The 57,198-nt window shown below is 35.4% G+C and carries 69 protein-coding genes (1 of these 69 only partly in view); 16 read left to right on the forward strand and 53 right to left on the reverse strand.

Features of this window, described 5'->3' with window-relative positions; all coding sequences use genetic code 11:
* Window positions 1-2,143, reverse strand: a 2,143-nt coding sequence (locus B3P23_RS17060; protein WP_293928385.1) for a S9 family peptidase, incomplete at its 3' end; no start/stop codon positions are given.
* 167 nt (window positions 2,144-2,310) lie between these two features.
* On the opposite strand from B3P23_RS17060, the gene B3P23_RS17065 reads away from it, so the two are divergent.
* The 6 genes from B3P23_RS17065 (at window position 2,311) to B3P23_RS17090 (ending at window position 8,058) form a co-directional block, all read left to right on the forward strand.
* Window positions 2,311-3,942, forward strand: coding sequence for a S8 family serine peptidase (locus B3P23_RS17065; protein ID WP_293928387.1), 1,632 nt, complete (start codon window positions 2,311-2,313; stop codon window positions 3,940-3,942).
* 72 nt (window positions 3,943-4,014) lie between these two features.
* Window positions 4,015-4,197, forward strand: a complete 183-nt coding sequence (locus B3P23_RS17070) for a hypothetical protein (RefSeq protein ID WP_094771510.1) — start codon at window positions 4,015-4,017, stop codon at window positions 4,195-4,197.
* A gap of 53 nt (window positions 4,198-4,250) precedes the next feature.
* A complete protein-coding gene (gene nth / locus B3P23_RS17075; RefSeq protein ID WP_094771511.1) occupies window positions 4,251-4,928 on the forward strand; it encodes an endonuclease III in 678 nt (225 codons plus the stop codon).
* 73 nt (window positions 4,929-5,001) lie between these two features.
* Complete coding sequence (recA, locus tag B3P23_RS17080; protein ID WP_094771512.1) at window positions 5,002-6,021, forward strand: recombinase RecA; 1,020 nt, start codon at window positions 5,002-5,004, stop codon at window positions 6,019-6,021.
* Between the two features lie 75 nt (window positions 6,022-6,096).
* Complete coding sequence (locus B3P23_RS17085) at window positions 6,097-6,870, forward strand: endonuclease/exonuclease/phosphatase family protein (RefSeq protein WP_293928394.1); 774 nt, start codon at window positions 6,097-6,099, stop codon at window positions 6,868-6,870.
* A gap of 6 nt (window positions 6,871-6,876) precedes the next feature.
* Entirely contained in the window at window positions 6,877-8,058 is a 1,182-nt protein-coding gene (locus B3P23_RS17090; RefSeq protein ID WP_293928395.1) for a metallophosphoesterase family protein, read from the forward strand.
* 70 nt (window positions 8,059-8,128) lie between these two features.
* On the opposite strand, the gene pruA is transcribed toward B3P23_RS17090, so the two are convergent.
* From pruA to B3P23_RS17120, 6 genes are all read right to left on the reverse strand, one after another.
* Window positions 8,129-9,766: an L-glutamate gamma-semialdehyde dehydrogenase gene (pruA, locus tag B3P23_RS17095; RefSeq protein WP_045754618.1), complete on the reverse strand. Its 1,638-nt coding sequence runs from the start codon at window positions 9,764-9,766 to the stop codon at window positions 8,129-8,131.
* A gap of 97 nt (window positions 9,767-9,863) precedes the next feature.
* On the reverse strand, window positions 9,864-10,529 hold the full coding sequence (gene msrA / locus B3P23_RS17100; protein WP_293928396.1) for a peptide-methionine (S)-S-oxide reductase MsrA: 666 nt from the start codon (window positions 10,527-10,529) through the stop codon (window positions 9,864-9,866).
* Between the two features lie 74 nt (window positions 10,530-10,603).
* The gene (locus B3P23_RS17105) at window positions 10,604-11,212 is read right to left on the reverse strand and encodes a superoxide dismutase (protein WP_293928397.1); all 609 of its coding nucleotides are present in this window, start codon (window positions 11,210-11,212) and stop codon (window positions 10,604-10,606) included.
* 97 nt (window positions 11,213-11,309) lie between these two features.
* Window positions 11,310-11,780, reverse strand: a complete 471-nt coding sequence (locus B3P23_RS17110) for a nucleoside deaminase (RefSeq protein ID WP_045754621.1) — start codon at window positions 11,778-11,780, stop codon at window positions 11,310-11,312.
* Between the two features lies 1 nt (window position 11,781).
* Entirely contained in the window at window positions 11,782-12,120 is a 339-nt protein-coding gene (locus tag B3P23_RS17115; protein WP_045754622.1) for a tRNA-binding protein, read from the reverse strand.
* Window positions 12,120-12,335, reverse strand: coding sequence for a hypothetical protein (locus B3P23_RS17120; protein ID WP_045754623.1), 216 nt, complete (start codon window positions 12,333-12,335; stop codon window positions 12,120-12,122). Before B3P23_RS17120 ends, B3P23_RS17115 begins: the two co-directional genes overlap by 1 nt.
* An 83-nt stretch (window positions 12,336-12,418) precedes the next feature.
* Here B3P23_RS17120 and B3P23_RS17125 point away from each other — a divergent pair, with 83 nt between their 5' ends.
* The 5 genes from B3P23_RS17125 to B3P23_RS17145 all read left to right on the forward strand — a co-directional run bounded on the left by B3P23_RS17125 (window position 12,419) and on the right by B3P23_RS17145 (window position 20,596).
* Window positions 12,419-13,009, forward strand: coding sequence for a porin family protein (locus tag B3P23_RS17125; RefSeq protein WP_045754624.1), 591 nt, complete (start codon window positions 12,419-12,421; stop codon window positions 13,007-13,009).
* Between the two features lie 162 nt (window positions 13,010-13,171).
* Complete coding sequence (locus tag B3P23_RS17130; RefSeq protein ID WP_045754625.1) at window positions 13,172-13,942, forward strand: succinate dehydrogenase cytochrome b subunit; 771 nt, start codon at window positions 13,172-13,174, stop codon at window positions 13,940-13,942.
* A 53-nt stretch (window positions 13,943-13,995) separates the two neighbouring features.
* Complete coding sequence (locus tag B3P23_RS17135) at window positions 13,996-15,930, forward strand: fumarate reductase/succinate dehydrogenase flavoprotein subunit (RefSeq protein WP_045754626.1); 1,935 nt, start codon at window positions 13,996-13,998, stop codon at window positions 15,928-15,930.
* Window positions 15,931-15,992: 62 nt separating this feature from the next.
* A complete protein-coding gene (locus B3P23_RS17140; protein ID WP_045755610.1) occupies window positions 15,993-16,754 on the forward strand; it encodes a succinate dehydrogenase/fumarate reductase iron-sulfur subunit in 762 nt (253 codons plus the stop codon).
* A 98-nt stretch (window positions 16,755-16,852) separates the two neighbouring features.
* Window positions 16,853-20,596, forward strand: coding sequence for a sensor histidine kinase (locus B3P23_RS17145; RefSeq protein ID WP_260947285.1), 3,744 nt, complete (start codon window positions 16,853-16,855; stop codon window positions 20,594-20,596).
* A 150-nt stretch (window positions 20,597-20,746) separates the two neighbouring features.
* Here B3P23_RS17145 and B3P23_RS17150 read toward each other — a convergent pair whose 3' ends face one another.
* The 3 genes from B3P23_RS17150 to B3P23_RS17160 all read right to left on the reverse strand — a co-directional run bounded on the left by B3P23_RS17150 (window position 20,747) and on the right by B3P23_RS17160 (window position 22,987).
* Window positions 20,747-21,673 (reverse strand): hypothetical protein, encoded by a 927-nt coding sequence (locus B3P23_RS17150; RefSeq protein WP_045755612.1) that lies wholly within the window; start codon window positions 21,671-21,673, stop codon window positions 20,747-20,749.
* Between the two features lie 172 nt (window positions 21,674-21,845).
* Entirely contained in the window at window positions 21,846-22,229 is a 384-nt protein-coding gene (locus tag B3P23_RS17155; protein WP_293928398.1) for a hypothetical protein, read from the reverse strand.
* A gap of 206 nt (window positions 22,230-22,435) precedes the next feature.
* The gene (locus B3P23_RS17160) at window positions 22,436-22,987 is read right to left on the reverse strand and encodes a lipocalin family protein (protein ID WP_045755613.1); all 552 of its coding nucleotides are present in this window, start codon (window positions 22,985-22,987) and stop codon (window positions 22,436-22,438) included.
* 469 nt (window positions 22,988-23,456) lie between these two features.
* On the opposite strand from B3P23_RS17160, the gene B3P23_RS17165 reads away from it, so the two are divergent.
* Entirely contained in the window at window positions 23,457-24,368 is a 912-nt protein-coding gene (locus B3P23_RS17165) for a lysylphosphatidylglycerol synthase transmembrane domain-containing protein (protein ID WP_045754629.1), read from the forward strand.
* An 11-nt stretch (window positions 24,369-24,379) separates the two neighbouring features.
* A complete protein-coding gene (locus B3P23_RS17170; RefSeq protein WP_293928399.1) occupies window positions 24,380-25,087 on the forward strand; it encodes an SDR family NAD(P)-dependent oxidoreductase in 708 nt (235 codons plus the stop codon).
* Between the two features lie 30 nt (window positions 25,088-25,117).
* Here B3P23_RS17170 and B3P23_RS17175 read toward each other — a convergent pair whose 3' ends face one another.
* From B3P23_RS17175 to B3P23_RS17190, 4 genes are all read right to left on the reverse strand, one after another.
* A complete protein-coding gene (locus B3P23_RS17175) occupies window positions 25,118-26,398 on the reverse strand; it encodes a glycoside hydrolase family 2 TIM barrel-domain containing protein (RefSeq protein ID WP_293928400.1) in 1,281 nt (426 codons plus the stop codon).
* A gap of 16 nt (window positions 26,399-26,414) precedes the next feature.
* Entirely contained in the window at window positions 26,415-27,323 is a 909-nt protein-coding gene (locus B3P23_RS17180) for a sugar-binding domain-containing protein (protein WP_293928401.1), read from the reverse strand.
* Between the two features lie 237 nt (window positions 27,324-27,560).
* On the reverse strand, window positions 27,561-28,925 hold the full coding sequence (locus B3P23_RS17185) for an alpha/beta hydrolase family protein (RefSeq protein WP_293928402.1): 1,365 nt from the start codon (window positions 28,923-28,925) through the stop codon (window positions 27,561-27,563).
* Window positions 28,926-29,216: 291 nt separating this feature from the next.
* The gene (locus tag B3P23_RS17190; protein ID WP_260947296.1) at window positions 29,217-29,789 is read right to left on the reverse strand and encodes a hypothetical protein; all 573 of its coding nucleotides are present in this window, start codon (window positions 29,787-29,789) and stop codon (window positions 29,217-29,219) included.
* 320 nt (window positions 29,790-30,109) lie between these two features.
* Between B3P23_RS17190 and B3P23_RS17195 the strand changes: the two genes are divergently transcribed.
* Window positions 30,110-30,847: a lysophospholipid acyltransferase family protein gene (locus B3P23_RS17195; RefSeq protein ID WP_094771526.1), complete on the forward strand. Its 738-nt coding sequence runs from the start codon at window positions 30,110-30,112 to the stop codon at window positions 30,845-30,847.
* On the opposite strand, the gene B3P23_RS17200 is transcribed toward B3P23_RS17195, so the two are convergent.
* Entirely contained in the window at window positions 30,848-31,978 is a 1,131-nt protein-coding gene (locus B3P23_RS17200) for a glycosyltransferase family 2 protein (protein ID WP_293928403.1), read from the reverse strand.
* Complete coding sequence (locus tag B3P23_RS17205) at window positions 31,962-32,939, reverse strand: flippase-like domain-containing protein (RefSeq protein ID WP_248754919.1); 978 nt, start codon at window positions 32,937-32,939, stop codon at window positions 31,962-31,964. The genes B3P23_RS17200 and B3P23_RS17205 overlap by 17 nt, the downstream gene beginning before the upstream one ends.
* Before the next feature lie 122 nt (window positions 32,940-33,061).
* On the opposite strand from B3P23_RS17205, the gene ruvC reads away from it, so the two are divergent.
* Window positions 33,062-33,628: a crossover junction endodeoxyribonuclease RuvC gene (gene ruvC / locus B3P23_RS17210; protein ID WP_045754636.1), complete on the forward strand. Its 567-nt coding sequence runs from the start codon at window positions 33,062-33,064 to the stop codon at window positions 33,626-33,628.
* Between the two features lie 2 nt (window positions 33,629-33,630).
* Here ruvC and B3P23_RS17215 read toward each other — a convergent pair whose 3' ends face one another.
* A complete protein-coding gene (locus B3P23_RS17215; RefSeq protein WP_045755616.1) occupies window positions 33,631-34,674 on the reverse strand; it encodes a hypothetical protein in 1,044 nt (347 codons plus the stop codon).
* Between the two features lie 223 nt (window positions 34,675-34,897).
* Here B3P23_RS17215 and B3P23_RS17220 point away from each other — a divergent pair, with 223 nt between their 5' ends.
* Window positions 34,898-35,371, forward strand: coding sequence for an Lrp/AsnC ligand binding domain-containing protein (locus B3P23_RS17220; protein WP_045754637.1), 474 nt, complete (start codon window positions 34,898-34,900; stop codon window positions 35,369-35,371).
* A 55-nt stretch (window positions 35,372-35,426) separates the two neighbouring features.
* On the opposite strand, the gene B3P23_RS17225 is transcribed toward B3P23_RS17220, so the two are convergent.
* The 36 genes from B3P23_RS17225 to B3P23_RS17400 all read right to left on the reverse strand — a co-directional run.
* A complete protein-coding gene (locus B3P23_RS17225) occupies window positions 35,427-36,491 on the reverse strand; it encodes a M20 family metallo-hydrolase (RefSeq protein WP_293928404.1) in 1,065 nt (354 codons plus the stop codon).
* Window positions 36,484-37,287, reverse strand: a complete 804-nt coding sequence (gene proC / locus B3P23_RS17230; RefSeq protein ID WP_045754639.1) for a pyrroline-5-carboxylate reductase — start codon at window positions 37,285-37,287, stop codon at window positions 36,484-36,486. Before proC ends, B3P23_RS17225 begins: the two co-directional genes overlap by 8 nt.
* Window positions 37,288-37,298: 11 nt before the next feature.
* Window positions 37,299-38,096, reverse strand: coding sequence for an acetylglutamate kinase (gene argB, locus B3P23_RS17235; protein WP_293928627.1), 798 nt, complete (start codon window positions 38,094-38,096; stop codon window positions 37,299-37,301).
* A gap of 45 nt (window positions 38,097-38,141) precedes the next feature.
* Window positions 38,142-39,107 (reverse strand): acetylornithine carbamoyltransferase, encoded by a 966-nt coding sequence (locus B3P23_RS17240; RefSeq protein WP_260947310.1) that lies wholly within the window; start codon window positions 39,105-39,107, stop codon window positions 38,142-38,144.
* A 19-nt stretch (window positions 39,108-39,126) separates the two neighbouring features.
* A complete protein-coding gene (locus B3P23_RS17245; protein WP_293928405.1) occupies window positions 39,127-40,260 on the reverse strand; it encodes an aspartate aminotransferase family protein in 1,134 nt (377 codons plus the stop codon).
* Window positions 40,261-40,399: 139 nt separating this feature from the next.
* The gene (gene rplQ, locus B3P23_RS17250) at window positions 40,400-40,897 is read right to left on the reverse strand and encodes a 50S ribosomal protein L17 (protein ID WP_045753993.1); all 498 of its coding nucleotides are present in this window, start codon (window positions 40,895-40,897) and stop codon (window positions 40,400-40,402) included.
* Window positions 40,898-40,970: 73 nt separating this feature from the next.
* Complete coding sequence (locus tag B3P23_RS17255) at window positions 40,971-41,963, reverse strand: DNA-directed RNA polymerase subunit alpha (protein ID WP_045753992.1); 993 nt, start codon at window positions 41,961-41,963, stop codon at window positions 40,971-40,973.
* Between the two features lie 91 nt (window positions 41,964-42,054).
* Complete coding sequence (gene rpsD, locus B3P23_RS17260) at window positions 42,055-42,663, reverse strand: 30S ribosomal protein S4 (RefSeq protein WP_045753991.1); 609 nt, start codon at window positions 42,661-42,663, stop codon at window positions 42,055-42,057.
* 58 nt (window positions 42,664-42,721) lie between these two features.
* The gene (gene rpsK / locus B3P23_RS17265) at window positions 42,722-43,111 is read right to left on the reverse strand and encodes a 30S ribosomal protein S11 (RefSeq protein ID WP_045753990.1); all 390 of its coding nucleotides are present in this window, start codon (window positions 43,109-43,111) and stop codon (window positions 42,722-42,724) included.
* Between the two features lie 10 nt (window positions 43,112-43,121).
* Window positions 43,122-43,499: a 30S ribosomal protein S13 gene (gene rpsM / locus B3P23_RS17270; RefSeq protein ID WP_045753989.1), complete on the reverse strand. Its 378-nt coding sequence runs from the start codon at window positions 43,497-43,499 to the stop codon at window positions 43,122-43,124.
* Window positions 43,500-43,526: 27 nt separating this feature from the next.
* Window positions 43,527-43,643: a 50S ribosomal protein L36 gene (rpmJ, locus tag B3P23_RS17275; protein ID WP_038702005.1), complete on the reverse strand. Its 117-nt coding sequence runs from the start codon at window positions 43,641-43,643 to the stop codon at window positions 43,527-43,529.
* Between the two features lie 46 nt (window positions 43,644-43,689).
* Window positions 43,690-43,908, reverse strand: coding sequence for a translation initiation factor IF-1 (gene infA / locus B3P23_RS17280; RefSeq protein WP_002997456.1), 219 nt, complete (start codon window positions 43,906-43,908; stop codon window positions 43,690-43,692).
* Window positions 43,909-43,982: 74 nt separating this feature from the next.
* Complete coding sequence (gene map / locus B3P23_RS17285) at window positions 43,983-44,765, reverse strand: type I methionyl aminopeptidase (RefSeq protein ID WP_045753988.1); 783 nt, start codon at window positions 44,763-44,765, stop codon at window positions 43,983-43,985.
* A gap of 9 nt (window positions 44,766-44,774) precedes the next feature.
* Window positions 44,775-46,112, reverse strand: coding sequence for a preprotein translocase subunit SecY (gene secY, locus B3P23_RS17290; protein ID WP_045753987.1), 1,338 nt, complete (start codon window positions 46,110-46,112; stop codon window positions 44,775-44,777).
* Window positions 46,113-46,115: 3 nt separating this feature from the next.
* On the reverse strand, window positions 46,116-46,562 hold the full coding sequence (gene rplO / locus B3P23_RS17295) for a 50S ribosomal protein L15 (RefSeq protein WP_045753986.1): 447 nt from the start codon (window positions 46,560-46,562) through the stop codon (window positions 46,116-46,118).
* Window positions 46,563-46,676: 114 nt separating this feature from the next.
* Window positions 46,677-46,856, reverse strand: a complete 180-nt coding sequence (rpmD, locus tag B3P23_RS17300; protein WP_045753985.1) for a 50S ribosomal protein L30 — start codon at window positions 46,854-46,856, stop codon at window positions 46,677-46,679.
* A 5-nt stretch (window positions 46,857-46,861) separates the two neighbouring features.
* On the reverse strand, window positions 46,862-47,365 hold the full coding sequence (gene rpsE / locus B3P23_RS17305; protein ID WP_307724950.1) for a 30S ribosomal protein S5: 504 nt from the start codon (window positions 47,363-47,365) through the stop codon (window positions 46,862-46,864).
* A gap of 27 nt (window positions 47,366-47,392) precedes the next feature.
* Entirely contained in the window at window positions 47,393-47,755 is a 363-nt protein-coding gene (gene rplR / locus B3P23_RS17310; protein ID WP_186812817.1) for a 50S ribosomal protein L18, read from the reverse strand.
* Entirely contained in the window at window positions 47,752-48,306 is a 555-nt protein-coding gene (gene rplF / locus B3P23_RS17315) for a 50S ribosomal protein L6 (protein WP_045753983.1), read from the reverse strand. The genes rplR and rplF overlap by 4 nt, the downstream gene beginning before the upstream one ends.
* A gap of 20 nt (window positions 48,307-48,326) precedes the next feature.
* Window positions 48,327-48,728, reverse strand: coding sequence for a 30S ribosomal protein S8 (gene rpsH, locus B3P23_RS17320; RefSeq protein WP_244914430.1), 402 nt, complete (start codon window positions 48,726-48,728; stop codon window positions 48,327-48,329).
* Window positions 48,729-48,863: 135 nt separating this feature from the next.
* On the reverse strand, window positions 48,864-49,133 hold the full coding sequence (gene rpsN, locus B3P23_RS17325) for a 30S ribosomal protein S14 (protein WP_021190937.1): 270 nt from the start codon (window positions 49,131-49,133) through the stop codon (window positions 48,864-48,866).
* Entirely contained in the window at window positions 49,126-49,695 is a 570-nt protein-coding gene (gene rplE / locus B3P23_RS17330) for a 50S ribosomal protein L5 (protein ID WP_045753981.1), read from the reverse strand. Before rplE ends, rpsN begins: the two co-directional genes overlap by 8 nt.
* Window positions 49,695-50,042, reverse strand: a complete 348-nt coding sequence (gene rplX / locus B3P23_RS17335) for a 50S ribosomal protein L24 (protein ID WP_045753980.1) — start codon at window positions 50,040-50,042, stop codon at window positions 49,695-49,697. The genes rplE and rplX overlap by 1 nt, the downstream gene beginning before the upstream one ends.
* 2 nt (window positions 50,043-50,044) lie before the next feature.
* Complete coding sequence (gene rplN, locus B3P23_RS17340; protein WP_021189647.1) at window positions 50,045-50,413, reverse strand: 50S ribosomal protein L14; 369 nt, start codon at window positions 50,411-50,413, stop codon at window positions 50,045-50,047.
* Between the two features lies 1 nt (window position 50,414).
* Window positions 50,415-50,669 (reverse strand): 30S ribosomal protein S17, encoded by a 255-nt coding sequence (rpsQ, locus tag B3P23_RS17345; RefSeq protein WP_021189648.1) that lies wholly within the window; start codon window positions 50,667-50,669, stop codon window positions 50,415-50,417.
* Window positions 50,670-50,681: 12 nt separating this feature from the next.
* Window positions 50,682-50,900 carry a 50S ribosomal protein L29 gene (rpmC, locus tag B3P23_RS17350; RefSeq protein WP_045753979.1) on the reverse strand — a complete coding sequence of 73 codons (219 nt, stop codon included), beginning with the start codon at window positions 50,898-50,900 and terminating at the stop codon, window positions 50,682-50,684.
* A gap of 92 nt (window positions 50,901-50,992) precedes the next feature.
* Window positions 50,993-51,415, reverse strand: coding sequence for a 50S ribosomal protein L16 (gene rplP, locus B3P23_RS17355; protein ID WP_045753978.1), 423 nt, complete (start codon window positions 51,413-51,415; stop codon window positions 50,993-50,995).
* Between the two features lie 57 nt (window positions 51,416-51,472).
* Window positions 51,473-52,264, reverse strand: a complete 792-nt coding sequence (rpsC, locus tag B3P23_RS17360) for a 30S ribosomal protein S3 (RefSeq protein ID WP_045753977.1) — start codon at window positions 52,262-52,264, stop codon at window positions 51,473-51,475.
* Window positions 52,265-52,275: 11 nt separating this feature from the next.
* Complete coding sequence (gene rplV, locus B3P23_RS17365; protein WP_045753976.1) at window positions 52,276-52,710, reverse strand: 50S ribosomal protein L22; 435 nt, start codon at window positions 52,708-52,710, stop codon at window positions 52,276-52,278.
* Between the two features lie 6 nt (window positions 52,711-52,716).
* Window positions 52,717-52,983 (reverse strand): 30S ribosomal protein S19, encoded by a 267-nt coding sequence (gene rpsS, locus B3P23_RS17370; RefSeq protein ID WP_021189653.1) that lies wholly within the window; start codon window positions 52,981-52,983, stop codon window positions 52,717-52,719.
* On the reverse strand, window positions 52,983-53,810 hold the full coding sequence (rplB, locus tag B3P23_RS17375) for a 50S ribosomal protein L2 (RefSeq protein ID WP_021189654.1): 828 nt from the start codon (window positions 53,808-53,810) through the stop codon (window positions 52,983-52,985). Before rplB ends, rpsS begins: the two co-directional genes overlap by 1 nt.
* A gap of 6 nt (window positions 53,811-53,816) precedes the next feature.
* Window positions 53,817-54,107, reverse strand: a complete 291-nt coding sequence (gene rplW / locus B3P23_RS17380) for a 50S ribosomal protein L23 (RefSeq protein WP_045753975.1) — start codon at window positions 54,105-54,107, stop codon at window positions 53,817-53,819.
* Between the two features lies 1 nt (window position 54,108).
* The gene (rplD, locus tag B3P23_RS17385) at window positions 54,109-54,738 is read right to left on the reverse strand and encodes a 50S ribosomal protein L4 (protein WP_045753974.1); all 630 of its coding nucleotides are present in this window, start codon (window positions 54,736-54,738) and stop codon (window positions 54,109-54,111) included.
* Between the two features lie 3 nt (window positions 54,739-54,741).
* The gene (gene rplC, locus B3P23_RS17390; RefSeq protein WP_045753973.1) at window positions 54,742-55,359 is read right to left on the reverse strand and encodes a 50S ribosomal protein L3; all 618 of its coding nucleotides are present in this window, start codon (window positions 55,357-55,359) and stop codon (window positions 54,742-54,744) included.
* Window positions 55,360-55,758: 399 nt separating this feature from the next.
* Entirely contained in the window at window positions 55,759-57,033 is a 1,275-nt protein-coding gene (locus B3P23_RS17395; protein ID WP_293928406.1) for a glycoside hydrolase family 88 protein, read from the reverse strand.
* A gap of 23 nt (window positions 57,034-57,056) precedes the next feature.
* On the reverse strand, window positions 57,057-57,198 hold the end of the coding sequence (locus B3P23_RS17400; protein ID WP_293928407.1) for a DUF2264 domain-containing protein. The gene runs 1,127 nt beyond the window's last position; 142 of the gene's 1,269 nt are visible here — the last part of the coding sequence; its start codon lies off the right edge, out of view; its stop codon occupies window positions 57,057-57,059.

A 57,198-nucleotide genomic window follows, 5' to 3' on the forward strand; every position in this document is an offset into this window, starting at 1 on the left:
ATTTATGGTTTAAACTATCCATATGCTCCAAGGCAAACAAAAATGCATAGTTAAGCGCAATATCCTTGAGATAATCAAATCGTCCTGATGCTCCCCCATGACCATATTCCATATCTGTTTTCAGCAATAATACATGATTATCGGTTTTCATCTTTCTCAACTTTGCTACCCATTTTGCTGGTTCAAAGTATTGCACTTGACTATCGTGTAACCCAGTAGTGACTAGCATGTTTGGATATTCTTTTTCTTCTATATTTTCATAGGGAGAATAGCTCTTCATATATTGATAAGCTTCTTTATCATTTGGATTTCCCCATTCATCGTATTCATTAGTCGTCAGGGGGATACCTTCATCGAGCATGGTGTTGACTACATCCACAAAAGGAACTTGTGCAATGATGCCATTCCAAAGTTGGGGTTCCATATTGGCCACAGCTCCCATCAAAAGTCCTCCGGCACTTCCTCCTTGGGCATAAAGGTGCCCTATGCTGGTCAATTTTTGATCAATCAAATAATGACCACAGGCAATAAAATCGGTAAATGTATTGATCTTATTCATCATTTTTCCTTCCTCATACCATTTCCGTCCCATTTCCTCTCCTCCGCGGATGTGAGCGATGGCATAGATAAAACCACGATCTAATAGGCTTAATCTAGCGCTGCTGAATGTCGGGTCAATGGCATATCCATAAGAACCATACGCATATAATAGTAACGGTGCTGAGCCATCTTTCTTGGTGCTATTTTTATAGACAAGTGAAATAGGAATACGTACACCATCTTTTGATATTGCATATAGGCGTTCTGTTGTATACGCACTTACATCATAACCTCCAACTACTTCTTGTTGCTTCAATAAGATTTTTTCCTTAGTTTCTAGATGATATTCATAGGTCGAGGAGGGTGTTACCAATGAAGTATAGCCGTAACGCAATTTATCGGTATGATATTCAACATTGGTACTTGGGTAGACAGTGTAGGCAACTTCTCCAAAATCAAGATAATGCTGCTCTTTGCTTGTCAAATGATGTACAGCAATATGAGATAACCCATCTTTTCGTTCGGAAATGACCAAATAGTTTTTGAATTCATCGACATCAGTTACCAGTACGTCTTCGCGGTGAGGAATAAATGTTGTCCACTGTGCTTTACTTGTATTTTCGAGTGGGCATTGCATAACTTTAAAATTTATGGCATCATCATTTGTCACGATCAGAAAACGGTCTTCTAAAGCCGTAACTTGATAAAGTACATCTTTTATGCGGGGTTGAAATACTTGAAAATCTCCATCTGGATGATCAGACTTTAGGTATAAAACCTCTGATGAAAGTGTTCCTTCTGATTGAATAAATATATATTCACCATTCTTGGATTTGCTGACACCGATGTAATTGGTATTATCTATTTCAGTGTATACAGTGACGTCATCATCTGTCTGGCTTCCCAATGTATGCCTCTTAATTTTTTCACTTAAGAGTGTCACCGGATTTTTTGATGTATAAAATAGCGTTTTATTATCCTTTGCCCAGATGGAACTCCCCGATGTTCTATGTAGTTCATCTTGATAGATCTCCCCTGTAATTAGATTTTTAATGTATATGGTATACTCTCTTCGTGATACAGTATCGACACCAAAAGACATCAGACTGTTGTCAGGGCTTATCGAGAATCCAGTAGCAGAATAATACGCATACCCCTCTGCCATGGCATCTATATCCAGCAGAATCTCTTCTCTGGCACCAGGCTGATCTTTTTTTCTACAAAACTTAAAATATTGCTTACCTTCTTCTGTACGAGTATAATAATAATATCCATTTTTAAGATATGGAACTGATTCATCTTTTTCCTGAATGCGCGCTTTCATCTCCTGAAACAGCTGCTTTTGCAATCCTGTAGTCGGTTCTAGCACTGCATCTGTATAATCATTCTCTTTTTTTAAATAGTCAATGACCAATTCTGCATCTGGTCCTTTCTTAAAAAAATCATTCATCCAATAATATTCATCGACTGTCTGATCATGATGAATATCTCTTATGTGCGGTTTGACCGGCGCTATAGGGGAGGATAACGACTCTTTTTTTGATTCTTTTGCTTCGGACTGTTCTGCTGAAACTGCTCCTATAATGCTATTTAAAATAATCATACCTAATATACTTTTACAGATGAGATAATCCTGAATAATTAAAAAAAATCAGAATTATATAAAAAGTAAAAATAAGGATGTATTCGCATTATTTAATAAAAATTAACATTTTAAGCCCCTTCCTAGCATTATATTTGCAGATCGTAATAAGATCAAAATATCAACAGATGAATTTAAGAAGATTACTTTATGTATTTGCTATAGGACTAATACCAGTTTTGGGATATACTCAAGATAATAAAAGCGTGCCTGAAAATTGGTTTAATTTAGATTATGAGAAAGATGGTGTTCTAGGCATCAGTACAGAGAGGACTTATGAAAGCCTTTTAAAAGGCAAAAAATCAACACCGGTTATTGTTGCGGTGCTGGATGGAGGGGTCGATGTCAATCATGAAGATCTGAAAAATGTGGTGTGGATCAATGTTAAGGATAGCTTATCTAATGGAATTGATAACGACAACAATGGATTTATCAATGATCGATATGGGTGGAATTTTATTGGTAATGCAAAAGGTGAAAATGTACAGTTCGATAATTTAGAGCTAACCAGATTAATTCGTAAGAATGCGCCGAAATATAGTGGGGTAACTGCCGCTACCGTATTAACGGACCAGGAGAAACGAGCTTACAATGCCTACCTGAAAATGGTCGAAACCTATAATGAAAAATTAGATGATGCAAAGTATGGCGCGATGAACTATGTCGCGCTTAAAGAGAATATAGATAATCTGGTAAAAGGTATCAACAAAGATAAGTCACAAATCACCACAGCAGATCTGGACAGCCTTAATCCTGCTGGCAATCGTCAAAAAATAGCAATTCGAATTGCTAAAGAAGAGATCGAAAAAGCTGGGGGATTTGCTAAATTTTATCAGGATTTAAAGGAAGGGGCTGATTATTTTGGTAATCAAATTGCTTATCATTTGAACAAAGATTATGATTCTCGTTCTATTGTTGGCGACAACTATGATGATACTAGTGAATATCACTATGGCAATCCAGATGTAACTGGACCCGATGCACTACACGGTACTCATGTTGCTGGTATCATTGCTGCCGATCGTACAAATAGTATTGGTATTAAAGGCGTGGCCGATAATGTCAAGATTTTATCCGTACGTCTTGTTCCTGATGGTGATGAACGTGATAAGGATGTTGCTAATGGTATTCGTTATGCGGTGGATAATGGTGCAAAAGTAATTAATATGAGTTTTGGCAAGAGCTATATATATAATAAAAAAACAGTTGATCAGGCTGTACAATACGCAATGTCAAAAGATGTTTTGCTCGTGCATGCTGCTGGTAATGATAGTGAGAATAATGATTTATCACCTAACTATCCCAATAAGTTTTTCACGGATAGTCTTGGCGCAATAACTGGAGTTGCTGATGCTTGGATCACCGTCGGTGCAACTGGTCCTCGTAAAGATGAGGAACTTCTAGCTAGTTTTTCTAATTACGGCAAGACGTCGGTGGATGTGTTTGCTCCTGGGCTATACATCAATTCGACTGCACCGCACTCGGAGTATAAAGAGGAACAAGGTACAAGTATGGCCGCTCCCGTTGTAGCGGGACTAGCTGCCATGCTGCGATCTTACTATCCACAATTAACGGCTTTGGAAACTAAAGAAATTATCATGAATTCTGTTACAAAACTAGAAGATACCGTACGTATTAAATTGGAAGATGGATCTTTTAAGACCGTAAATTTATCTGATATATCCCTTTCTGGTGGTATTGTAAATGCATATACGGCAGTGGAAAAAGCAAATGATTATATCACAAAAAAGAAAAAATAAAATATTGACATAATATTTGCATCTTGTTTTACGTTTTACTTATAAATTTAACGATAACAACAAGGATTGCGTATGGTCGAAAACTTTACAACTGAACATGAAGTTAAGAACATCGAAACAGAAGCAAAATTTTCTGATGAAGATGTGGAGCAACAATTAAAACTTCAGCTACCGAATATGATGATGAATCCAAGTGATTCATGCATTGAACATATTTTGAATTATTCAAAATCGGTAGTTACTAAAAAGGCTTAGTCGGGAGATTAAGCCTTTTTTATTTTTTAAAAACTTGACTATCTTTGGTAGATATGTTGAAAAAAGATAGATATAAAGCTTTTGTAGAATACTTTTCTAAAAATAGTCCAGATGCGCAAACAGAATTGAACTATAGTAATCCGTATGAATTATTAGTCGCTGTTATCTTATCTGCACAATGCACAGATAAACGAATCAATCTGGTGACACCTAAACTTTTTCAACAATTTCCCAATGCAGAAGCTTTAGCGAATAGTAGCGTGGATGAAGTATTTTCATATATCCGCTCGGTGAGCTATCCCAATAATAAAGCAAAACATTTGGTTGGCATGGCAAATATGCTTGTCAATGTTTTTGACTCTGTCGTCCCCGAAAAAATAGAGGATCTGATCAAACTGCCTGGTGTGGGCAGGAAAACAGCAAATGTAATCTCATCTGTTGTTTATAATAAACCTGCTATGGCTGTTGATACGCATGTGTTTCGCGTGAGCAACCGGCTCGGATTAACGAGCCGTGCTACGACACCTCTTGCAGTAGAGAAGCAATTGGTAAAATATCTACCTGAACATACTATAGCAATTGCTCACCATTGGTTAATTCTACATGGACGATACATTTGCTTGGCTCGAAAGCCCCAATGTGATAAATGCCCGATTACTTTTATGTGTAAATACTTTGAAAAGACGCATCAAGTAAAGGAAATCAAAGAAAGCATAACTGAAAAAATATAGACTAACTTTTTTAGTAAAAATATTTTGTGAATTAAAAACTATTGTGTACTTTTGAATCAACAATACTAAAAATATGAGCAACCCAGATAAATTAAAAGCGTTACAGCTTACATTAGATAAATTAGAAAAATCATATGGCAAAGGTGCCATTATGAAGTTAGGAGATGCAGCTGTTGATGCTATCGAATCCATCTCTACAGGTTCTTTAGGTCTTGATATTGCATTAGGTATCGGAGGTGTTCCTAAAGGTCGTATTATTGAAATATACGGTCCAGAATCTTCAGGTAAAACAACTCTAGCGACACATATCGTTGCTGAAGCTCAAAAAGCAGGTGGCATTGCTGCATTTATCGATGCGGAACATGCTTTTGATAAATACTATGCACAAAAATTAGGTGTTGACGTAGAAAATCTATTAATTGCCCAGCCTGATAATGGTGAACAAGCTTTAGAGATTGCAGATAACTTAATCCGTTCGGGAGCTATTGACATTATTGTAATTGACTCTGTTGCGGCTTTAGTACCAAAAGCGGAGATTGAAGGTGAAATGGGTGATTCAAAAATGGGTCTTCAGGCACGTTTGATGTCTCAAGCTTTACGTAAATTAACGGGTACGATTTCGAAAACAAACTGCTGTTGTATTTTTATTAACCAACTTCGTGAAAAAATCGGTGTTATGTTTGGTAATCCTGAAACAACGACTGGTGGTAACGCGTTGAAATTTTATGCATCTGTTCGTTTAGATATTCGTCGTACTTCTCAAATCAAAGATTCGGATGAAGTATCGGGTAATCGTGTGAAAGTAAAAATTGTTAAAAACAAAGTAGCTCCTCCGTTTCGTATTGCAGAATTTGATATCATGTTTGGAGAAGGTATTTCTAAAGTTGGTGAAATCATCGATCTAGGTGTTGAATATAATATCATCAAAAAAGCGGGTTCATGGTTTAGCTATGGAGAAACGAAATTAGGTCAAGGTCGTGATGCTGTAAAAAACTTATTGCATGATAATCCAGATCTAGCAGATGAGTTGGAAGCTAAGATCAGAGCGGAAGTTTCAGGTGTAGATCCTAATCTTGTTTTAGAAGAAGATTAATTTTATATTACATAAATAATTTAGGTATAGCCATTCCCAAAAGAATGGCTATATTTATTTTTAAAACCTTTGCCAATGAAAAATCATATTCTTTGTTATTTTATTCTTTCAATTTTATGTTGCAGTGCACTCGGACTTTCGGCACAACAATTAAAAATATTGACTTATAACATTCATCATGCCAATCCTCCCAGTGAGCATGCTAGCGTTACTAACCTAGATACCATCGCTTCCATTATCAAAAAAACAGATGCTGATCTAGTGGGCTTACAAGAAATCGATGTTAACTTGAACCGTTCCCAAAATACGGATCAAGCGAAAAAATTAGCCGAACTTACGGGCATGCACTACTTTTTCTCCAAAGGTATCAATCTTGATCATGGTGAATATGGAACTGTCATCCTCTCAAAATATCCTATTGTGAAAAGTGAACGTTTCGAACTTCCATCACCAATTGAAAGTGAAAAGAGAAGTTTAGGCATCATCCATATTAAATTAAATGGAAGGACAATCAAATTTGCGAATACACACCTTGATCTGAAAAAAGAAAATCGACTAGCACAAACGGCTTTTATCATCGATAAATTTAAAAATGATCAGGAACTTGTTATTTTAGTTGGAGATCTCAATGCACGACCTGAAGAGCAACCTATCCGCAACTTAGAAAAAGTATTTACACGAAGTGAAATCAAAAACGGATTTACAATACCTGAAGTAAATCCTGATCGTGAAATTGATTTTATCATGATAAATAAAGGAAATCAATTTAAATTTAAAAATCATCATGTTTTATCCGAAACCTACGCCAGTGATCACAGACCTGTGTATGTTGAAATTAATGCCCAATAATAGCTCATGAGTATCAACCGAAGAAAATTTTTAGAAGCCTTAACTATTGCAGGTATAACATTACCAAACATAAGCTTTGCAAATAAAAAAATTGAGGCTAGTAATAGCGTAAAATTTGATTTTATCGTCCCCGCATATTTACAGAATCAGATCAATAATAATATAAGCGTATTTTCGATTCTCAATAAACCTGCATTTGCTTGGCTAGAAATCTTAGATGACAACAATCAGATCAAGAGCAAAATATATCAAAGTGAAGATGGTATGTTGGAAGCAAATACTGACTTGTTTAAGTTTACCATAATTGATGCTCCAAGAAGATTTAAATATAGAATTGTAGCTAAGGAAGTTCTTAAATTTGAGGCTTATAAAATTGTTTATGGCGAGGAAATTAAATCGGATATTCTTTCTGCAAAATTAGCGAAAAAAGACCAAGATCAAATCAGTTGCTTGATATACAACGATGTTCATGAAACAAAGAATACATACAAAGATCTGGTGCCTAATCAAAATCTAGATAGATATGATTTTGCGATTCTTAATGGAGATTCTTTTCATTATGTAAGCAACCAAAATGATATCACCGAAAAACTGCTACAACCCTTTTCATTTTTTGAAACGAGTAAACCTTTTATCATGAATCGGGGAAATCATGAAACTAGAGGCTCATTTTCGCGTATTTTCAAGAAGTATTTCGGTTATCCCGAAAATAAATTTTATCAATCTTTCAAATTGGGACCTATTTATTGGATTCTACTAGACAGTGGAGAGGATAAGCCCGATACCCATGAAGTATATGGTGGGACTGTAGATTATGATCATTATCGCAAAGAACAGGCGGTTTGGTTAGAACAAGTATTGCAATCAAAAGAAAGAAAATCAGCTCAACATACGGTAGTGGTCAGCCACATTCCTATTTTCCACGCTGATGATTGGCACGGCACATTACATAACCGATCCACCTTTCATCTATTGTTTCAAAAATATAAAATTGATGTGATGATTACAGGTCATACACACCAATATGGTTATCACCCCCCTGACCAAGACCATAACTATACACTGTTTATTGGCGGTGGACCCAAGACAGGTGAAAGAACGGTGATCGATGTACATGGTGATAAAAGATCTCTGGACATAAAAATGATCAAAGATAATGGCGATATCGTGGGACATCTCAAAAAATAAAAATTCTATTTTATCATAAACAAGACAAGGCGTTTNNAAACGCCTTGTCTTGTTTATGAGTCCTACTCGATTATTCGCCTTCTTCTAAAAATGGATATTTGTAATTTGTATCCGGATTAAAGGTTTCTTTGATCGTACGTGGAGATACCCAACGTAATAGGTTGATCATAGAACCGGCTTTATCATTTGTACCTGAACCACGAGCTCCACCGAATGGCTGTTGACCTACTACAGCTCCAGTACATTTGTCATTGACATAGAAGTTACCAGCTGCATTGCGCAATGCATGTGTTGCTTGTGCTATTGCATAACGATCTTTTGCGATAACTGAACCTGTTAATGCATAGATAGATGTTTTATCAACAATTTCTAACGTCTCTTCCCATTTGTCATCTTCATAAACAAAAATAGTCAAAACTGGCCCGAATAATTCTTCTGACATGGTTTCATAATCTGACTTTTTAGCTAAGATAACTGTTGGTGAAACAAAATATCCTTTAGATTTGTCATATGTACCACCGATTACCACTTCTGCATCATCGGAAGCTTTAGCACGGTCAATATATTTGGCTAATTTATCAAATGATTTTTCGTCAATAACTGCATTGATAAAGTTTGTAAAATCTTCTGTTCCACCAATTTTGAATGAATTTACATCTGCTGTCATTGCATCTTTCAATGCCGGCCACATCGATGCTGGAACATATGCACGGGAAGCTGCCGAGCATTTCTGTCCTTGGTATTCAAATGCACCACGCACTAATGCTGTATTGGTAACTTGTAGATCTGCTGATGGATGTACCACGATAAAATCTTTACCACCTGTTTCACCAACTATTCTAGGGTATGTTTTATAACGGTGAATGTTTTCTCCAATTGTCTTCCAAATATCTTGGAAAACACCTGTAGAACCAGTAAAGTGAATACCTGCAAAATCTGGGTGTTTAAAGATTACCTCACCTGCATCAGGTCCTGATACATATACTAAGTTGATCACACCAGCTGGCAAACCTGCTTCGATAAAGATCTCCATCAACACTTGGGCAGAATAAATCTGTGCATTCGATGGTTTCCATACGACCACATTGCCCATCATAGCAACACATGATGGCAAGTTTCCTGCAATGGCTGTAAAATTAAAAGGTGTCAAAGCAAATACAAAGCCCTCTAATGGACGTTGTTCTAAACGATTCCATACTCCTTTTCCAGATACAGGGGGTTGTTGTGCATAGATTTCGGTCATGTACTGTACGTTGAAACGTAAAAAGTCAGTGAACTCACATGCCGAATCGATTTCTGCTTGATAAGGATTTTTTGATTGCGCCAACATCGTTGCTGCATTCAATTTGTAACGGTATTTTGTAGATGCTAATTCTGCTGCTTTCAAAAAGATAGCTGCACGATCTTCCCATGGTAAGTTTTCCCAATCGCTTTTAGCTGCTAAAGCTGCATTGATAGCGTCTGTTACATGATTTTTTGTACCTTGGTTATAGTGTCCTAAAAGGTGTTGGTGATCGTGTGGTGGGTTGATCGATACTTTATTTTCTGTACGTACTTCTTCTCCGCCAATATACATCGGAACGTCAATTTGCTTAGCACGGGCTTCATCGATAGCTGCTTTTAATAATTTACGTTCTTTAGTACCAACAGCATATGAGTAAACTGGCTCATTTGTGGGTGTAGGTACATTAAAAAATCCTTTTATCATAGTAATAATTTTATATTTTCAAAAACCTGAATTTCAATGAGTTTATCAAAATTCAGAATAAATTTACAAGATTTTAATCCGAGTTCCAATTATTCAATTAGTCTTTGGCCGTACTGGTAAAAATATGTTTAAACTTTTCCAATTTTGGTTTAATCACATATTGACAATAACGGTCATCTTGGTTATTTGCATAATAATCCTGATGATAATCTTCTGCTTTGTAGAATGTACTGTAAGGAACGACTTCTGTTACAATTGGACGCTCATAAAGATGTTCTTCTTTCATCTTCTGTAAGTAATAATTGACTTTTGATAATTGTTGTTTATCATGAACAAATATGGCTGAACGATATTGAGTTCCTACATCATTTCCTTGTCTATTTAGCTGTGTTGGATCATGGGCTATAAAAAACGCTTCCAATAAGGTGTCAAACTTAATTTTCTGAGGATCATATAAGACATTGACAGCTTCGGCATGTCCAGTTGTTCCTGTACTTACCTGGACATAAGTCGGGTTATTTGTTTTTCCTCCGGTATATCCCGAAATCACTTGTTGTACTCCTTCCAGTGTTTTGAATTGTGCCTCTACACACCAAAAACAACCTGCTGCAAAAGTAGCGGTATCCAGTTTTCCGGACTGCATATCGGGTAAGTGGTCAAAAGATAGTGCTTGATTTTTTGTAGCGGAGGGCTGGCATGATGACCATAAGCTGCAAATCGCAAATAATGCAAAAAGATGGATGTAACGATTACTGATATTCATACGTTTACAAATTAAAAAAGCGGTAAAATGTGATCATTTTACCGCCTTATATGTTTTATACAAAAGCTAAAAAATTATTTAGCCGCAGCATAATTTTTTGCTACTGCATCCCAGTTAATCACATTGAAAATTTCTTCTAAGTAAGCTGGGCGTTTATTTTGAAATTTTAAATAATATGCATGTTCCCAAACATCAATTCCTAAAATAGGTGTACCTTTTACTTCAGCAACGTCCATCAATGGATTATCTTGATTTGGAGTAGAAGTAACTTGTAATTTACCTTCAGCATTGACAATTAACCAAGACCAGCCAGATCCAAAACGAGTAGCACCAGCATTTTGCAATTGTGTTTTCAATTCTGAAAAAGAACCGAAAGTTTCATTGATAGCTGTTGCTAATTCACCTGCAGGTTCACCGCCAGCATTTGGACCTAATACTGTCCAGAATAATTTGTGATTATAATGTCCACCACCGTTATTACGAACTGCTGCAGGGTATTTACTAATATTTTTAATGATATCTTCTAAAGACAAGTTTTCTGCTTCTGTGCCAGCAATTGCTTTATTTAAGTTATCTACATATGCTTGATGATGTCTATCATGGTGGATTTCCATAGTAGCTTTATCAATATGTGGTTCTAATGCGTCTGACGCGTATGGTAACGCTTCTAATACAAATGCCATAATTATTTATTTTTGTGTTTATTTAAAAGATTGTTATATGCAAATATAACGTTTAATATAGTTTTATGTTTCGTTTTGGGATGAAATAATCTGATGTTTAGTAGCGTTTTTGACGAAAAAATGATTTAACCAGCTCTGCACATTCTTCACCAAGCTTTCCTGATTCAACAATAGTTTTGGGATGCAAAATTTTATCATGAAATTGCGAGTAGCCTCTTTTGTCGTCCTTCGCTCCAAACACAATTCTTGTTATATGTGTCCAATATGCAGCACCAGCGCACATAACACAGGGCTCTACAGTTACATAAAGTGTACAATCTACTAAATACTTGCCTCCTAAATGATTTGCTGCTGCAGTAAATGCCTGCATCTCTGCATGGGCGGTTACATCATTAAGACGTTGTGTCAAATTGTGACCTCTTCCTATTATATTTCCTTTATGAACGATAACAGCACCAATCGGAACCTCCCCCTCTGCCATTGCTATGTGTGCTTCTTTCAATGCTTGTTTCATAAAAAAATCATCTGCATTGTCTACAGAAGTTCCTTCAAAATCGATATATCGCATATTACATTAATCTAGCGCCATTGGGCACTTTCTTTTCTACTGTTGTTAAAATGATATTTCCATCCTCATCAGCAAATCCTGTTACTAAACATTCTGAATAGAAGTTTGCTATTTGTTTTTTTGGAAAATTAACAACTGCTACTACTTGTCTTCCAATTAATTCATCTTTACTATAATGTACGGTTATTTGGGCACTACTTTGTTTAACACCTATTGTTGAACCAAAATCAATGGTCAATTGATAGGCTGGTTTTCGAGCTTTCGGAAAATCTGCTACGGTAAGGATTGTACCTACACGTAAATCAACTTTTTCAAAATCACTCCAAGATATTTCTTCCATTATAAACGATTACTTTCAATATTACTTAATGACTTGGATAGCGTAAATATAATATATTCTCGATCTCTGTTGAGACGAATCATCAGGTGCTTAATCAGTTTTTCTTCATCTCCCTCTTCAAAGGATAAATCTGCATCATGGAGATGATTATATTTTCTTTTTATTTTTTCTTTCGCTATATTCCAATCAGATGTTGTTATTTTGAGCCTTGTCATTTTTTAGGTATAAAATTTGCTTATATTTTTGAAACTTGATGAAAGTTTAGTTAAAGATACAATTTATATAGAAAATAACAGTTATGAAGAAAATTTTACCTGCATTACTATTAATTTGCGGAAGTGTTGCTACTGCTAATGCACAATTGTTGCCTGGATTTGAAATTGGTTTAAAGGGTGCCTTAAACTTTTCTAAATTTAAAAGTGATGGTAAGTATTTCAATTCAGACAACAAAGCTGGATATCAGGCGGGTCTGTATGGACGTGTCGGTGTATTAGGTTTCCATGTACAACCTGAGATTTACATTACTGGCAAAAACACCACTGTCTCAACAGATGGCGGGGAAACAACAGATGTAAAATTTACTTCGGTTGATATCCCTGTGCTATTGGGAAAACGTTTTGGTTTAGGACCCATTGGTGCAAGGATCCAAACTGGACCTATATTTTCTTTTAAGGTTGATGATAAACAAGATAAAATAATTGCTAATCTGGATCCAAATAGTTATAAAAAAACAAATACGGCATGGGCTTTTGGTGTTGGTGCTGATGTTTCTAGTTTACGTGTGGATCTACGTTATGAAATGGGATTGAATAAAGTCAACGATAGTCAAGCAAATCCAAAAATCAACATGTGGAGTATTGGTCTAGGTTATCGTTTATTTAGTCTATAGACTTTTAAAAAACAATTTATAAGGGGCTCGCTATCATAATTAGCGGGCCTTTTTTGCAAAAGATTTAGAATAGTTCTAAATTACTTCTTTTTCTTGTCAAAATTGTATCATATTTAATATCAAATAGTAGATTTGCCTAATTAAATTAAATTACAAAGGATAATGAGTAAATCAAAGCCAGTTTTAAGTTCTTCAATCGGGAAGAAGCTAATCATGAGCTTAACGGGACTTTTTTTATGTATGTTCCTAATCGTTCACTTGATTGGAAACTTGCAGTTATTTAAAGATGACGCGGGTTTAGCGTTCAACAAGTACGCTTATTTCATGACGCATTTTACCCCTATTAAGGTTGTGTCTTATTTATTGTATGCATCAGTAATCATTCACGTGATCTATGCAATCGTGATTTCATTAAAAAATAAGGCTGCACGTCCGATTGGGTATGCATCTTATGATGGAAGCGCAAACAGCAAGTGGAATTCACGTAACATGGGGATTTTAGGTACTGTTATTTTGGTATTCTTGGCGACGCACATGTCAAATTTTTGGTGGAAATACCATAATGACCAAACACCTTACATCGAGTATCGTACAGATCTATCGACAGGTGTTACTACACATCAAGAAATCCAAGCTGCAGATTTTCATGATTATTCTATCGTTTCTGAAAATGGTGTTGAAATTGTGAAAGCACGTGACTTGTATAAACAAGTTGATTATGCTTTCAAGAATGTTGGTTTGGTTGCTTTGTATGTCATTGCGATGGCTGCTTTAGCATTCCACTTAATCCACGGTTTTCAATCTGCTTTCCAAACAGTTGGATTCAATCACAAAAGATACATTGGATTGGTTCAATTTATTGGTGTATGGGTTTTTGGTGTAATTATTCCAATCCTATTTGCAGCAATGCCATTATATTTCTATTTCCGTTAACAATATTTTAGGATAGTGCTATAAGGCACGATCTAATAAATAAAATATAAGATATGTTAGATTCAAAAGTACCTGCGGGGCCATTGGCTCAAAAATGGTCAAAACATAAATTTGAAATGAAGCTGGTTAACCCTGCTAACAAACGTAAATTTACAATTATCGTTGTTGGTACAGGATTGGCAGGAGCTTCTGCAGCTGCCTCTTTAGCAGAATTGGGTTACAATGTAAAAACTTTCTGTTATCAAGATTCACCTCGTCGCGCACACTCTATCGCAGCTCAAGGTGGTATCAATGCGGCAAAAGATTATCAGAATGACGGTGACTCTGTTTTCCGTTTATTCTATGATACGATCAAAGGTGGTGATTACCGTGCTCGCGAAGCAAATGTGTACCGCTTAGCTGAGGTATCTACTAATATCATCGATCAATGTGTTGCGCAGGGTGTTCCTTTCGCTCGCGAATACGGTGGTTTATTGGATAATCGTTCCTTTGGTGGTGCACAAGTATCGCGTACTTTCTACGCTCGTGGTCAAACTGGACAACAATTATTATTAGGTGCATATTCGGCTTTAAACCGTCAGATACATAAAGGTAAAGTGAAATCATACACTCGTCATGAGATGCTTGACCTTGTTAAAATTGATGGACAGGCTCGTGGTATCGTAACTCGTGACTTAGTTACTGGTAAAATCGAATCACATGAAGGTCATGCAGTATTATTATGTACTGGTGGATACGGTAACGTATTCTTCCTTTCTACTAATGCTATGGGATGTAATGTAACGGCTGCTTGGAGAGCGCACAAACGTGGTGCTTTATTTGCAAATCCATGTTATACCCAAATTCACCCAACATGTATTCCTGTTACTGGCGATCACCAGTCCAAATTAACGTTGATGTCAGAATCATTGCGTAATGATGGTCGTGTGTGGGTTCCTAGAACAGTTGAATTGGCACAAAAACTTCAAAAAGGAGAATTAAAGGCTGTTGATATCAAAGAAGAAGATAGAGATTACTTCTTAGAACGTAAGTATCCATCATTTGGTAACTTAGTCCCTCGTGACGTTGCTTCTCGTAATGCTAAAGAAGCAGTTGATGAAGGACGTGGTGTTGGTAAAACAGGTGTTGCTGTATTCTTAGACTTTGCCGAAGCAATCGGTCGTTTGGGAGAAGATACTGTACGTGAAAAATATGGTAACTTATTTGATATGTACTATCAAATTACAGATGAGAATCCTTACAAACAACCGATGCGTATCTACCCTGCTGTTCACTATACAATGGGTGGTGTATGGGTTGATTATAATTTAATGACTACTGTCCCTGGATTATATGCATTAGGAGAGTGTAATTTCTCTGATCACGGAGCTAACCGTTTAGGTGCTTCTGCTTTAATGCAAGGATTATCGGATGGCTACTTTGTGATTCCTTATACTGTTGGAGATTATCTTGCAAACTTAGGTTCTTTTGCTCCTGTTGATAAAAATCATCCTGCATTTGAAGAAACTCGCAAAGAGGTTGAAACACGAATCAATGCATTATTAGCCTTAAATGGTACTAAAACTGTAGATGATCTTCATAAAGAATTAGGTTTGATCATGTGGGAATACTGTGGTATGGCCCGTACTGCTGAAGGTTTAACTAAAGCTAAAGGATTGATTCAAAACTTGAAAAAAGAATTCTGGTCAAATGCAAAGGTACTAGGTGAAAATGAAGAGTTAAACATGTCGCTGGAAAAAGCTGGTCGTGTTGCTGATTTCATCGAATTGGGTGAGTTAATGGTTGATGATGCATTAAACCGCAGAGAATCTTGTGGTGGTCACTTCCGTTTAGAGTCGCAAACAGAAGAGGGTGAGGCTCTACGTATTGACGAAGAGTTTACTTATGTGTCTGCTTGGGAATTTAAAGGTGAAAATCAACCTGAGGTTCTTCATAAAGAAGAGTTAGTTTTCGAAAACGTTAAATTAACACAAAGAAGTTATAAATAATATCATTGACTACTATTATAGTAGTCAATGATAGACTCAATATTATTATTATGAGTGCACATATGAATTTAACGCTAAAAGTTTGGCGTCAAAAAAACGATAAATCAAAAGGTCAATTCGTAACTGTACAAGCAAATGATATCGCCGATGATATGTCATTCTTAGAAATGCTTGATATCGTAAATGATGAATTGACTCGTAAAGGCGAAGATCCTATTTACTTTGATCATGACTGTCGTGAAGGGATTTGCGGAATGTGTTCATTAGTGATCAACGGACGTCCTCACGGACCGAAATATGGTATCACTACTTGTCAATTGCACATGCGTTCATTCCATGATGGACAAACAATTGTTATTGAACCTTGGAGAGCTGCTGCGTTCCCTGTATTGAAAGATTTAGCGGTAGATCGTACTGCATTTGACCGTATTCAACAAGCTGGTGGTTATACCAATGTAAATACGGGTGGTGCACAGGATGCTAATAACATTTTGATTCCAAAACGTATTGCAGATGAGGCTTTCGAATCAGCGACTTGTATCGGTTGTGGTGCTTGTGTTGCTGCTTGTAAGAATGCATCAGCGATGTTATTCGTTTCAGCAAAGATATCTCAATTCGCTTTATTACCTCAAGGTCAAACGGAACGTTATGAGCGTGCTCAGGCGATGGTTGATCAAATGGATGCAGAAGGTTTTGGTAACTGTACTAATACTGGTGCTTGTGAAGCAGAATGTCCTAAAGGTATCAAATTAACAAATATTGCTCGAATGAATCGTGAGTACTTGGGTGCAAAACTTTTCAGAGAGGAAGATATCCACGGATAATAAAATATCCTTTTATAGATAAGTCCTTACAAATCTTTTTGTAAGGACTTTTTTTATATATTTATATATTCATTCATTCTCAATTTACAGATTATATAGTGCCAGTATCCTCTAAAATAAGACTTTTACTTATACTGCTGACGTTAAGCTTTATCGTTACTGCTATTACTTTACAACAATCGATCTCGAGTAAGGATATTCTAAACTTTGAAACAGCAAACCTTGAATCAAAAATTCATGAAAAGGAAGATTTGATTGAACACTTATTTGCAGATCCTATTGTTTTAAAAACGTTTAAAAATGCGGAGAAATATCCAGAACAATCTTACCATATCCTTGAAAAATATGATAAAGAGGAAGGGATCGCGCTCTTTATATTTAAAAATCATGAATTATTGCTGTGGAGTTCTAATATATTCGTACCGCTCACAGATGGTGGATTAAAAAATACCGTTAATTATATTACAACAAATGATCGAACATTCATTGTTAAGAAAAAGGAGATTGGCAATACGACCGTCTTGGCTTATGTGACGATCAAGAAATATTTTAATATCAATAATGAATATTTCACAAAAGCATTTTCACCCTTAATTTCTAAAAGTAATAATATTGAAATTGCAGATTATAACGATAGTGGAAATATTAAAAATATATACAGCAAGGATAAAACGTATCTGTTTTCCATTAAATTAAAATCGGGACAGGTTCAGAATTTATTTAGTGTCTTAAAAACGTTATCGTGGATTCTGGCAGCCATATGCTTTATAACGCTCATCCATAATATTGCGAATCTACTGGTTAATAATGGTAAAGTAATACTTGGAGTAATTTTATACTTTACAGCACTGGTGACATTACGTTTTATAGATCTTAACTCTGATTGGCTCAGTATTCATGCTAATCTAGGGATTTTCAATCCAAAAAATTATGCATATAACTATTTGTTTCCCAATATCTGGGGTTTACTGGTTACAACTTTCTTTATTTTCCTTTTTACCTTATTTTTATACAATATAAAAAGTAAATTTCTTTTTGCTGAATATATCAAAAGTAAATTTTTAAAGGTATGTTTTACCTTGTTTTCCATACTGAGCATATACTTCTTCTTTACTCTTCTTTATAGAACATTAGGTACCCTGGTTACACATTCTCCCACTACGGCTGTTGATTTTACTAAACTGGTTGAATTAAATACATTCACTTGGATTGATCTTTTTATCATGTGTTTCAGTTTGATGACGCTAACACTGTATATTGATATTGTGATTTCTACGATTAGAAAGCTTAAAATATCAGATACAGTACTTCTCAATATCCATCTGATTTCCCTTATCATATTTATTATCGTAGGCACTGTATTGAGAGAAAATAATGGATTGGTCAATATTTTACTTGCTGTAATTATACTGATACGCTCTTTCAATTCCTTATTAAAATCAAAATTCAAATTAGCAACTCATATCATCGTTATCATCCTTTTATCGATCATCTGCTCCGTTTATCATGGTCACTATTTTAAAATGAAAAAAGTGGATAATATGAAGCTTTTTATTAGTAATCTAGAAGCGGAGGATGACATTAATGCTATATCACTCTATACAGAAATTGAAAAAGATATACTGAAAGATGAACAGTTAAAACATTTATTCAAAATCAGTTTACCTAATACCAATACTCAAACCATAAATGAATATATCGAGCAAAAATATCTTGGTGGATACCTTTCAAGATATGAATTTATGGGATTCTACTATAATAATAATAAAGAACTTGCTCAGTATAAGAATAATAAAGTAGAAGAGTACAGGGAAAAGGTTATAAAAAATTCATTAAAAATAAGTAATAACTTCTATCGCTTGAATAGTGAGTTAGGAACACATGAGTATTTTTCAATCATAAACCTTCCTATAGATGCTCACAATACAGTCTCTCTCTACCTCAATCTAAAAAACAGGTCGTTTAATTATGCGTTACCTTATCCCGAAATACTGGTTGATTCGAGATTAAATAATATGGAGGTCGAATCATTTAGTAATAGCTCTATAGCACTCTATAAAGATGGAAATCTAGTCACCCAATATGGAAAATACAATTATCCAAGTCATGATCATGATTATCCTAAAAAAGTTGGTGAATATATTAATATGGATGGTAAGGACAACTATTTTCATGTGTTGTATAGACCTAATAGTCATACAACATTTTTGGTTAGCAATCCAAAAGAGACAGCTTGGGAATATTTGGCGACCGCTTCATTTTTATTTTTGGTCATATTTATCTTTTTTTCAATCTTTAATACGATCACTTATGGTTCAAATATTTTTAAAAACAAGTCGTTTAAAATTCGAAGTATTAAATATCATTATTTATATTTAGTCAATAGCATACAATATAGCTCTAGAATTCAAACGCTATTTATTTCTTCAATTATATTGGCAATTCTGATATCTGGTATCATATCGTTTGTCAGTATTAATATGCAATTAGCCTATAACAATACTTTGGAAAGAGAAAAAACGGTTACAGATATTAGTAAAAGGCTAGAAAGTATCATTAGTACCACAAATTCTGCTGAAGAAAGGGAGAATCGACTAATTTATTATTTGAAGTTATTATCCGAATCGCTATCAAAAGACTTCTCTCTGTACTCTAAATCGGGTCGTTTATTATACAGTTCGCAACCCAAGATTTATGACCTTAATATCTTATCAACCTTCATGAATCCGAATGCATTTAGAAAATTATCACTTTTAAAAAAATCAGAGACGATAGAGAAAGAAGGTGTAGGTGACTTTAGATATGAATCCAGTTATGCCACTATTAGAGATGAAAATTATGCGACTATTGCATACCTGGCTATTCCAAATTTCAATGCTCAAAAGGATGATAACTTAAATAAAAATCTTCTTTTAAATACACTTATCAATATTTATTCGCTGATTATTATTGGTTTTGGATTTTATGCAGCTTTCGTTGCTAATAAAATCACTGAACCACTAAGTTTAATTAGTAAAAAATTGGCGCAAACAAATTTGGGACAACAGAATGAACCTTTATTTTGGCAGCGAAATGATGAAATCGGCGCTCTCATCAAAGAATATAATCTCATGATATTAAAACTAGAGGATTATGCGAATAAAATAAAGGATAATGAAAGGGAATCTACTTGGAGAGAAATGGCACAACAGGTGGCTCATGAAATCAAAAATCCGCTAACTCCTATGAAGCTTGGTATTCAACAGCTAACCAAATCATACTATGACAATGATCCGAAATTTGAAGAACGATTTAAACGTATTTCAGCATCATTCATTGAGCAAATCAATAGTTTGACACATATTGCTAAAGAATTCTCGGCTTTTGCGAAACTGCCAGACACGAAATATGAGAAGATCAATTTATTGGAAAAAATAAATAAATCAATTGGAGTTTATATACAGAATCCGCAAGCTCAAATTAGATTAATGAATCAAACAAATGATGCCTATCTCTTTGTAGAAGGAGATCGAGATCAAATGATGAGAACTTTTAATAATCTTCTGAAAAATGCCATTGAAGCGGGTTTTGGTAAGAGAAAAATAAAAATTGATATTAGTATTACTGATGGTGATCGGGATGATTACATCATTAAAATAAAAGATAATGGATCAGGAATTCCTCAAGAAATGCGTTCTAAAATATTTGAGATTAATTTTACGACCAAGAGTTCTGGTACTGGACTAGGATTGGTGTTTGTTAAAAAAACAATTGAGGCAATGGGGGGAACAGTTCAATTTGAATCTATAGAGGAACATGGAACAACATTTCAAATTTCAATACCTAAATTTAAGCATATCTAATAAGAGGAAGTAAATATGCGCACTCGCTATTACCCTAGTTCAGATAAGCTATGGTTAGAAACAAAAGAGGAGCTCTTGTATTTGAGCTCCTCTTTTATTTCTGACCATATACCATCAAGGTACATCCTTAGATGGTATCTTTATTTTAGCCTATTTTAAGACCACTGTAGACCTTCCCATGATAGCGTTATCACAATATAAGAGTACTGTATAAGCTCCTTTTACAAACTTCTTATCATCATTCCAATACAACGCATATTCTTCTCCATGATTTGTAAATTCTAAATTGTGCTTAAAAGTATATTGAAGTTTCTCACCATGGGCAAAAAAGGTATTATTCTCATCATTAACAATTAAGTTTCCTTGTGGATCGATAACACGGACAAAAACATCTTTATTTCCAATCTTTGCAAGCGTATTGTCTGCAATTGTAAAATTGATGCTTAACTTATCTACTCTCTTTGCACGTTCTTCTACTTCTACTTTATTATTACGCTTTTCTTGAAGGCCAGATACTGAAATATTAGAAACCTTGAGAGCAGCAGCTACATTAACCTTTGAGGCTAATTTGCTATTTGAACTTTCTAGATTTGTAATTTTAGTCGAGGAGGCAGAAACTTCTTTTTGCAATAAACTGTTCTTTTCTGCCAAAATCTTATTTTCTTGGATTAAGCGATTGACATCTAATGTAAAATAGGCAACATCGCTTTTAAGTGATGTAATTGTTGACTGAGCAAAATCAATATCTGATTGAGATAATTCTTTTCTAGCTAATTTGGCTCGTAAATCAACAATTTTATTTCTTGCATCTTGCTCTTTTGCTATTAAAGGTGGAGATAACTGAACATTTTCAATTTTCATTTTATCTAGCTCTGCCTCGATACGATCAATTTCAACCTCAAGATTTTCCTTTTCAACGGTTAGTGCGTACACTTTTTCTCCTGAAGATTTAAACTTAACATAGAAATAAACGTTGGTAACAATAAGCGCAGCTATTGCTATTATAAAAAAATAAACTTTTGAGGTATTTTTCTTTATTTCTTCCTGTTTATTTCCCTTTACTAATTCAGTTTCCATTACACTTGAATTCCATTTTTTATTAGACTTATTGTATCGTCCTGTAGATACCATTGTACCACAAATATTATTCCAATTTCAAATTATGTAGCTATTAAAAAAATAATATGTTCTATTGCGATAGGTAGATAACAAGATCATAAAAATGACAGATGACATTTATCCATTATCTTTATTTCTTCATGATTTCTAAATCTATCATTACCAAGTTTTTAATCAATGTTTCCACATCGTTTTTTTTGGGATCATGAATTGTATAATGTCCTTTTTTAATGTCATTTTTTACTGGGCTTTGAGTAGAAGGTTCAGCATTTCTGTCATAAACTTTAACAACCGTGTGTCCAAATTTGATATTGTCCTTATCCAGCTTCAACAAACTCAACTGTTCCTCATCGATATCAATTACAACACCCTTTTCTAACTGTCCCTTACCACAAAATTCTACTTCTATTCCCAATGCGGCAAAGGTAAGTCTAATAAATTCCCGCACTGTAATGATAGACTCGGTCGCAACGACATCCTTGGTCTCCGTATCGTGATGAATATGTGGCTTCATTCTCTCCAGACTTAGATGAGATGTTAAATCGTATACATACAGTCGATTTTCTAAACCTAGGGCTATTCGAATAGCATCCCTTATAATTCCGTGAAATATAGATATTTCACTTGAATTGCTACTATTAAAATACATAAGATATACTATTTCAAACAAATAAAGCTATAGTTTCCTATAGCTTTAGCAATTTATATAAAAAAAATCTTTTAATTAACTCTAGAAAAAGTGAATACCAAGTAAGCTTCACCACTAGAAATGGTAACTGGCATACGCATCACTAATTTATTTGCATCTGAATAAGATAAATCCAAACGATAACCAGTGACTACATTTTTAGCTTTATCTCCAGCATAGATTTTTTTGAATTGAAATTGTGGTTCTCCATTATTCTTACCGGGATTGTAGATTGACCAAACTATATCTCTAGAAGCTCCTGGAGCACATAATTTACCATCTGCAGAGAAAGAAATATTTCCTTTCCCGTTACTTGGTAAAACCCATGTACTACCGATAAAACATTCTGCCGGTGCCTCTTCAAATACGCTTTTAATCGTATAAGAAGCAGGTAAATTTTCGCGGTCAATAGTATTTAATATCCAAGTTCCTTTAACAGCGCCTTTCCAGTCTGAAGCACTAGGACCTGAAGACATTGCAGTTGATGAAGAACTAGATGTTGCTCCTTTTGGCTGCATACTACAAGCCGAAAAAACAAACAAACTCAGCATAAGAGTTGTGATAGATAAAAGAACTCGATTCATATTCATTAATTTTATAGTTACTTATTGTATTTTTGCTGTAAATATAACAACAAATCATGATTGAGACATCCAAAAATCATACCATTAGTAAGATTGTAGCAAAATCACTATTACGTATCTTTGTTTTGCTTTTAGCTCTTGCATCTGTTCCTATCTTGTCAAATAAAGGAGCTCAATCTAGTTTAGATGCTAAACATATTGCTTTTCCCAATGAAATGGCTATTGTTGCGCCTGCACTACTTTTTATAATTTTCGTCGTACTACTTATATTCATGCTAAAAAACAAATATTTAAGAGTTGATATCAATTGGCAATTCTCTTTATGTACAATATTTCTACTGATATACTTAATTCTTTTATACTCCCGTATATACCCATTAGTAGCTTAATATAAATAATACGATAAGTTTAACCAAATTAATATCTTTGACAACTAATTTAGAAAGTCATTGCGTAGACTTCATAGCTAATGAATAAAAAATTACTCTGGAAAATAGTTAAGAATATCCTTAAAGTTGTTGTCACTATTGCTGCACTTTATTGGGTATTTAGTAAGGTTTCTATTGATGACTTAAAGGATGCAGTGGTCAATTCTAATCCGATTTTTCTTCTCCTCGCATTTTTAGCCTATGGAGCTTCAATTTTAATATCTTCTTCTCGATTACTTAGTTTCCTTAAAGCAATTGGACTAAATGTTTCGGAAAGATATAACCTCAAGCTCTATCAATTAGGCTTATTTTACAACCTATTTTTACCTGGAGGTGTCGGAGGAGATGGTTATAAAATATATTTTCTTCGTAAAAAATATAATATTAAGGGCCGAAAGCTATTAGGAGCATTATTCTTTGATCGTTTAAGTGGTCTTTGGGCGTTATGTCTTATTATTGCTGCACTGGTTATTTTTATGCCACAGCTAAATATCCCTAATTATTTAACGATTTCTGGATTTATCGCGGGTACAATACTCTACTATTTTATTGTTGGGAAATTTTTTCCTGATTTTAAATCAAATTTTATCAAAACGCACTGCAAAGCAATAGGTGTGCAGTCTATGCAGGTGTTGTCTGCGATAATGATTTTATATGCTTTGGGTTTTGAAGGCAAATTTTCGCCCTATTTGTTTCTCTTTCTTGCTTCGTCCTTAGTAGCAATCATCCCATTCTCTGTCGGAGGATTAGGTATGCGGGAGCTTGTATATATGTGGGGAGCCAATTTCTTTCATCTCGACTCGCATTTGGCCGTTTTGATTAGTTTATTGTTTTATATTATATCGGCAATTATGGCCTTTACAGGTTCATATTATATTTTTCATCCCTCGGCTTTAGGAACTGACAAACTGCCGTCTGTTAAAGAGGTAGAAGAATCTCAAAGTGAAGATTAAATTAAGAAATTATGGCAAATATTGTAATAACTGGCGCAAGCAGTGGTATTGGATTTGAAGCAGTATTAGATCTTACAGCTAAAAAAGAAAACAATGTCATCGCCCTAGCTAGATCGGCTGATAAATTAAAGCGATTGCACGAGATTGCATCGGATTTAAACTTTGATGGGGGCAATTTATATCCTGCTCAATTCGATATCGTATTTGATGATTACCAAACTTTGGTACCATTTATCAAATCAAAGTTTGACCATGTTGATATTCTGATCAACAATGCAGGTATATTGATCAATAAACCTTTTATGGATAGTTCACTGAAGGATATTGCATCTATGTTTCAAACGAATGTTCTGGCTCATGCCAATATGATTCAAAACATCGTTCCTTTAATGCCTGCAGGTTCCCATATCCTTAATATTGGAAGTATGGGTGGATTTCAGGGCTCATCCAAATTCAGCGGTTTGGCGGCCTACTCTTCTAGCAAAGCGGCATTGGCGGTATTAACAGAGTGTCTAGCAGAAGAATTTAAGACCATGGGTATCCGAGTCAATTGTCTTGCATTGGGTTCTGCACAAACAGAGATGTTTGAAACCGCTTTTCCTGGCGTAGAGGCGGGAAAACTGGCTTTTGAAATGGGCAGATATATTGCAGAGTTTGCTCAAAATGGACACCAATACTATAATGGTAAAATTTTGCCGGTGTCGTTAATGACGCCTTAAAATAATAAAAGGGTTTTGAAAGCCCTTTTATTATAATCCTATATGTTCATTTTTATTGTCAGTTGGGCCGTCTTTACTAATTGCCTTAGGATTTTGCTTCAAATAATGCCATGTGATTTTATCTTCCAATTGCGCCTCCCCTTTTGATGCCTTCACTTGAACGATATTGTCTCCCTCCCTTAATTTAACATTTTGAAAGATATAATGCACATCTGTTTCTCCCATAACATAGTTTTTGATCTCTACACCATTTACCCATAGCGTTGGTGTTCCGATATTGGAATAAACAGTTATGGGTGTAACCTCATTGGCTCTTTCCACAACACGACGTTGAGTCAGGTAAAGTACCGGTTGTTTGCTCCAGTTAGCTTTATACCAATAAAATGGATCTTTTTTTAATTTTCTATCGAATGTAACTAATCCTTTATAGTTTCTCGGTTCAACATTTAACGCGGTTATTGGTGTAGCAAAATCAAATGTATTCCAGAGATAGGAAGCTAGAAAGATGGGATGCCTCTTTATCGTTCCCCAATGTATTTCATGAAACTTGGTTGAAAATTCTTCAGGAAAAAATGCAGGATTTGCCCATTGGTTACCGACATCTCCAACAACCTCTTGCTGGTGGTTGGGATTTGCTTCGGCTCCATATTCTGAAAAAATTATTTTATAATCTTTAAAATCTTTTGAAATTTGATCCGCCCACTTATTTACATCACGGATAACACCATTGTACCATCCAAAATAATGGTTGATACCCTGTACATCTGCGTTATTGTTTACAGCATGATTAATGACATTATAACCACTCACTTGAACCGTATAGCGATATGGATCTTCTGTTTTAGCCAAGTCATTCAATTTTGTTGTTAATTCTATGGTATAAGCATTGGGTGTATAAACTTCGTTGTGTAATCCCCAGATATAAATAGAGGGATGATTATAATTTTGCCTAATAAGTTCTGTCAACTGCTGCTTAGCATTTGCTTCTTCTAATGTTGTTACACGATTGACAAATGGAATTTCTGCCCAAACAATAAAACCTATACTATCGCATTTTGCATAAAAATAATCCGATTGTTGATAATGAGCTAATCGAATAGTGGTTGCTCCCATTTCTTTTATAATAGCCAAATCTTCATCATGATCTGCATTTGATAGAGCAGAGCCCTTTCCCCATCGATCTTGATGACGTGTCACACCATACATCGGATATTTAACACCGTTTAAAAAGAAGCCTTCTCCTGTACGCAGTTCAAATTTGCGAATTCCCAATGGCTGAACCACTTCATCAAGAATAATATTTCCATCCATAATCTGTGTGACTACCTTATACAAATAGGGATCGTCTAAGCCTTGCCATACGTGGATTTGTTATTCTAATATCTTGAACGACCTCTTGTCTTCCCTGCGGAAGTAAGCGATGTTTTTTTACACCTTTTACTTTTACTGCTCCACCCTGCTCAAAAATCGTTGATACGATTTGCACATCTCGCATTTCTGGAGTTTTATTTTCTAATTTAACCTTTAAAGTGATATCAGCACTTTTCTTATTTACTTCCTTTTGACTGATATATATCCCGGAAGAAGCATAATCTGAAACTGCAATATTGATTTTGTCTGTTACAATGAGTTGTACAGGTCTATAGATACCTCCATACATAGGAAATAAAGTATGATTAACAGGAATTACTTGTGGAGTCGCTTCATTGCTTACTTTAACAAGAATCTCATTCTCCACTCCGAATTTCAGCATATTGGTCAACTCCAACACAAAGGCCGAATAACCACCTTGATGCCGACCAACAATTTGATAATTGCCATTAATCACTGAACCATCATACACCATATTACCTTTCTCCTTCTTTACGGGTAATGGTGAATTATTAAGATAAACTTCGGTATTGGTATTGACACCTTCAAATTTTATAAAAACTCGCTTTCCATCCCATGAGGATTCAGGAACAAAAGTTTTGCGATAATAAGCATCTCCCACATAAAATTTTTCATTAGATGTAAATCGATCATTGCGAACCTGCATGTCTTTTGCATTCCATGTATGTGGCACGGTAATAGATTGCCAAGGGCCTGAGAAAATAGTCCCATATTGTAATACATCGCTAGTGAAGGGACCTTTTTTAAAAGCCCATTCCTGATTAAAAGGTATGATTTCTCTTGCAGAAACTATAGCGGCTAAAATTGTTAAGAAAGTTAAAGTAATAACTGCCTTGAAATTCATAATATATTATTAAAGGTTTTTATTAAATCTTTTTCCATCTTATATGGAGCAAGTGTATAGACAAAGATATAAACCTAATTGAATTGCAAAGAAAAGTTATAGAGGCGGAAATATACTAAAATGTATTGTAGAGACCACATAAAGGGGCTTCTATATTCGAAAATAGCAATTTACAACGTTATCGTATTTTTAATAAATTTGATGGGATGTCACTCAAATAATACATTCAGTCGTCCATTAACCTAAACCGTGAATCCATTTTACAATATCTAATAAAACTTCATTATTTATCGTTTCACTGATTTGTTCATATTCAGACACTGCGCCAGTATTTGCTTTTTGAAATAAGTGATTTAAACCTTCATACTCTTTTAAAACAGTTTTCGGATTAGCGGGTAAGTTCGATTTCAAACTCTTTAAATTTTGTTCAGCTGGTACTTGCACATCAAGACTGCCAAATGCGGCATAAACAGGTACTGTGATCTTCTTAATAAAAGGAACCGGATCTATGCGCATGAAATACCGATAAGATGGTAACAAAAGTGTCTCAAGCTCGAATTTGCTCGCGGAGTTCAATTGTGCGGGATCAATTTTCATGTTATCAAGAATCATTGCCATCGCTTCATGGTGAGGTTTCTTACTCTTAACAATTTCAAAATTCTTTCTATTGATTTCCTGCGCATGAGCTAAAGCGAGATCTGTCATACCAGCGACCTTGCCTATACGATATAATTGGGAGATCATCAACGAATCAATTGGTATCGCTGGTCCTGCTAAAGAAACTATAAATGAAAGCGATGGAAGCTTTTGCCCTGCTAATAACTCGGCTATTAAACCTCCTTCACTATGTCCAATAATACCAATTTTACTGGGATCGACATTAGGTCTCTTCTTTAAAAAATCTATCGCAGCCATAGCATCTTTACTGAAATTCTCGATGGTCCCATTTATAAAACTTCCTTTTGAAAGTCCAACACCACGATCATCATATCGAAGTACAACAATATTGTTTTTTGTTAAAAAATCCGATAATATACGAAATGGTTCATGTCCCATTAGCGTCTCATTCCGATCTTGAGGACCACTTCCTGTCACTAAAACAACTGCCGCAAACTTACCTTTCTGCCTTGGAGAGGTCAAAGTACCGCTAAGAAGCACATCATCATATTTATTCCTAAAATTGACATCTACAGTATCATAATCGTAAGGGGGTGTTACGCGTTGTGATTTAATTACCTGAGTAACCGTGGGGGTTTTTCCTTTTTTGGAAAGATCTAATTTGGCTCGAAATGCCCCTTGTTGAAATTCTCCGCCTATCAGATCATCCTTTTCCATTTTACCAATATACGTGATACCGCCTTGAATAATAACTTCGATGCCAGTGCCACTTATATGAGCTTGTGCAGGGATTCCAAAGGCTCCTTGATCGGGACTATCTGCTTTAGCTTTCCATAGACCTCCTTCTTGCGACAAATGAATAACAAAATTCAAATTTGAATTGCCAACTTTTAGAATTCCTGTCCAACTTCCAGCAAAATTTTGAGAATAAACAGTTATTGTACTCAACAATAAAAGCAATAAACTAATTATATCTTTAACCATTCTTTGTAATAAAATATGAATAAAGTAGATGAAACTACTTTTACTAACAGAACTAATACCAAAATCAAGCCATGATAATGCTTTATTAAAATATACGATCAATATGAAATGCTGGGACGGGGAAACGCAAGACCTGTATGAAATAAAAACCACCAATATCAGCGAATTTGGTATAAAATTTATTATGTCGATATACGATCTTCCACGAATCTAAACTGAATATTGACAATCAAATGAGCGAATAGCAATAAGCTCTCCTAGAACAAATAAGCAGCCGGATATAGTAAAATGTTATTCACTGGGATTTTTAAGAAACTCTTGATTTACTTGGATGGCAATACGGATTAATTCATCTTTTTTTTGAGTACCAATTAAAAGTCTAGATCCATCTTTAAATATTAATTGTAAACCGACTGACCCTTTTGTATTGTAAGCTTTGCCCTGGCTACCATTTCGATATCCCCAGCCGCCATAATCGGCGATGGGATTATAATCCTTAACATACAAATCATCTAGTTGCGACCACAGAATCAATTTGGTTTTTAGTAGAAATGGGAAAAACTGGATAGCTATTCCCTCTTCATTTATAGTCGTTTTTAAGTTTATAAAAGAAAATAAAATAATGATACCTACTACGATCCAAAATGCTGGATTGAAATTCATTTTACTAAAATCACCTTTGAATATATTGACTACATCATAATTTACTGTAGATAGTAGCAAAAAAATCATTAAGACGATCATCCACCAACTCCAAAATGTTTGTTTCTCTTGAAATTTCATATCATTCAATACAGTTATAGCGAAAAAATTTACGATAAGATTATCTCCTTCATTGCGAAAAGTTGGATCACTGTTAGTCATTTGATTGGCCTGTTTGCCAAAGGAAGATAGATTTAAATAAAATAGATCAATATAATTCCTTTTACTCTAAACTAAATGTGTTCAATATATTCCAAATCAACTTCTGTGATAATCTGTATAGCAAGAAGTACAGATTACTTTCACAAATACGGTATTTATTAAAATGTTTTAATCTGACCTCCCTAAATATAAACATTATTAAATCAAAAATATATTTTACGAAAGTGAACTTGAATAATATTAAGAACATCTAACCGCAATAATTATTTGTAAACTATATTAATAATTATATTTGCTGTAAATAATAATTAGATTGAAACATGAAGAAGATTATTGGATTTATTCTGACACCTATATTTTATTTCTTTTTTGGCTTATGCCTTTTAATTTTTCATCCCATTCAATGGTTAAGTCTTAAATTAGGAGGATATAATATGCATAAGAAGAGTGTCGATCTACTCAATTTCTTTCTTACTTATTGCAATTGTCTCCTTTTCAATAGCGTAACTTTTATTGATAATAAAAATATCCCTACGGGGCAACCCATAATTTTTGTTGCGAATCATCAAAGTACATTTGATATACCGGCTATGATCTATTTTTTAAGAAGATTTCATGGCAAGTTCATCTCCAAAATAGAATTAGCCAAAGGCATACCCAGTATATCTTTTAATCTAAAACATGGAGGAGCAGCGAATATTGATCGTAAAGATTCAAAACAGTCCATAGGAGAGATTTTAAAACTTGCGAATAATATGAAAACTAAAAATTGGTCTGCTTTTATTTTTCCTGAAGGGACACGTACAAGAAATGGTAAAATGAAATCTTTTCACGTGGGTGGAATCGCTACCATATTGAAAAAAAATCCAGATGCACTTATTGTTCCAATAGCCATTAATGGTTCTTATGAAATGACTAAAAGTGGTTTATTTCCGCTAACACCTTTTGTAAAAATGAGTTGGGAAGTATTGGATCCAATTGATAAAACCGATAAAACTTTAGAAGAAATAGTTTTAGAAGCGGAACAAAAAATTCGTATGAGAGTCAAAAATGGTTAATTATTTGACTTGCCTTCCTTTCCAATCATATTTCCCAATATTACCCAACACCCCTATATACACGAGATAAATAATATGTAGAGAAGACAGAATCGGTAAGTACTTCATTAATTCCTCTCTATTGGAAAATCGCGTCAAAGGTTGTATAAACAAATATTCAACTATTATCTTAGCAACAAGGACGACCAGAAAAGTAAAAAGATAGGTATAATGATAAAATAGACCCGCCAAAAGACAGGCAAGCATACAAAAATTAAATAGCCAAATCGTAATCCCTAGTAAGACGATTGCTTTGTTTTTATATTTAGTACTTTTTGATGCCCAACGCTTGCGTTGGCTGATAAATGATTTCAATGTGGGTTTAGCATCAGTATATACAATTGCGTCAGTAGATTTACAAAAACCTATCTTATGGGGATATTTAGCAGCAACTTTATGTAAAAATAGTTCGTCATCACCCGAAGCCAACTCATCTATTCCTGAAAATCCACCCAATTCATAGAATACATCTTTACGATAAGCTAAATTTGCACCATTACAAGTTGTTGGGTTTTTATTTCCAATACCAGCAGCTCCCAAACCTATTAAATATAAAAACTCAAGTGTTTGAAGTCTTTCAAAAAAGGATTTTTCTTCTGAATAAACAACTGGCGAAGATAACATGTATAAATCTTGAGTTTCAAAATAACTAATGATCGTTGACAACCAATTCTCATCCATACGACAGTCAGCATCTGTCGTAACGATAATATCTCCACTACATAAATCAATGGCTTTTGAAATAGCTAATTTCTTATATGAGTTCAATTTATTACTCTCATTGAGCTGAATCAATTGCACTCCTCTGTCCGCATAGGACAATACAACTTCACTTGTACGATCGTTAGAATGATCATCTATCACAATTAACTCGAGCAGTTCCGAAGGAAATCTTTGATGCAAAATAGCTTCGATAGTCCTTGCGATCCCAGACTCCTCATTGCGAGCGGCGATGATAACTGAAACTCGTCTCGTTGGTTTGTAATTGGATATAACGGTCGGTATCTCAAACCAACCCTTACGCATATACAGCACCAATGCAATATAGATCAGTGCTAATAATATTGTTAAAAAACTAAGACTTAGAATCACCAAAAAAATTTATTTTCAAAACAAAAAAAGAACCTAAAAAAGCTGGAAGTATTAGGTTTACAAACCAAATACAGGATACGATTGCCATTACGGCCAGCTCTTGGTTCGTTATATAACTATAAAGATTACCGGCAACAAAACTTCTTACACTAAAATCAAAAATATCCAATGTAGGTAATGCTGCCTGCACGAAGAACAAAATGAATATCATCAAAATCATTGCCATGACTGGCAATTCTGGCAAAATAACCAACATTAAAATAATATATTGCGAAGTAAAAATGATAAATCGAGCTAATGAGATCAAGATGACCACTAACAATTCCTTAAAAGTATATTCTTCCAAAATGGAGAAGAATGGTTTGATACGCTTCAGAAAACCAATTTTTCCAACGATAACATCTACCCAATGAACATTAAAATATAGAACTAAAAAACCTGTTGCATATAGAATTGCTAATAACCAAATACCAAACCCAATAGATAAAGGGGTTTCCATGTAAGTACATGCAAACCAAGCGATGCTTAATGCTCCCGCTATACTAGTCAATACCAATTGAGCAAATAAACCGACACCCATAGCGACAGCACCCTTAGCTCGATTTTCAGGCTTTAAAAACAAAACTCTTCCACCGTATTCACCAATTCTATTTGGAGTAAAGATAGCCCATGTTAATCCACTAAATACGGACTGGAAAGCTTTACCTAAGGATATTCTTTCAATTCTTATCGAGAGATACTGCCATTTAACAACTTCAAGCATCCAATTTACAAACATTAAAAACACAATAAGACTGAAGGTCAACCAAAAATAATGAGGATCAATCCCAGCTATCAGTGTTTTAAATTTCAGCAGATTATTTGGATCTGATAATTGCTTATAAATGTACCAGCCAGCAAAAGCCAAGACTGCAATTTTAATCAATATACCACTATATTTTTTTTGTGCTTTTGTCAGCATTTCTCAATTTTGGAAACAATGTTACTAAATTTTAGTCAAAGCTAAAGCTATTTTATGGCAATTATAGTATCCTTTCGTCCTTGAATTTATATCCATATCGAATAAAAAATGTAATATTGCACATGCAGAAGGAGAAAGCGAAAGAAAGAATTATTTTAGGCATTGACCCTGGAACAGTTGTTTTGGGCTATGGGGTAATACGAGAACAGGGAAATAACATTAGTCTGATAACAATGGGCGTAGTTAAAATGGGACACCTTGATGATCATGCGCTCAAACTTCAACGCATATTTAAAAAAACGACAGCTCTAATCGAGGAGTATAAACCTGATAGTGTTGCTCTAGAGGCACCATTTTACGGCAAAAACATTCAAGTAATGCTTAAGCTCGGTAGAGCGCAAGGGGTTGCTATGGCCGCAGCGCTTAATTTTGACATACCAATTTTTGAATATGCACCTAGAAAAATTAAACAATCGGTTACTGGCAGTGGCAATGCCACCAAGGAACAGGTGGCAGGGATGCTCAAGTCCCTACTAAAATTCAATGAAACTCCAGAATTTTTAGATGCGACTGATGGACTGGCCGCTGCAGTTTGTCATTCTTTTCAAAAAAATGCGAGCACAGGTAATAGTAAAAGTTACAGTGGATGGAGTGCTTTTGTAAAAGATAATGAGAAAAGAGTCAAATAAGCTTATAGCTGCACTTGTCTAATTACATTTTTTACATTCAATTCTACAATATCAGTCATAGTTTTACATCTCAGATACTGCTCATTCTCATGTGAGATGGCATAAGCTTCGCGTAATTGCTTAATATTCTCCTCTGTAGATAATTGCTGAGTTTTTGATGCATCTCTCAGATCTGCAATTCGATGCCTCTCACTACGTACCCGATGGACAATCGAAGATCGTTCTTCTTGTTGATACTGCGATACTGTTTTATCAGTTAAATGCTCCATAGACAGCTTGACGTAAGGAAAATTCTCTTTAAAAAACTGGGGCATATAGACTTTAGGATTGCCTTCATAAAATTGTTGGTCAAAATCAATTGCACGAATTCGAAATTGAAAATCATCAAAATCAGGAGTGATTTGTACAACGAAGTTATAAGCACGCATGTCTCCTAATAAAGATATAATACAACGTTCATTAAATTTGACAAACTCTTTAGAGATTCGAGTAAGATTATAATCAGGTGTATACATTCTTTGTTTAGCAAAAATATCTCCGGGAATACCCACAATATGCTCTTCCACTAATGTCTCATGATCTACCATATAGTTCACTTGGTTAGGAGACAATATCTCTTCCAATTCCAATCCGTAAATACGTGAAGCATCAGCCTGTTTGATATAAAAGTAATCATAAACATCATTCAATCGATTTACAATTCTAATTCGAAATGGTCTGGTATTTCCAAACGCGCAATATTCGACACGATCAATATACTTATGCTGCACAATTCGGGTATTACCAGATGCCTTTAAATTGGCGTAAATTACTTTCAAACCATCGTAAAGTTGATCGATTAGATATGGTGGATATAGTGGCGTTTCCCAAAAAGTATCATTCCCGTATTTGTCCATGACAGGTATGGTCTCAGTAAAGGAGAGTAGATCCTTATAACTGATAGGTAGTTTTGCGTCACGTTGATATAAACGTAAATATTTATGTAAACCCTCTCCCACAGCATAAATGGGTTTTTTTCTTGAAATTTTAACGTCTTCTATTTCCATAAATTTAGTATTCATGACTTAAAGTCAATAATAATCAAAATGATATAAAAAATTGTTATTCAAATATCACATTAATAATATGTATATAAAATTTTTACTAAATTTACAGACATAAACCAACAAATCTTAGTATTTTTGAAAAATTTAAAATTTTAATCTGTGACGATTATAAAAAACAATATGTCATCGACACTGATTAACTTAATTAATAACAGCACATTTAATGGAAAACAACTATTCTAATTACGATTTAGACAATCTTGATATTCAGATATTATCAATTTTGATGAATGATGCGTCTATTCCTTATACAGAAATAGCAAAAAAATTAATTGTATCTGGAGGTACCATCCATGTTCGCATGAAAAAAATGGAAGAATTGGGTATTATTAAAGGATCCAATCTCATTATAAATCCACAAAAAGTAGGTTTTGATATCACTGCTTTCTTAGGTATTTATCTTGAAAAAGGATCTCAATATTCAGATGCTGTTTCACAATTAAAAGAAATTAAAGAAGTTGTTGAATTACACTACTGTACAGGTCAATATAGTATCTTTGCCAAAATCATCTGTAGAGATACTGTACATCTTCGTAAAGTATTGAATGAAGATATTCAATCGGTACAAGGAATTCAACGTACTGAAACCATTATATCTCTTGAAGAAAGTATAAAAAGACAGATTAGTTTAGTTTAAACTATGAAATCTTATATAAATAAAAAAGCACAAAATATATTTTGTGCTTTTTTATTTATATAATTTTTTCTAACATGCTTATATAATCGTCGATACCATTCCGTATTTCTTCTATAAAAATAAATTCATCTGCGATATGGGAACGCCCGGAAAAACCTGGCCCCAATTTTACTGAAGGAATTCGTAATAACGCTTGGTCACTCATAGTGGGAGATCCATAAGTCTTCTTTCCAAGGCTAATGCCTGATAAAACAAAAGGATGATCTTCTGGAATTGAAGAAGAACTCAATCTAGTCGATCGCGCTGAAACATCCGATAACACGTGCTGTTTTATAATTGCCAATGTTTCTTCATTACTATAAGCATCCGTTGTCCTGACATCAACAACAAAATTGCAAGTCGCTGGTACAACGTTATGTTGTTCTCCACAATGAATCATCGTAACAGACATTTTGATCGGACCCAGTTTATTGGATTCTCGTTCAAATTGGTAAGATTTAAACCACTCAATGTCTCGAATAGCCTTGTAAAGAGCATTTTCACCTTCATCTCTTGCTGCATGCCCAGCTATACCGTGCGCTGTACAGTCCAATACCATTAAACCCTTTTCGGCAATAGCAAGATCCATTAAAGTTGGCTCTCCGACGATGGCAAAATCCAAAGTTCCTAAATCAGAAATTATTGATTCTATCCCTCCTTTTCCAGATACTTCCTCTTCCGCTGTCGCTGCCAAACAAAAATTATATTGAAGATCAGATCGATCGTAAAAATAAAGAAATGCAGCAATTAGAGAAACCAAACATCCTCCAGCATCATTACTCCCTAATCCAAAAAGCTTACCATCTACTTCATCGGGCGAAAACGGATTTCTAGTGTAACCAGTATTGGGTTTTACTGTATCATGATGTGAATTTAATAAGATAGTAGGTTTAAGAGGGGAATAATTTTTATTATAAACCCAAATATTATTTCCTTTACGATACGACTTAATTTGTTTTTTATTAAAAAATTGAGCAATTAAATCGGCTGTTTCACCCTCATCCCTACTAAAAGAAGAAATTTTAATCAGTGATTTCAGTAATGTTAAACTCTCTTCAAATAATTGAACACGATTATTCATTATATAAACCTCCAGCCTTTTGAGCAGATAATTTAATCCCTTTTATGAAGGCGGAGCTGAAACCATGATGCTCCATTTCATTCAAACCTGCAATAGTACATCCTTTAGGGGAAGTTACCTTATCAATTTCACTTTCTGGATGCGTTTGTGTTTGCAGTAACAAGTCAGCTGCACCCTTAGCTGTTTGAACCGCCATCTTTAGTGCATCATGGGCATGAAAACCGATTTCTACACCTCCTTGTGAGGCCGCTCGAATAGCTCTTAAGAAAAAAGCAATTCCACAAGCGCACAGTGCTGTCGCCGAAGTCATTAAATCTTCATTTATGACAACAACTGCTCCAACGGTCTCAAACATCACCTCTACTTCTTTAACGATATGAGCTGCTGCAGTATCCGTAGCAATACAAGTCATTGATTGTCCAATAGCAATTGCCGTATTAGGCATTGCTCTTACGACCGATGTACCTTGTCCTAGCACTTCTTTAATATCCAAACAGCTCACTCCTGAAACAACAGACACAAAAATTTGATCAGAATCCTTCACTATCGGGGCAATTTCTTCCAGAACTTTCCGTAACTGTTGCGGTAAAATTGCAAAAACAATAATATCAGCATCTTGAACGGCCTGTACGTTATTGTCTGTGACGACAAATCCTAACTGGCTTTCATGACTTAATGCTTTAATATTACGTCTTGTTAAAGTAATTTGTTCTGCTTTACAAAATTCACTCTTAACTAAACCTTTTGCAAGTGACAAACCAATATTTCCTGTTCCGATAATGGTGATTCTTTTCATGATTCAAAATTCTATTTTAAGGTTAAACAAGTTCCAAATTGCCCTTGTTGGAACAAGTGCAAGTTATTGGCATGACCAATATACACATTCCTAACACCTTTTTGTATAGCATCAAAAGCATTTTGCAGTTTTGGTACCATACCATCATGGATTGTACCATCTTCCTTTAATTTTGGAAACTCATCAGCATGAATTGAATTAATGACCGACTGATCATCTGTAACATCTCTTAATACACCATTCTTTTCAAAACAGTAAACTAATGACGTATCATATAGAGACGATAGACCAACAGCTAAAGCAGAAGCAATTGTGTCTGCATTCGTATTCAATAACTGGCCTAAACCATTATGAGTGATTGCTGAGAATATGGGAACAAATCCCGCTTCTAAGAATTTTTTAATAGAAGCTGTATTTACAGAATCATGTAAAATATCACCAACAAAACCATAATCAATATCCCTAACAGGACGTTTTATGGCTTTAATAGTTCCGCCGTCAGCTCCACTCAGGCCTATCGCATCACATTTTAAAACTTGAAGTTTTGCAACAATATTTTTATTAGTTAACCCTGCATAAACCATGGTTACAATACGTAACATGGCTTCATCTGTGATTCTACGTCCCTCGACCATCTTAGCCTCAATCCCTAGATCACTCGCCATGCGCGTAGCTATTTTACCACCACCATGCACTAAAATCTTTTTGCCTGGTAATGCTGCAAACTTTTCTAAAAATGAATCTAAAAGTAATTCATCATCAATGATATTGCCACCTATCTTTATAATATTCAGGCTACTATTTGACATCTTTCTCTCTAAATCTTCCAAAATAATATATTTACAAGCTTATTTTTATTTCTTTAAGCTCTCTAGCATACGCTTTAATACTACTTGAGCAGCCCAAACACGGTTACTGGCCTCTTTAATGACTAAAGAATTTGGACCATCCAGAACTTCTGATGACAATTCCAAATCTCTTCTAACAGGAAGGCAATGCATAATTTTTGCGTCATTGGTCAACGCTAATTTTTCGTTATCGATTAACCAATTTTCCTTTACAGGATATACCTGTCCATATTCTTCGTAAGAAGACCAATTTTTCACATATACAAAATCGGCCCCTTGAAGGCTATCATTCAAGTTATTCGATACCTTAGCACCATTTGTAAATTCTTCAGATAATTGATATCCATCAGGATGTACAATTGTAAAATCAACTAAACCTTCTGATTGAGCTTGACACATCCATTCCGAAAATGAATTTGGTACTGCTTGCGGTAAAGCTTTTACATGAGGAGCCCAAGCTAAAACAACTTTAGGCTTCTCCGTTTTTTTATATTCTGTGATGGTTATAATATCAGTCAGACTTTGTAAAGGATGACGGGTTGCACTTTCTAAAGAAATGACGGGTACACCACAATATTGAATAAACTTGTTAAATAAATCTTCCGAATAATCTTCTTCTCGATCTTTTAATTTTGGAAAAGAGCGTAAACCCAAAATATCACAATACTCTCCCATAACGGCAGCTGCTTCACGAATATGTTCGACAGTTGCACCATTCATGACAACTCCATCTTGAGTTTCTAGTGCCCAACCATCTTTATCCATATTCATGACCATGACATTCATTCCTAAATTCATAGCAGCTTTTTGAGTACTCAAACGCGTACGCAAACTCGGATTTAAGAACACTAAGCCCAGCGTTTTATATTTTCCTAAAGATTCTAATTCATTGGGATTAGCTTTTAGCTCCAACGCTTCTTTCACTACGTCAGACACATTTGCAACATCCTTAACAGAAAAAAACTTTTTCATATCTATATTTTAATCAAAATTAACCTTTCAAAATTTCAGCAAACGCTGTTAAAAATTGATCAGCCATTTCTTTTGTTGTATTTAATGCAGGTAATAAACGGATAACAGAAGGCTTAGCCTCTCCTGTGAATATATTATAACTATCTAATAAATCTTTTCTTACATGAGCTAATTCACTAGGCAAATCAATACCTATCATCAATCCACGTCCTCTGACTTCGCTGATCTGTTCAAACTTATTCAATTCGCTTATGAGATAAGCTCCAACTTGAGCAGCATTTTGAATTAAATTTTCTTGTTTAATAACTTCCAAAACAGCAACTGCAGCGGCACAAGCCAAATGATTACCACCAAATGTCGTTCCCAACATACCGTAGGTAGCCACAAATTTGGGAGCTATACTAATTGCACCGATAGGAAATCCATTTCCCATTCCCTTTGCCATGGAATATATATCAGCATCAACACCAGCATAATCATGTGCATAAAACTGCCCAGAACGACCGTAACCACACTGTACAGCATCAGCAATAAATACAGAACCATATTGATCACAAAGTGAACGAATTAACTTAAGAAATGCTACAGATGCCTCACGAATACCCCCGACACCTTGTATTCCTTCAATAATTACAGATGAAATTTCATCGCCATAAGATTGGAATGCCTCAACCAAAGCTTCTTCATCGTTAAAAGGTAAAAATATAACATGATCAGTTTCATTGACCGGAGCAACAATACTTGGATTATCTGTACAAGCAACCGCCAAAGAAGTACGTCCATGAAAAGCTTTTGAAAAAGCAATAACCTTTTTTCGCTTATTATAGAAGGATGCCAATTTTAATGCATTTTCATTAGCTTCTGCACCAGAATTACATAAAAACAAATGATAATCCTCTTTCCCTGAAACCTCACCTAATAATCGAGCTAGTTCACGTTGAATAGGAATCTCGACAGAATTAGAATAAAATCCAATTCGATTTAATTGTTCTGTCACACGTTGAACATAATGTGGATGCGTATGACCAATTGAAATCACAGCATGACCACCATATAAATCCAAGTAAGCATTTCCTTCGGCATCCCACACCGTCGAGCCCTGTGCTCTTACAATATTAATTGGATTAATTGGATAAACGTTAAATAAGTCCATTGATAATGAATAAATAATTAAATGAGAAACATAAGTCCGATATGCATTGCAAATATAGCTAAGTCTTCCTAAAAATCAGTTAAAAATAAAAAAGCCTATCATTTTCATGATAGGCCTTATATCTAAAAAAGTTAAAGAACTAGTCTTTGTTTTCTTCTTCTGTAGTAGTAGTAGCATCAGTTTCTGCTGGAGCTTCTTCAGTTCCTTCAGTTTTTTTCTTAGAAGTACCACGACGACGAGTTGCTTTTTTCTCAGTAGTAGCTTTAGCACCGTAGATTTCATTATAGTCAACCAATTCGATGAATGCCATTTCAGCGTTATCACCTAAACGATTTTCCATTTTGATAATACGTGTATAACCACCTGGACGATTAGCTACTTTTTCCGATATTTCACGGAATAATATAGTAACAGCCTCTTTATCTTTTAAGTAAGCGAAAACAGTACGACGAGAGTGAGTCGTATCGTTTTTAGATTTAGTAATCAAAGGCTCAACATATTTACGTAAAGCTTTAGCTTTTGCTAAAGTAGTTGTGATACGTTTATGTTTTACTAATGACGTTGCCATGTTAGCTAACATTGCCTTTCTATGGCTGTCAGTACGGCCTAAGTGATTTACTTTTTTTCCGTGTCTCATTTTTAATTTAATTTTAATGTATATACCGTCTCTACACAGAGGGAATTATATACAAGCCGCTTATTTTAATATATTAATCTTCGTCTAATTTATATTTAGACAAGTTCATTCCGAATGATAAACCTTTCGATTTAACCAATTCTTGAATTTCGCTTAATGATTTCTTACCGAAGTTTCTGAATTTCAACATATCTGCTACGTCATAAGTAACTAATTCAGATAATGAACGAATATCAGCAGCTTTCAAACAGTTCAATGCACGAACTGAAAGATCTAAGTCAACTAATTCCATTTTCAAAATTTTACGCATATGTAAAATTTCTTCATCAACAACTTTAGTTTCTTCCTTAGTTTGAGACTCAAGAAGCATATTCTCATCAGAAAATAAGATAAAGTGTTGAATTAAGATTTTAGCTGCTTCTTTTAAAGCTTCTTCTGGATGAATAGAACCATCAGTAGAAATATCTAACAACAATTTCTCGTAGTCAGTTTTTTGTTCTACACGGTAGTTCTCAATGGTAAATTTAACATTCTTAATCGGAGTAAAGATCGAATCAATCGCGATTAATCCTACAGGACCATCCACGACTTTATTCTCATCAGCATTTACATAACCACGACCTTTAGCTACGCTCAATTCTACTTCAATTGTAACCGAGTTATCCATGTTACAGATAACCAAATCAGGGTTTAATACTGTAAAGTTGTTTGAGAATTTTGTGATATCACCAGCTGAGAATTGCTCTTGACCATTGATTACTACAAATATCTTTTCGCTATCACCTTGATCACCTGTTTTTTGAAAACGAACTTGTTTCAAATTCAAAATAATCTCAGTAACGTCTTCAACTACACCTTTAATAGTTGAAAATTCGTGCGAAACGCCTGAAAACCTTATCGACGTAATTGCATATCCTTCTAATGAGGACAATAAAATACGGCGCAAAGCATTACCAATGGTTACACCAAAACCAGGCTCCAATGGACGAAATTCGAACGTACCATCAAAATCTGTAGATTTTTGCATGATAACTTTATCCGGTCTTTGAAATGCTAAAATTGCCATTTATTTCTTTTTAAAGTTTTTGTAATAATACTTGCAATACAATAGAATATGCATAATCCATGATGGACTATGCATATTACTACTTTATTTATTATTTAGAGTATAACTCTACGATTAAGTTCTCTTTGATGTTCTCAGGAATGTCAGATCTCTCAGGGTAGCTTAAGAAAGTACCTGTAAGTTCTTTAGCATTCCACTCCAACCATGAGTATTTGTTGATAATTCTACCAGCAACTGAATCAGTGATTGTTTCAAGAGTTTGAGAACGCTCACGAACAGCGATTACATCACCTGGACGTAAGCTATATGATGGAATGTTAACTAATTCACCGTTAACAGTAATGTGTTTGTGCGATACTAACTGACGAGCAGCAGAACGAGTAGGAGCGATACCTAAACGGTAAACCGTGTTATCTAAACGAGCTTCTAATAATTTCAAGAAGATCTCCCCTGTAATACCTTGTTTTGAGGCAGCTTTAACAAACAAATTAGCGAATTGACGCTCTAACACCCCGTAAGTGTACTTTGCTTTTTGCTTTTCTAACAACTGAATAGCATATTCAGATTGTTTACCTCTGCGTTTAGATGCTCCATGTTGTCCAGGAGGATAATTCTTTTTTTCTAACGCTTTATCTGGGCCGAAAATCGGCTCTCTAAATTTACGGGCAATTTTGGACTTAGGTCCTGTATATCTAGCCATTTTTTTTCTCTTAAAGTATCTATTAGCCTTTAGCTAATGAATCTTATCTTTAACCTAATTAAACTCTTCTACGTTTTGGAGGACGACAACCGTTGTGAGGAAGTGGTGTAATATCTTTGATAGTAGTTACATCAATTCCAACAGTTTGTAATGTTCTGATAGCCGACTCACGTCCAGCACCAGGTCCTTTTACGAATACCTCTACTTTACGTAGACCTAAATCGTAGGCAACTTTACCACAGTCATTTGCTGCTTGACCCGCTGCGTACGGTGTATTCTTTTTAGAACCTCTAAAACCCATTTTCCCAGCGCTTGACCAAGAAATAGTTTGACCTTGATTATTAGTCAAAGTAACAATGATATTATTAAACGTAGCATTGATGTGTGCTTGACCAACAGGCTCAATTACAACAATACGTTTTTTTGCAGCTTTTTTACTTTTAGCCATTTCTTAATTTTTATTTAGTAGCCTTTTTCTTGTTTGCAACTGTCTTACGTTTACCCTTACGAGTACGAGAGTTGTTTTTAGTGCGTTGACCACGAACTGGTAAATGCTTACGATGACGTAATCCACGGTAACATCCAATATCCATTAAACGTTTGATGTTTAATTGAATTTCTGAACGCAATGCACCTTCAACTTTAATTTCATCAGAAATTAATGTACGAATTGCTGCCAATTGCTCATCATTCCAATCTTGAACCTTAATGTCCTGACTGATTCCCGCCTTATCTAAGATAAGCTCCGCTGTTGTACGACCGATACCAAAAATGTAGGTAAGGCCGATAACACCCCTTTTGTTTTTAGGTAAGTCAATACCTGCTATCCTTGCCATATATGTTTAGCGATTATTTTTAATTAATTAACCCTGACGTTGTTTGTACTTAGGGTTCTTTTTGTTGATTACAAAAACTTTTCCTTTGCGACGAATGATCTTACAATCAGCGCTACGTTTTTTTATTGATGCTCTTACTTTCATGATCTTAATTATTTTCAAAAGCTTGCACTATCAGACAATCAACCCGTTACTTATAACGGTATGTGATACGTCCTTTAGTCAAATCATAAGGAGACATTTCTAATTTAACTTTATCCCCAGGCAGAATTTTGATATAGTGCATACGCATTTTACCAGAAATATGAGCAATAATTTCATGCCCATTTTCCAATTCTACCCTAAACATAGCATTAGAAAGTGCCTCTCTAATTATTCCATCTTGTTCAATTGAGGCTTGTTTAGCCATATATTCTTGATTATTATTTTGTTAAATAGCCTGCAAACAGGAGTGCAAAGATATATAAAATAATTGAAAATCAACTATTTTTCACCTAAAACTTTCTCTACATGTTCAAATGTCAACAACACATCGGGCTCGCCTTTACGAATAGCGACCATTTGTTCGAAGTGCGCTGACAGTTTACCATCAACAGTACTTACTGTCCATCCATCATCCCAAAATCTCACGCCTGCTTTTCCTGCGTTGATCATTGGCTCTATACAAATAACTAAGCCCGACTCTAATTTGGCACCAGAACCGCGTTTACCGTAGTTAGGAACTTCTGGTTTTTCATGTAAATGAAGACCAACACCATGTCCAACCAGTTCTCGTACAATACCAAAACCGTATTTAGAAACATGCTCCTGTATAGCTGCACCGATATCACCTACACGTTTTCCAGCCACAGCTTGCTCTATGCCTTTGTACATAGATTCTTTTGTTACATCAAGTAACAGCTGCGCTTCTTCAGTAATATTACCAACACCGAAAGTGTAGGCCGAATCACTAATGAAACCGTTAAGATTTACGCCACCATCAACAGAAACAAGATCTCCATCTTTGATTATATAATCACTAGGAAATCCATGAACGATCTGATCGTTAACAGAAATACATAGTGAGTATGGAAATCCATGATAATTAAGGAACGCAGGCGTCCCACCATTATCATGGATAAACTCGTAAGCTAACTTATCAAGAGATAAAGTGGTTATGCCAGGTTTGATAACCTGAGCAACTTCACCAAGCAATTGCGAAAGCACATTTGCTGACAATCGCACTTGCTCAATTTCTTCCTCTGATTTATAATATACTTTAGACATCTAAAGAATTTAAATTGCCGACTGATCTACACCTTCTACTGCCGCAGGAGTTCTTCCTTTAATGCGTCCAGTTTTCATTAATCCGTCATAATGACGCATTAATAAGTGGCTTTCAATTTGTTGCAAAGTATCCAACACAACACCTACCAAAATCAATAAAGACGTACCTCCATAGAAATGCGCAAATTGATTATTAATACCGAATAAACTTGCAATAGCAGGTAATATAGCAATGATCGCAAGGAAAATTGCACCAGGGAATGTGATATTTGAAATCACACGATCAATAAAGTTACTTGTTTCTAGACCTGGTTTAATACCCGGTACAAATCCTCCATTTTTCTTCATATCATCAGACATTTGCTGAGGATTAACCATAATAGCTGTATAAAAGAATGTAAATGCTATAATCAAAATAGCAAAAGTTACATTATAAGCAACAGATGTATAGTTACTCAAAGACGTTAAAAAATCTGATTGAAGATTAGGGAAAAACTGACCTAGACTCATTGGCACAAACATAATAGCTTGTGCAAAAATGATTGGCATTACACCGGCAGCATTTACCTTAAGAGGAATATACTGTCTAACTCCACCTACCTGTTTATTTCCAACAATTTTCTTTGCATATTGAACCGGGATCTTACGAACACCTTGTACGATTAAAATCGTAAATACAACTACAAAAAATAAAGCTAAAAATTCAAGTAATAATGGAATTGGTCCACCACCACCTTTACTCATACGTGACACCCACTCCGCGGTAATACCACTTGGCAATTGTGCGATAATACCCGTCATAATGATCAAAGAAATACCATTACCAATACCTTTATCAGTAATTTTCTCTCCTAGCCACATTACAAACAAAGTACCCGCTGTCAAAACTATTGCAGTAAGAATAGTGAACATTGGATCTGCTAACGTTTTTGCTGAAGGCTCAATCTGAGTTCTCACATACGCAAACGCTTGAAGCAAAGTAATCGCTAACGTTAGATAGCGCGTAATTTGATTCATTTTAGTACGACCACTTTCACCCTCCTTCTGCATTTTTTGGAAATAAGGTACCGCGATGCCCAATAACTGAACAACAATGGATGCCGAAATATAAGGCATTACCCCTAACGCAAAGATAGCTGAACGAGAGAATGACCCTCCTGCAAACATATCCAATAGACCAAGTAAACCTTCTTTTTGACCAGAGGCCAAAGCTTGGGGATTTACTCCAGGTAATACAATATGACATCCAATACGGTAAATTAGAAGAAATAGCAACGTATTCAAGATACGCGTGCGTAGATCATCAATTTTCCAAATATTGGTTAAGGTTGTGATTAGTTTCTTCATTTATTAAAGTTTAACGATAGAACCGCCTGCTGCTTCAATAGCTTGTTGAGCAGTAGCCGAGAACGCATGCGCTGTAACTTCAACTTTTGCTTTCAACTCACCACGACCTAAGATTTTTACTTTGTCTTTCTTAGATACTAAACCGTGTGCAACCAATTCCTCTAAGTTTACAGTTGTCAAGTTATGTTTCTCTACCAATTCTTGTAAAGCATCTAAGTTTACACCATTATACTCAACACGGTTTAAGTTCTTGAAACCAAATTTAGGTACACGACGTTGCAAAGGCATTTGACCACCTTCGAAACCGATTTTCGTTGAGTGACCTGAACGAGAACCAGCACCTTTATGACCACGTGTAGAAGTACCACCGCGACCAGAACCTGTACCACGACCAATACGTTTACTACTTTTTACGGAACCTTTTGCAGGTCTTAAATTACTTAAGTTCATTTTAAAACTAAATTGTGTTAGGCCTTCGCTTTCACTAAACAGGTCCTAACGATTAAAAAATTGATTATAATAAAGTAATGGAAAGAACAATATTGTTCTTTCCATATGCTCATATTAAATAGTTTCGATAGCTACTAAGTGATTTACTTTTCTCACCATACCAATAATAGCTGGTGTAGCTTCAACTTCTACTGAGTGATTGATTCTTTTCAAACCTAATGCCTCAATAGTTTTCTTTTGGCGCTCGCTTCTGTCGATAACGCTCTTTATCTGGGTGATTTTGATTTTTGCCATGATAATTAACCGTTAAATACTTTGTTTAAATCGACACCACGGTGCTGTGCTACTGTATATGCATCACGCATGTTAGCTAAAGCATCAATAGTTGCCTTTACCACATTATGTGGGTTAGATGAACCTAATGATTTTGCTAATACGTCTTTGATACCAGCAGACTCTAATACTGCACGCATAGCGCCACCTGCTAAAACTCCTGTACCCGCAATTGCTGGTTTAATCAAAACTGAACCTCCAGAATATTTACCATATTGTGAGTGAGGTACAGTACCTTTGATAATAGGAACTTTAACTAAGTTTTTCTTAGCGTCGTCAATTCCTTTCGTAATTGCTTCAGTAACCTCTTTCGCTTTACCTAAACCGAAACCAACGATACCGTTTTCATCACCTACAACCACGATTGCAGAGAAACTGAAAGTACGACCACCTTTAGTAACTTTAGCTACACGTTGGATACTTACTAAGCGATCTTTTAATTCAATCTCGCTTGATTTTACTCTTTTTATATTGCTTAATGCCATTTCGTTCTATGATTAAAAGTCTAAACCGCCTTCGCGAGCACCTTCAGCCAAAGATTTGATACGGCCATGGTATAAGTACCCATTACGGTCAAAAACTACTTTACTAATTCCAGCTGCAACTGCTTTTTCTGCAACTAATTTACCTACCGCTTTTGATTGCTCAACTTTGTTGCCTGCAGCAGCAAAATCTTTTGAAGCACTAGAAGCAGACACTAATGTCTTTCCAGCAACATCATCAATGATTTGAGCGTAGATACCTTTATTACTTCTAAAAACTGACAAGCGTGGACGCTCTGTTGATCCAGCCAGGTGTTTTCTGATTCCTTTTTTGATTCTCTCTCTACGAGATGCTTTATGTCCTGCCATGGTTATTATTTTTTAGCTGATTTACCTGCTTTTCTTCTTAATACTTCACCTACAAACTTAATACCTTTACCTTTATATGGCTCTGGTTTACGGAAGCCGCGGATTTTCGCTGCGATTTGACCGATTAATTGTTTGTCGATAGATTCCAAAGTGATAGTAGGGTTTTTACCCTTATCAGCAGTTGTTGTTGCTGTAATTTCTTTTGGCAACATAAATACAATCTGGTGAGAGAAACCTAAAGTTAACTCTAATACATTACCTGTGCATGTTGCACGGTAACCTACACCGACTAATTCTTGAGTAGTTTTGTAACCTTCAGTTACACCGACAACCATGTTGCTCAATAAAGAGCGGTATAATCCGTGTAATGCTTTGTGTCTTTTTTGATCTGTAGCACGAGTTACTACGATGTTTCCATCTTCTTGAGCAACTGTAATGTCACGATCAACTTGTTGTGTTAATTCACCTTTAGGGCCCTTTACTGTAACTAAATTCTTGTCAGATACAGTCACCGTTACACCAGCAGGCATAGCGATAGGCGCTTTTCCAATTCTTGACATTTCTTTGTGATTTTCCTAGATTAATAAACGTAACATAAAACTTCACCGCCAACATTTTGTAAGCGAGCTTCTTTGTCTGTCATAACTCCTTTAGAAGTTGACAAAACAGCGATACCCAAGCCGTTCAAAACACGAGGCATAGTCTCAACACTTGCATATTTTCTTAAACCAGGTTTACTCACACGTGTCAACGTACGAATAGCCGAGATTTTGCTAATTGGATTGTATTTCAAAGCAATTTTGATTGTGCCTTGAACTCCAGTCTCATCAAATTTGTAATTAGCAATGTAACCTTTGTCAAAAAGAACTTTAGTAATTTCTTTTTTAAGGTTCGATGCAGGAATTTCAACAACCCTGTGGTTGGCCTTAATGGCATTCCTTACTCGTGTAAGGTAATCCGCTATTGGATCTGTATTCATTATATATAAAAGTTGTGACAACGGTTTCCTTTCCAACTTTTGGAGCAGACCTTTTGTCGATTAATAAATTTTAACGTAAAAAACCCTAGCAAATCTGAAAAAAGATTTGCTGGGGCAAAATTACTTATTTTTTTGATATTACCAAGAAGCTTTTTTAACCCCCGGGATTTTACCGTCTAATGCCATCTCACGGAATGTTACACGAGAGATACCAAATTGACGCATATATCCTTTAGGACGTCCTGTTAATTTACAACGGTTGTGTAAACGAACTGGAGAAGCATTCTTAGGCAATTTATCTAATGCAGCATAATCACCAGCAGCTTTTAACGCAGCACGTTTGTCAGCAAATTTAGCTACTAATTTAGCGCGTTTTACTTCGCGAGCTTTTAATCCTTCCTTAGCCATTGTTATTAGTGTTTTGATTTTTAAATGGTAAACCGAATTGTTTCAACAATTCTAAAGCCTCAACATCATTTCCTGCACTAGTCACGAAAGTAATGTCCATACCTTGAATTTTGTTGATTTTATCAATGTTGATCTCAGGGAAAATGATTTGCTCAGTAATTCCTAAGTTGTAGTTACCTCTACCGTCGAAACCTTTATCGTTGATACCACGGAAGTCACGAATACGTGGAAGTGATACAGCGATTAAACGATCTAAGAACTCATACATGTTGTTATCACGCAAAGTAACACGCGCACCAACAGGCATACCTTTACGTAATTTGAAGTTTGAGATATCTTTTTTCGATTTAGTTGCAACAGCTTGTTGACCAGTAATTAATGTTAACTCTGCAATAGCGTTATCAATTAATTTTTTATCTGAAGTGGCAGCACCTACACCTTGTGAAACAACGATTTTCTCAAGTTTAGGAACCTGCATAACACTTTTATACTGGAATTTTTCTTTAAGTGCAGTACGGATTTCCTCCGCATATTTCACTTTTAATCTTGGTACGTAAGTCATTATTTAATTTCCTCCCCTGATTTTTTTGCTACACGAACAATTTTACCATCTTCGTTAACTTTACGACCTACGCGAGTAGGAGCTCCTGTTTTAGGATCGATTAAAGCTAAGTTAGAAATATGGATAGCTGCTTCTTTTTCAATAATACCACCATTAGGATTAGCCGCACTTGGTTTAGTGTGTTTTTTGATGATATTAGCGCCTTCTACAACAGCTCTATTAGCATCCACTAAAACTTGCAATACTTTTCCTTGAACACCTTTAGAGTTACCAGCGATAACTTTCACTAAATCACCTTTTTTGATTTTGATTTTGTGTGTAGTTGTTGTTGTTTTTTTGTATGCCATAATTATAAAACCTCCGGTGCTAGTGATACAATTTTCATGAACTGTTTCTCACGTAACTCTCTAGCAACTGGGCCAAAGATACGTGTACCACGTGGTTCATCATTATTATTTAATAATACTGCAGCGTTGTCATCAAAACGAATATAAGAACCATCTTTACGACGGATTTCTTTCTTAGTTCTAACAACTACAGCTTTAGAAACAGTACCTTTTTTTACGTTTCCTGAAGGTAAAGCGCTTTTGATGGTAACAACAATTTTATCACCTATCGAAGCATAACGCTTACCTGTGCCACCTAACACACGGATTACTAAAACTTCTTTAGCTCCGCTGTTATCAGCAACATTTAGTCTTGATTCCTGTTGTACCATGTTATTTAGCTCTTTCTAATATTTCTACTAATCTCCAATTCTTAGTCTTACTCAGCGGACGAGTTTCCATAATTAATACCGTATCGCCGATACCACAGGTATTAGTTTCGTCATGAGCTGTAAATTTAGTAGTTTTTTTAACGAATTTACCATAGATAGGGTGTTTCACTTTACGCTCAACCTTTACTACGATAGATTTCTCCATCTTATTGCTAACTACTAAGCCGATTCTTGTTTTTCTTAATTGTCTTTCCATTTCGACTTCAATTTATGCCTCAGAGGCTGTTTCTTTCTTAGCTGCAGCTTTACGAGCACTCAATTCAGTACTTAAACGAGCGATATCTCTACGAGCTGTTTTGATTACATTAGGGTTCTCAATTGCAGAAACAGCATGTGCAAATTTCAATTTGCTAAGGGCAGCTTTCTCTTCTACTAAACGAGCAGCTAGATCCTCTGTTGATAATTCTAAAATTTCTGAATTTTTCATTTTATTTCAGTTGTTATATTGGGTTATCATTAGTTTATATATAGCCTTAGGAGTAACGGTCCTAAGGCTTAAATAATGACATTACCAACGATTTATGCTTCTACGTAATCTCTACGTATAACAAACTTAGTTTGAACCGGAAGCTTTTGAGCTGCAAGACGTAATGCTTCTTTAGCAATTTCTAAAGACACACCTTCTGCTTCAAATAACATACGGCCTGGGCGTACTACGGCAACCCAGTATTCTGGAGCTCCCTTACCTTTACCCATACGAACCTCTGCAGGTTTTTTAGTAACGGGTTTATCAGGGAAAATACGGATCCAAACTTGACCTTCACGTTTCATGTAACGTGTCACTGCAATACGAGCTGCCTCGATTTGACGGCTTGTGATCCATGCTTCCTCCATTGACTTGATACCGAAAGAACCAAAAGCTAACTCTGCTCCACGAGAAGCGTTACCTTTCATACGTCCTTTCTGCATCTTTCTGAACTTTGTTCTTTTTGGCTGTAACATGTTCGTTATTTATTTTAATCCCGTCAGCGACGGGATATTTTTAAATCTTATTATTAATTAATCTCTTTTTGCACCACGGTTGTTGCCACCACGATTGTTGTTTCCGCCACGACGGTCACCACCACGACCACCTTTACGGTTGTCACGACGATCAGCACCGCCTTCGTTTCCACCACGTGTTTTCACACCAGAAGCTTGACCAATGTTTGGAGATAAGTCACGTTTACCGTAAACCTCACCTTTACAGATCCAAACTTTGATACCGATTTTACCGTAAGTAGTAAGTGCCTCAGCTAATGCATAGTCGATATCAGCACGCAATGTATGTAAAGGAGTTCTTCCTTCTTTGTACTGCTCAGAGCGTGCCATTTCAGCACCACCCAAACGACCAGAACACATAATTTTGATACCTTCAGCACCCATACGCATTGTCGATGCAATAGAAGTTTTCATTGCACGACGGAATGAAATACGCGCCTCTAATTGTTTAGCGACACCCTCAGCTACTAATTTAGCATCTAACTCAGGACGTTTAATCTCAAAAATGTTAATTTGAACATCTTTTTTAGTGATTTTCTTTAACTCTTCTTTGATCTTATCAACTTCCTGACCACCTTTACCGATAACGATACCAGGTCTTGCTGTATGGATAGTAACTGTGATACGTTTTAAAGTTCTTTCAATAACAACTTTTGCTACACCACCTTTTGCTATACGAACAGAAAGATATTTTCTAATCTTCTCGTCTTCTACTAATTTATCGGCATAGTTTTTTCCTCCGAACCAATTAGAATCCCAACCTCTGATGATTCCTAATCTGCTACCTATTGGATTTGCTTTTTGTCCCATTTCTCAATAAATTAGTTTTGTTCAACGTTAGATTTACTGTCAACGATCAAAGTAACATGGTTTGAACGCTTACGAATTCTATAACCGCGACCTTGTGGAGCTGGACGTAATCTTTTCAATTGACGACCACCTGCTACTTCGACTTCTTTAACGTATAATTGACTATCTTCAACTGATTTACCTTCGTTTTTAGCTTCCCAGTTTTTAATTGCAGATAATAATAATTTTTCTACACGGATTGCTGCTTCTTTGCTTGTATGCTTTAAAATATATAAAGCATTCTCTACTTTCTCGCCACGAATTAAGTCCACTACTAAACGCATCTTACGAGGTGAAGTAGGGCAATTTAATAATTTGGCAGTAGAAGCTCCTCCTATTTGAGCTTTCTCTTGCTCTTTGCGCTGTTTTATTAAAACAGACTTTTTAAGTTTTTTTGTTGCTTCCATTACCTATTATTTTTTCTTTTCTGCGTGGCCTCTGAATGTACGCGTAGGAGCGAATTCGCCTAATTTGTGACCTACCATGTTTTCCGTTACATAAACAGGGATAAATTTATTCCCGTTGTGCACTGCAAAGGTATGACCAACAAAATCAGGTGAAATCATTGATCTGCGAGACCATGTTTTGATAACTGACTTCTTGTTAGTTTCATTCATAGAAAGAACTTTTCCTTCTAAGTTGTGATCGATATAAGGACCTTTTTTAATTGAACGAGCCATTATTTTTTCCTTCTCTCAATGATGTAACGATTCGATGTTTTCTTCTTGTCGCGTGTTTTGAAGCCTTTAGCTAAAACACCTGTGCGTGAACGAGGCTGACCTCCTGAGGTACGACCCTCACCACCACCCATAGGGTGATCGACAGGGTTCATAGCTACACCACGAACTCTTGGACGACGTCCTAACCAACGGTTACGACCAGCCTTACCTAACACTTCGATTCTTCTATCATGGTTAGATACTGAACCAATTGTAGCTACGCAAGTCAATAAGATCATACGTGTCTCACTTGAAGGTAATTTGATAATAGCATATTTACCATCACGAGCAGACAATTGAGCATATGTACCAGCCGAACGAGCGATTGAACCACCTTGACCAGGATTCAATTCAATGTTATGGATGATAGAACCCAATGGAATGTTTGCTAATGGGATTGTATTACCTACTTCTGGGGCAACTTTTTCTCCTGCTACTACAGTCATTCCAACTTTTAAACCAGCTGGAGCGATGATATAACGTTTCTCACCATCAGCATAATGCAATAATGCAATACGTGCTGTACGGTTTGGATCGTATTCAATTGTAGCTACTGTTGCAGGGATATCTTTTTTATCGCGTTTGAAATCTATTAATCGGTATACTTTCTTGTGTCCCCCACCGATATAACGCATAGTCATTTTACCGGATTTATTACGACCGCCCGATCTTTTGTTGCTTCCAACTACTAATGATTTTTCAGGAACATTAGTTGTTACGTCAGAATAGTCAGCGCCTACTCTGAAACGAGTACCAGGGGTTACCGGTTTGAATCTTTTAACTGCCATCTCTAATTATATAGTACTGTAAAAGTCAATAGTTTCGCCATCTTTAATTGTAATGACAGCTTTTTTATACTTAGGAGCTCTACCAGAAACAAAACCTGCTTTTGTGTAACGGCTTTTTGCTTTACCTGCTACTACTGCAGTATTAACCGCAAGAACAGTAACACCAAACATAGCTTCAACTGCTGTTTTGATCTGAATTTTGTTAGCTCTGTGATCTACTTTGAAAGCATAACGGTTTAATTTTTCCGTTAAAAATGAAGCTTTCTCAGTTAAGATAGGTTTTTTAATAATGTCCATATTACTTAGCTAATGCCTCCTCCAAAGTTTTAAGAGAACCTGTAGTGAACAATAATTTAGTAGCATTCAATACATCATATGTATTCAATTGATCTACCGTAATTACTTTTGCTTTCTTCAAGTTTCTGCTTGATAAATAAACGTTGTTATCTTGCGCTTGTAAAACCAATAAAGTTTTCTCATTCGCTACATTTAAAGCATTTACTAAAGCAACATAATTTTTAGTTCCGATTGAGTCAAATTTAACTTCATCTAATACTAAAACATTGTTGTCAACAGCTTTGTAGCTTAACGCTGATTTACGTGCCAATTGTTTCAATTTTTTATTCAATTTGAAAGAATAGTCACGAGGTTGAGGACCGAATACACGACCACCACCATTAAACAATGGAGATTTGATAGAACCCGCACGAGCACCACCTGTACCTTTTTGTTTGTGTAATTTACGAGTTGATCCCGCGATTTCATTACGTTGTTTAGATTTGTGAGTTCCTTGGCGTTGATTCGCTAAGTATTGCTTCACGTCCAAATAGATCGCATGATCGTTAGGCTCTAACCCAAATACCGACTCAGGAAGTTGCACCTTGGCACCTGTTTCTTTACCTGATAAATTTAAAACTTTAACTTCCATTTCCTATTTGTCTACAACTACATAAGAACCTTTAGCTCCTGGGATGGAACCACTAACAACGATTAGGTTTTGATCAGCATAAACTTTCAAAACTTGTAAGTTCTGAACTTTAATTCTGTCACCACCCATACGACCCGCCATACGCATACCTTTAAATACACGTGAAGGCCAAGAAGCCGCACCAATTGAACCTGGAGCACGTAGTCTGTTGTGCTGACCGTGAGTCGCACCACCTACACCACCAAATCCATGACGTTTCATTACACCTTGAAAACCTTTACCTTTAGAAGTACCGACTACGTCAACATACTCCCCCTCTTCAAAAAGTGTAACGTCAACTACGTCACCAAGTTGTTTTGCATCTGGAAAAGTTTTAAACTCTACCAGCTTACGCTTAGGCGTTGTATTTGCTTTTGCAAAGTGCCCTTTTAAAGAATTCGTTGTGTTCTTTTCTCTTGCTTCATCGAAGCCAAGTTGAACAGCAGCGTAGCCATCTTTCTCTTCCGTACGTATCTGCGTAACCACGCACGGACCAGCTTGAATAACAGTACAAGGAATGTTTTTTCCCTCTGCATCAAACAGGCTTGTCATTCCTACTTTTTTTCCAATAATACCTGACATGTTGTAAATTAATTAATTAAAAGTCCATCGAAGCAGTAGGGCTTCGCTCAAGACGTATTTCTCCCAATAAGGGACTGCAAAAGTAAGAAGAATTTTCTAAGTATCAAATTATTAGCGCATTATTTTTTTATTTTTTTATCCCGATCAAGAAAATAAAAAAATAACCGATTGAATTATTAAAAATTAATCGAATAGCAGACAACTCACGGATACGATAAACATATAACTTAATTCACCTTTTCTATCCTTAAAAAATCAAACGATGAAATATAAACCAAACGTAATACCGGCTTACTCAGTAAATAATAAATACCAATTTACAACAACCTAATAACAAAAACACCTATACCTAGTTGATAAAGCTAGGTATAGGTCGTTTAATCAGAATATACAGTCAATTTAAATTTTTATGATAGGCTCCCCATCCAATAATCGTTTATATCGAACTAAAGCTTCTACATAATAGTAGTCCGCATACGTCAAAGGAACATCAACCTCCGTCTCATGTGGAATGGACCCTACACTATGTTTTAAGATATACCCTCCCGATTCCTTATATTCTGCTTTATAAGGTTTAGAAGACAATGATCGCAACATCTGCTCCGCTTTGACGATATATAATTGACTCTCCCCTCCATCGGTATATTGCGCAAGTTCCAACAATGCAGAAGCCATGACTGCGGCAGTTGACACATCACGCAAATCTTTCTGATTGTAATATTTACTAGAAGTCGTCAATTTATTTTGATCCATATCCCAATAAGGAATCAGATCTTGAGGTAAATTGGGATGATTCAAATAAAACTTTGCAATATTTCTTGCCTGCTGTAAATATTTTTGATCATTCGTTTCCCTAAACATCATAGTATAACCATACAAGCCCCAAGCCTGACCTCTGGACCAAGTTGATTCATCAAAAGCACCTTGTGCAGTCTTCCTAGATATAATACTTCCGTCCATACTATTATAATCAACCACATGATATGAACTATAATCTTTTCTGTAATGATTGACCATGGTTGCATCAGCATGTTTAATTGCGATGTCAGCATAACTGGAATTTCCTGTCATCTTAGATACTTCCATTAAAAACTCCAAATTCATCATATTATCTATAATAACGGGATATGTCCAAGATTGCCCATCCCAGTTTTTACCCCCATCCCATGAACGAATAGTCTTTGTAGCATCCTTATAACGTGTCGCCAATGAGGCAGCACCTGTACTCAGTACATATTTATAGGAAGTAGAATCATTTGTCAACCTTAGTGCATTTCCAAAGCTGCAGTAAAGCATAAAACCCAGATCATGCGTACCTTTATTATTCTTTTCTTTCTCCAAATATTTCAATTTTCTTTTGGCCTCATCTAATAATTTCGGATCCTTTGAATACTCATAAAGGTACAATACAGTACCTGGATAAAAACCAGAACACCACCAGCTAGATCCCCAATTCACATATTTACCATTTTGGAAAGTCGTAGGAATACCAGCTTCTTTTACAGAAGAAGCGAGATAACTAATCTGTTTCTTTGCATCTTCCAGGTTTTGATTCACAAAAGCTTGATCAAGGGTTAGCCTATCCTTCACCAACTTTCTTTTACCTTGGCACGAAGCTCCCTGAAGAGCAAATCCTATTATTCCAAACAGGATTAAATAATTTCTCAAGTTCATTTAAAAAGTAATTTTTGTGGTTTTTAATAATTTACATAATAATCTTTTGGAAACTGTTCGGCATCCCAGCATTTTTGCGAAGTCCATTTTTCAGGATTACAAGTCCAAAATTCATCATTAGCCGGTAGCCCAAGAGGAAGAAAAGACAAAGAGGCTACATACATA

Source organism: Sphingobacterium sp. UBA6320 (genome assembly GCF_002440335.1).
Classification (GTDB): Bacteria; Bacteroidota; Bacteroidia; order Sphingobacteriales; family Sphingobacteriaceae; genus Sphingobacterium.

What these genes read in the sequence shown, in the direction of transcription:
- B3P23_RS17225 (WP_293928404.1), bottom strand. Translation starts at nt 36,491, where the DNA reads ATGAATAATCGTGTTCAATTATTTGAAGAGAGTTTAACATTACTGAAA.
- B3P23_RS17115 (WP_045754622.1), bottom strand. Translation starts at nt 12,120, where the DNA reads ATGGAAGAAATATCTTGGAGTGATTTTGAAAAAGTTGATTTACGTGTA.
- B3P23_RS17125 (WP_045754624.1), top strand. Translation starts at nt 12,419, where the DNA reads ATGAAGAAAATTTTACCTGCATTACTATTAATTTGCGGAAGTGTTGCT.
- msrA (WP_293928396.1), bottom strand. Translation starts at nt 10,529, where the DNA reads ATGAATATCAGTAATCGTTACATCCATCTTTTTGCATTATTTGCGATT.
- rplD (WP_045753974.1), bottom strand. Translation starts at nt 54,738, where the DNA reads ATGGAAGTTAAAGTTTTAAATTTATCAGGTAAAGAAACAGGTGCCAAG.
- ruvC (WP_045754636.1), top strand. Translation starts at nt 33,062, where the DNA reads ATGCAGAAGGAGAAAGCGAAAGAAAGAATTATTTTAGGCATTGACCCT.
- rplV (WP_045753976.1), bottom strand. Translation starts at nt 52,710, where the DNA reads ATGGAAGCAACAAAAAAACTTAAAAAGTCTGTTTTAATAAAACAGCGC.
- rplO (WP_045753986.1), bottom strand. Translation starts at nt 46,562, where the DNA reads ATGAACTTAAGTAATTTAAGACCTGCAAAAGGTTCCGTAAAAAGTAGT.
- B3P23_RS17180 (WP_293928401.1), bottom strand. Translation starts at nt 27,323, where the DNA reads ATGAATTTCAAGGCAGTTATTACTTTAACTTTCTTAACAATTTTAGCC.
- secY (WP_045753987.1), bottom strand. Translation starts at nt 46,112, where the DNA reads ATGAAGAAACTAATCACAACCTTAACCAATATTTGGAAAATTGATGAT.
- rpsS (WP_021189653.1), bottom strand. Translation starts at nt 52,983, where the DNA reads ATGGCTCGTTCAATTAAAAAAGGTCCTTATATCGATCACAACTTAGAA.
- B3P23_RS17205 (WP_248754919.1), bottom strand. Translation starts at nt 32,939, where the DNA reads ATGCTGACAAAAGCACAAAAAAAATATAGTGGTATATTGATTAAAATT.
- rpsN (WP_021190937.1), bottom strand. Translation starts at nt 49,133, where the DNA reads ATGGCTAAGGAAGGATTAAAAGCTCGCGAAGTAAAACGCGCTAAATTA.
- rplQ (WP_045753993.1), bottom strand. Translation starts at nt 40,897, where the DNA reads ATGAGACACGGAAAAAAAGTAAATCACTTAGGCCGTACTGACAGCCAT.
- rpmC (WP_045753979.1), bottom strand. Translation starts at nt 50,900, where the DNA reads ATGAAAAATTCAGAAATTTTAGAATTATCAACAGAGGATCTAGCTGCT.
- recA (WP_094771512.1), top strand. Translation starts at nt 5,002, where the DNA reads ATGAGCAACCCAGATAAATTAAAAGCGTTACAGCTTACATTAGATAAA.
- B3P23_RS17195 (WP_094771526.1), top strand. Translation starts at nt 30,110, where the DNA reads ATGAAGAAGATTATTGGATTTATTCTGACACCTATATTTTATTTCTTT.
- B3P23_RS17160 (WP_045755613.1), bottom strand. Translation starts at nt 22,987, where the DNA reads ATGAATCGAGTTCTTTTATCTATCACAACTCTTATGCTGAGTTTGTTT.
- B3P23_RS17185 (WP_293928402.1), bottom strand. Translation starts at nt 28,925, where the DNA reads ATGGTTAAAGATATAATTAGTTTATTGCTTTTATTGTTGAGTACAATA.
- rplC (WP_045753973.1), bottom strand. Translation starts at nt 55,359, where the DNA reads ATGTCAGGTATTATTGGAAAAAAAGTAGGAATGACAAGCCTGTTTGAT.
- proC (WP_045754639.1), bottom strand. Translation starts at nt 37,287, where the DNA reads ATGAAAAGAATCACCATTATCGGAACAGGAAATATTGGTTTGTCACTT.
- nth (WP_094771511.1), top strand. Translation starts at nt 4,251, where the DNA reads ATGTTGAAAAAAGATAGATATAAAGCTTTTGTAGAATACTTTTCTAAA.
- B3P23_RS17070 (WP_094771510.1), top strand. Translation starts at nt 4,015, where the DNA reads ATGGTCGAAAACTTTACAACTGAACATGAAGTTAAGAACATCGAAACA.
- B3P23_RS17395 (WP_293928406.1), bottom strand. Translation starts at nt 57,033, where the DNA reads ATGAACTTGAGAAATTATTTAATCCTGTTTGGAATAATAGGATTTGCT.
- rpsC (WP_045753977.1), bottom strand. Translation starts at nt 52,264, where the DNA reads ATGGGACAAAAAGCAAATCCAATAGGTAGCAGATTAGGAATCATCAGA.
- rpsD (WP_045753991.1), bottom strand. Translation starts at nt 42,663, where the DNA reads ATGGCTAGATATACAGGACCTAAGTCCAAAATTGCCCGTAAATTTAGA.
- rplB (WP_021189654.1), bottom strand. Translation starts at nt 53,810, where the DNA reads ATGGCAGTTAAAAGATTCAAACCGGTAACCCCTGGTACTCGTTTCAGA.
- rpsK (WP_045753990.1), bottom strand. Translation starts at nt 43,111, where the DNA reads ATGGCTAAAAGTAAAAAAGCTGCAAAAAAACGTATTGTTGTAATTGAG.
- B3P23_RS17215 (WP_045755616.1), bottom strand. Translation starts at nt 34,674, where the DNA reads ATGGAAATAGAAGACGTTAAAATTTCAAGAAAAAAACCCATTTATGCT.
- B3P23_RS17085 (WP_293928394.1), top strand. Translation starts at nt 6,097, where the DNA reads ATGAAAAATCATATTCTTTGTTATTTTATTCTTTCAATTTTATGTTGC.
- B3P23_RS17140 (WP_045755610.1), top strand. Translation starts at nt 15,993, where the DNA reads ATGAATTTAACGCTAAAAGTTTGGCGTCAAAAAAACGATAAATCAAAA.
- infA (WP_002997456.1), bottom strand. Translation starts at nt 43,908, where the DNA reads ATGGCTAAACAAGCCTCAATTGAACAAGATGGAATAATTAGAGAGGCA.
- B3P23_RS17165 (WP_045754629.1), top strand. Translation starts at nt 23,457, where the DNA reads ATGAATAAAAAATTACTCTGGAAAATAGTTAAGAATATCCTTAAAGTT.
- B3P23_RS17220 (WP_045754637.1), top strand. Translation starts at nt 34,898, where the DNA reads ATGGAAAACAACTATTCTAATTACGATTTAGACAATCTTGATATTCAG.
- B3P23_RS17150 (WP_045755612.1), bottom strand. Translation starts at nt 21,673, where the DNA reads ATGGAAACTGAATTAGTAAAGGGAAATAAACAGGAAGAAATAAAGAAA.
- B3P23_RS17105 (WP_293928397.1), bottom strand. Translation starts at nt 11,212, where the DNA reads ATGGCATTTGTATTAGAAGCGTTACCATACGCGTCAGACGCATTAGAA.
- rpsM (WP_045753989.1), bottom strand. Translation starts at nt 43,499, where the DNA reads ATGGCAAGGATAGCAGGTATTGACTTACCTAAAAACAAAAGGGGTGTT.
- B3P23_RS17175 (WP_293928400.1), bottom strand. Translation starts at nt 26,398, where the DNA reads ATGGATGGAAATATTATTCTTGATGAAGTGGTTCAGCCATTGGGAATT.
- B3P23_RS17090 (WP_293928395.1), top strand. Translation starts at nt 6,877, where the DNA reads ATGAGTATCAACCGAAGAAAATTTTTAGAAGCCTTAACTATTGCAGGT.
- rplE (WP_045753981.1), bottom strand. Translation starts at nt 49,695, where the DNA reads ATGACTTACGTACCAAGATTAAAAGTGAAATATGCGGAGGAAATCCGT.
- B3P23_RS17170 (WP_293928399.1), top strand. Translation starts at nt 24,380, where the DNA reads ATGGCAAATATTGTAATAACTGGCGCAAGCAGTGGTATTGGATTTGAA.
- rpmD (WP_045753985.1), bottom strand. Translation starts at nt 46,856, where the DNA reads ATGGCAAAAATCAAAATCACCCAGATAAAGAGCGTTATCGACAGAAGC.
- B3P23_RS17190 (WP_260947296.1), bottom strand. Translation starts at nt 29,789, where the DNA reads ATGACTAACAGTGATCCAACTTTTCGCAATGAAGGAGATAATCTTATC.
- argB (WP_293928627.1), bottom strand. Translation starts at nt 38,096, where the DNA reads ATGTCAAATAGTAGCCTGAATATTATAAAGATAGGTGGCAATATCATT.
- rplF (WP_045753983.1), bottom strand. Translation starts at nt 48,306, where the DNA reads ATGTCAAGAATTGGAAAAGCGCCTATCGCTATGCCTGCTGGTGTAACG.
- B3P23_RS17130 (WP_045754625.1), top strand. Translation starts at nt 13,172, where the DNA reads ATGAGTAAATCAAAGCCAGTTTTAAGTTCTTCAATCGGGAAGAAGCTA.
- rpsQ (WP_021189648.1), bottom strand. Translation starts at nt 50,669, where the DNA reads ATGGAAAGACAATTAAGAAAAACAAGAATCGGCTTAGTAGTTAGCAAT.
- B3P23_RS17135 (WP_045754626.1), top strand. Translation starts at nt 13,996, where the DNA reads ATGTTAGATTCAAAAGTACCTGCGGGGCCATTGGCTCAAAAATGGTCA.
- rplP (WP_045753978.1), bottom strand. Translation starts at nt 51,415, where the DNA reads ATGTTACAGCCAAAAAGAACAAAGTTCAGAAAGATGCAGAAAGGACGT.
- B3P23_RS17110 (WP_045754621.1), bottom strand. Translation starts at nt 11,780, where the DNA reads ATGCGATATATCGATTTTGAAGGAACTTCTGTAGACAATGCAGATGAT.
- rplN (WP_021189647.1), bottom strand. Translation starts at nt 50,413, where the DNA reads ATGGTACAACAGGAATCAAGACTAAATGTTGCTGATAACAGCGGAGCT.
- rplX (WP_045753980.1), bottom strand. Translation starts at nt 50,042, where the DNA reads ATGGCATACAAAAAAACAACAACAACTACACACAAAATCAAAATCAAA.
- B3P23_RS17255 (WP_045753992.1), bottom strand. Translation starts at nt 41,963, where the DNA reads ATGGCAATTTTAGCATTTCAAAGACCGGATAAAGTTATCATGCAAAAA.
- B3P23_RS17155 (WP_293928398.1), bottom strand. Translation starts at nt 22,229, where the DNA reads ATGAAGCCACATATTCATCACGATACGGAGACCAAGGATGTCGTTGCG.
- B3P23_RS17240 (WP_260947310.1), bottom strand. Translation starts at nt 39,107, where the DNA reads ATGAAAAAGTTTTTTTCTGTTAAGGATGTTGCAAATGTGTCTGACGTA.
- B3P23_RS17245 (WP_293928405.1), bottom strand. Translation starts at nt 40,260, where the DNA reads ATGGACTTATTTAACGTTTATCCAATTAATCCAATTAATATTGTAAGA.
- rpmJ (WP_038702005.1), bottom strand. Translation starts at nt 43,643, where the DNA reads ATGAAAGTAAGAGCATCAATAAAAAAACGTAGCGCTGATTGTAAGATC.
- B3P23_RS17120 (WP_045754623.1), bottom strand. Translation starts at nt 12,335, where the DNA reads ATGACAAGGCTCAAAATAACAACATCTGATTGGAATATAGCGAAAGAA.
- pruA (WP_045754618.1), bottom strand. Translation starts at nt 9,766, where the DNA reads ATGATAAAAGGATTTTTTAATGTACCTACACCCACAAATGAGCCAGTT.
- map (WP_045753988.1), bottom strand. Translation starts at nt 44,765, where the DNA reads ATGTCTAAAGTATATTATAAATCAGAGGAAGAAATTGAGCAAGTGCGA.
- rplW (WP_045753975.1), bottom strand. Translation starts at nt 54,107, where the DNA reads ATGGACATTATTAAAAAACCTATCTTAACTGAGAAAGCTTCATTTTTA.
- B3P23_RS17065 (WP_293928387.1), top strand. Translation starts at nt 2,311, where the DNA reads ATGAATTTAAGAAGATTACTTTATGTATTTGCTATAGGACTAATACCA.